A 46155-nucleotide genomic window follows, 5' to 3' on the forward strand; every position below is an offset into this window, starting at 1 on the left:
AGAACGGTGAACCGATAACGGATAACCGTTTTCTTATTCAACTTGCATCTTGGAACTTGCAACTGAGCTTTTACAAGCGATTAGCGGATTCTAAGAACGAAGAACAGATCCTCGCTCTGGAACGAATAACGTTTTCCTCGGAGAACCGTTCGACGGCGAACGTAGTCTGTTTTGGCACACTTCGAACCTCGTTTTCTCCAAAAAAAAAGGCCCCGTTAAGGGACCTCATTCATCTATCAGGGACCTATTCGGTGAAATCTATTGTTCTCTTTACGCTCTTCTTGCTGTGAAACTCTAGTTGATCTTCTTCCTGGAAGTCATCAAAGCCGAGTGCCTTTATTCCGCACTCCTTTGGGGCATCTACCCTGCTCGCATCGTCTTTGTAATGCTTGAGCACTTCGATCGCTACGTCTGCGATTTCCTCGTTCTTTCTGTATACTCTCATCCTGCCTTTCTTAAGCACGTGTCCATCGTCCACCTGAACACCGGCTATAGTTCCAACTTTATTGATTCTGAACAACTGCTTTATGTGTCCATGGCCGATCACTTCATCGACTTCCTCGGGTTCTAGGAGACCCTCAAGGGCTTTCTTGAGGTCGTCTATCAAGTTAAAGATGATCTCATAAACTTTGATCTGTACGCCCTCAACTTCTGCCTGTTTTCTTGCCTGGGCATCGGGTTTAACTTTGAAGCCCATTATTACGGCATCGGAGGCAGATGCCAGCATTACGTCACTCGAGTTTACAGAGCCGATACCAGAATGGACGACCTCAATCCTGACGTCGTTATTCTCTAGCTTGGCCAAGGCCTGCTTCAGAGCCTCGACTGTACCGAAGGAATCGGCTTTCAGTATCACATTGAGATCCTTCTTCTCGTCAGTGCTGCCAGTCGTTGAGAGGAATTCTTCAAGCCTGATGTGGTGCCTGGTGGTAACGGATTTTTCTTTCTGAGCCTGATTCTTTGCGTATTCGGCAAGCGATCTTGAAGTATCAAGGCTTTCAACCGCGTACACAATGCTGTGGACATCGGGAACCTCGTCGAAGCCAATAATCTGCACAGGATCTGAAGGATAGGCTTCTTTGATTCGCTTCCCGTATTCGTTAATCAGTGCCTTCACTCTGCCTGAGGCAGAACCGGCAACAACGTAGTCGCCAGGTCTTAAAATCCCGTCTTTTACAATGAGAGTTGCCAGGGGACCTACGGCCTTGTCCAATCTTGAGTCAATAATGATTCCTCTTGCGTTTCCTTCGGGAATGCACTTCACATCTGCTACTTCGGCTACAAGAAGGATCATCTCAAGAACATCCTCAACGCCCTTGCCTGTTTTCGCAGATACAGGAACTGTTACAGTGTCCCCGCCCCAGTCTTCAGGAACGAGGCCCAGCTTCGAGGCGAGCTGTTGCTTAGTAAGGTCTATGTTTGCGTTTGGTTTGTCTATCTTGTTTATCGCGACAATTATGGGCACATTTGCTGTCTTCGCGTGGTTGTAAGCCTCTATAGTCTGCGGCATAACACCGTCGTCGGCCGCTACAACAAGAACTACGATATCCGTTGCCTGAGCTCCGCGCGCTCTCATTTCGGTGAATGCCTCGTGCCCGGGCGTATCAATGAACGTGATCTTCTTGTTTCTTATCTCGACCTGGTAAGCACCTATGGTCTGGGTAATGCCTCCGATTTCGTCTTCGGCGACCTTGGCCTTTCTAATTCTGTCGAGAAGCGTAGTCTTCCCATGGTCAACGTGCCCCATAACCGTGACGACCGGGGGCCTCTGAACCAGTCTTGAGCTTTCTTTGTAAGATTCCGCGTAAGAACTCGAGATGCTCTCAAAGGGATTCATCTCTTCTTCATGAACCAGCTCCACTTCCCATTCGTAATTCTTGGCAATTTTTACCGCGTCTTCAAGCGAGATAATCTGGCCGGGGCGAAGTATTATCCCGTTCATGAACTGATCCTTTATCACCTTGGAGATCTGAACGTTCATCTTCTTGGCGAGTATGTCGAGCTTGAATTCGTTGCTCTTCAGCTTGATCGTTCTTACTTTATGCTCAACCGGAATTTTTTTCTCGGTCGCCGGCTCCTCTTTCGAGACCAATTTCTTCTCAAGATTCTTTACTTCTTTCTCCTGAATCTTATTCTTTGCCTTTTCGACCTTCCTTAAGATCTCCTTCTTTTCTTCCTCATAGAGACCAACGATGATATTAACGGTCTCCTCGTCAAGAACGGACATATGGTTCTTGACGGTAACACCGAGCTCCTCAAGTTCATCCAACAGCTCTCTTGCCGTTATGTTAAGTCTCTTAGCAAGTTCGTACACTCTGGCTTTTGGCATAGCTCAGTCACCTCCCGCCTGTGTCATTATCTTTGAGATTTCCTCTGCGAGGCCATCATCGGCAACTGCCACTGCAGAGATGTTGTCTTTGCCGATGGCCTTTCCCAGAGCGATGCGGTCGTGTTCTTTGAGAAGAATACAGCTTGCCCCGTGGCTCTTGCATCTCTTAACCCAGTCTTCCTTTATCGAATCGCTGGTATCGCAAGCCAGAATGAGAAACTTTCTTCTTAACGGCTGCCTCAAATAACCCCTAAGTTGCTCTTTACCAAACACAACCTTGTTTGCTCTTCTGCCTATTCCTAGGAGAGATAGAACTCTCTTTTCATCCATATTATGCCCTCGATCAATGATATCTGAGGACGACTATTCTGGTTCCCACGTCGGCCTTTTCTTCAAGTCTTAGTTCGTCGAGTTGTTCGAAGGGATCGCCTGCAAGGAACTCTTCGACCTTTCCCAGCTCGAAAGTCAGGTCTTCTGTCTTAAAATGCATAGGAATTACACAGAACGGAGCGAGGTCTCTCGTCAGTTCTCGTGCCAATCCACCATCGATTGTGTAGACACCGCCAACAGGTACTAGGAGAACATCTGGATTCTTCAACGCCTCGATCATTTTCGAATCCAATCTGTGGCCGAGGTCTCCGCAATGAACGACCCTGAACCCATCCGGAGTTGTGACTTCAAAAACGATGTTCTTGCCGCGTTTCTTGCCCTGAACGTCATCGTGAAAAACCGAATGACCCGTTATTGCAAAGCCATATGCGTTTCTGCTGTCTGGCGTGTTGACTAGAACATATCCGGGTTGGAATCGATCATGCGCGTTATGATCATGGTGCTGATGGGATTCCAGAATAATGTCCGGCTTCACCGCGGGCATATCATAACCGACTCCCTCATCGAAGGGATCGATTAGAAGAGTCTTTCCATCGCACTCAAGCGAAAAACACGAATGTCCATGCCATCTCAAAACCATATTCATCACCCAGATATTTATTATATCATGGGTTCAGTAACATGTTTAGGGAAGATTCGCGCTCCTAGAAGGGTAACACGAGAAGCTCCAGACCTTCGAGATTCTTGAGAGACACAGTTTGCTTTCTGAAATCGATTATTCCGTATGAACCTCCCGTTTCATCCTTGGGTAGTGAGGGACTGCCGGGATTGAGGAAGATCAGGCCATCATTGCTCGAGAGTCGCGAGATGTGAGTGTGACCGGATATCACCAAACCGCGATCGTTGGGAAAGCAGTAGTTCTTGTGACCGTGCGTTACGAATAGTTCGAGATCGTTTATCAACAGAGAACGGGCGCTTGGAGCATCTTCCTGACCGACCAGCGATAGATCAATTTCGCTATCGCAGTTTCCCCTAACTCCAATGATTCTGTTGGACAATTTCCCTAGAAAATCGGCAAGCGCCATGGGATCGTAGCCTTCTGGCAGAGGGTTTCTCGGCCCGTGATAGAGATAGTCCCCGCAGTGAATAACGAGAGTGTTTTCGTCCACTTCAGTAAGTACTTTCTTCACTCTCGTCAACGAACCATGCGTGTCGGATATTACTATCGCTCTTTCAACCATCTGAAGTATAGGGCGGTACCTCCTTTGCAGAGAATCCGCACTTCTCTTTCTATTGTCTCGTTTGAAACACCAAGCGGGTTCCCGTACTCAAGAAATGCATCTCTCAAAGGGTATTTGAAGCCCTTTATACTGATCATGGTCGGCTGTCCTCCGAAGGGGAACAGAGACCAGGTCTCGCCTAGTTCTACTGAGGAGATAAGCTCTTTGGATACCATTCCGATCTCTACACTATCCTCCACTATTGTTGCTTTCAAGGAGTTCCGCGCACCGTAGATCGAAGCAAGAGTACCCATGAAGTGATCGAGGCGCAGACCTGTGGCGCCGAAGATCTCCACCTCCGCTATGCCCCGTTCTTCAAGGGCCTGAAGCGCGATCTGAGTATCTGTATCATCTTTTTCAGGCGGGTATATCAAGACAAGGGAACCTTCACTTCTGCACCAGGAAAGAGTGCTTTCGCTTACAGAATCCATGTCGCCCACAAGAAGGTGAGGATGAATTCCGAGGCGCTTCAACGTCTCGGCACCCGAATCTGCCGCTGCTACAAAAGGAGTCTCATGTAGCTTCCTCAAGTAGAATTCTGTTGAAGAAATGTACTGCCCACCGACAAACAACACAGCTTTTGTTATCATTTCGTTTTTCCTAATCCCAGCTGGTTTCTATATTTGTTTACAGTTCTTCTTGCAATGCAGATGTCCCTATTCTTCAGCTCAACCACAAGCTGTGAATCGGAAATTCCGGGGTCCTCTTTCACGATCTCCGCAATCACTTCCAGTGCTTGTTCCTTCTCTTGTACATTACCGAAAAAATACCTTATCGGGAAGGTTCCTACCGGTGTCTGGACAAACTTATCCTTCACGGCGCGACTAATTGTAGAGACCACAACCCCTATCTTGTCAGCAATCACATTCATCTTCAGGGGCCTGATCTTGTCGCTCGTTTTCAAGAGGAAGGGTGCGTTTCTCATCACTATTTCATTGCCTATTGTGATAAGGGTGGCCTTTCTCCTTTCGAGGGCAGTTATGTAGAACTTCGCCTCCTCAAGTTTCTCTTCTATGTATTTTCTAGCAATCTTCTCGCCGTACTGAAGAATCTCCTCGTATGATGGGTCTACATTCAGGACGAGTGAGTAGTCTCTAACGGTAACTATGAACTTCTCATCCAGAAATTCAATGTAAAGATCAGGCTCCACGTATCTGACAAATGCGCCGTCGCTGTATCCCGAAGACGGGAAGAGACCGGGACCTATGAGAGCTTCGAGTTCTTTCAGACTGGAAGCGAAGACGCCGTCAAAGCCTGAATCCCTCATTATCAAAATTACTGCTGAAAGTTCTTCTATAGAGCAATTGTTCAGGTCGGCAATCTCTTTCAGTTCTGCTGTTAGCATGCCGAGGTCGTCCATATTGTCGAGCAATACTTCGAAGAGACAGAACTGGTCATCGTCCAGGATATAGAAGCCGAAATCTCTCAGAATCTCTTTGAAGGTCGGTTGCTGGGTCTCGATTCTGTCAAAGTCCCAACCGTCTCGATCGGTGCTCTCGGATTTCATATATATTGAGTTGCTTGCAGGAAGCGAGTAAAAGTCGCCTCCATCCGTATTCTCTTCATCCTCAGGTTCTTTTTCGGAATCACCTATGTCTTCAATAAGCTCGTAATCCTCTCTTTTCATTTCCAGAAGAGGATTTGCTTGCACGATCTCTTCAAGCTCAGCAGAGATTTCCAGTGAATTGAGCTGAAGGAGTTTGAGAGCCTGCTGAGCCTTGAGCGAAAGGCCAAGCTTCTGCTCCAAACGTTGCGATATGTTATGGCCGAGTTCCATGAAGCCTTCTCTCCATCTTTCTCAAATGCTCAAATACGAGCGAGTAAGATTCAGAGATCTTTGATGCCGAGTTGCACGGTTCGCAGAGATCTGACAGTTCGGCCGCTCTTCCCATCAAGTACATACCGAGAACGCCGGAGCGTTCCAGATCGCCTGTCTGCGCAGCAAATCCAGCGATAGTTCCTGCCAGCAAATCACCGCTCCCGGCTTTTGCGAGAGCCGTGCTCCCGGCCGTGTTGATAATTATCCTTCCATTCTCATTGCAAAAGACAGATGAAGCTCCCTTAAGGATGGCGTTCATACTTAGGCGTGAACAGAACTCAATGAAGGAAGCAAGATCTGTTCTTCCTTCATTCAAGCGAGCAAACTCTCCGATATGAGGAGTAATGAGTACATTTCGAGATCGACCCAAGATCGAGAGATCATTCACGAGTGCAAACAGCGCATCAGCATCCACAACAAATTTCTTCTCCGGGAAGGATTTCAGGAACTTCAATACGAACTCGATGCTCCCTTCACTTCTTCCAATGCCGGGACCGAGCACGATACTGTCAATCTTATCGATAGCTTCTGAAAGGTAATCGACATCTCTTGGGACGAGAGTATCTCCGCTGCTTATCATGGCAATCGCCTCAGGCAAGTTGTTTCGGATAACGTTTGCAGAGCCTTTAGGAGTGTACGTGTATACAAGCCCGCAACCCGACCGGAAGGCTCCTATGGCTGCCAAGAATGGCGCCCCTGTGTAGACTTCGCTTCCTCCAATAACAAGAACAGAGCCGTAGCTTCCCTTGTAGCTGTTGCGAGCTCTCTCCGGAAGAAGTTCTGAAGCCATCTCATCGTCTATAACTTCTGAATCGGCGAGAGAATCCATAATGCTTCTCTGGAAGCCGGCGCTGCTTACAACAACCTTACCGCAAAATTCGCGCCCCGGATAGAGAAAATGACCTGTTTTCGCTAGACCGAAGGTCACTGTCTTATCAGCTTTGAAACAGTTTCTGGACACGCTACCGTTGTAACCGGAGACTCCCGAAGGGATGTCAACAGCCAGTCTGTAAGCATCGAGACGATTAACGTACTCGAAGAGAGAAAGAATCTTCTCCTCAAGACTACCGTGAAAGCCCGTTCCAAAAATCGCATCGACCACCATATCGGATCCGGCAAGCAAGTCGCCAACGATCGACTCTTCTTCGAGCTTTACACCTTTGCCTCCAAGAGAGACGTATATTGTAGCGTTTGTCTTACAGTCATCTGTTGTAGGAGCATAGCACTGAACAACCGTCACGTCGATGCCTGCGGCATGCATTAGCCTGGCCGCTGCATAGCCGTCACCGCCGTTGTTGCCACCTCCACACAGAATCGCGGCTTTGCGGATATTGAGGTCTGCAATCTCCTCGTAAACGCTGCGGGCCGCCTCCTCCATCAGAAGCAGTGAAGGTACTCCCTTATCTATTATCCTTTGATCGATCTCCCTCATCTGAGCGGGAAATGCTACCTTCAAATCATCACCCCTCAATCAGATCTTATCATTTTTTTCGAATTCCTCGCATGTTATAATCTCGCGAAGAGGTGAGTAAGATGAAACTTTCTGCGATTGCAATTATGCTGTTTTGTCTACTGGCCGGAGCATTGTGCTTTGCTTCGGACGGCGCCTACGATGATCTTACTCTCTTCATCCAGCAGGTTGTGGATTCTGGTGACATAGATACGCTTTTGAAGGTGCATTTTCATCTGGTAGATACCGAGTCTCCCGATAATGGGTATACTGATCTCGAAATGAAGGTAAGGCTTATCATAGCGGGTGGCGAAGATCTCTATATAGAGTTTTTCGAGCCGGAAGAGTTGAGCCAGATAGCTCTTGTATATCTTTCAAGGGAAGAAGTGACTTTTAGTGTCGTCAGGGAAGAGGCTTGGAAGCAATACAGATCAAGTTATCAGACTAATCTGATGAGCAGCCTTCTCGACCAGTTCTTCGAAGGTCTTCTCCAGTCTTCCAACTTCACCTGGAGTGTTATAACGGAAGAAGAAAGACGAGTTTACATGATCGATCCGTCCGAACAGAGATTAAGGTTGCTCGGACTTCTCAGCGGAGGGGGCTATCTCCCTAATCTCATGCATATTCACGTCTCCTTTTTGAGGAGAGAGGGTTACTTCCCGAAGATTGAGTATGTGAAGATAACCGATAGAGTCGGTGACGAGTATCTTCTCTTGGAGGTTGACGAATTCAAGACCGCGGTGGACAGATCTATCTTCACCGATCTTAGAGGCAAGTATTACGAGACTTTTCAGAAGTAATCGCTCTTGATCCGTGTCAGTATTCTCGGTATGTCGATATCGAGATCTCTGTCGTAGGGTCTTGTCGTCACGGTAAAGTCCCTGAGTCTTACGTGAAGGCTCTTTGTAACTCTTATTTCGCCCCTGATAAGCAGATAGCAGCCTCTGTAGATTTCCGCGAATGCCCTTTTCGATTCTCTTTCATCGAAATGAATGTCAAGGATTTCTTCGGTTTCTCCCCCACTCCTGTATACGCATATCCTCACCTTGAAGAATCCGCCCCGCACAGTCGATTCCGGGTCCGTAGTGGCTTGTCCGTATATTGTTATCTCGTTGAATGAAAGGGACAGATCAATTCACCTCAGCTAGCCGCCAGGAGTTTCAATGGGCGGAATATGTTATCATCTTCTTGTTGAAAAACGGAGGTAGCCATGAGTAAAAAACCACGAGTAGCATTGATAGCTCACGACAAGAAGAAGATCGACCTAATAATGTTTGTCAGGGAACACCTGGATGTATTCAAGAAGTGTAACATTTTTGCAACGAGTACGACGGGCAACATCCTCAGGGAGAAGGTCAAATTGGAGCTCACTTCATTCAAGTCCGGCCCGCTGGGTGGTGACCTCCAGATAGGCGCTCTCATCGCCAATGACGAGATAGACTTCGTCATCTTTTTAAGAGACCCGCTTACCGCACAACCCCATGAGCCGGATGTGAGCGCCCTTCTAAGAGTGTGTGATGTTCATAACAAACCGTTAGCAACTAACCTCGCGACGGCAGAAGCCCTGGTAATGGAGATCAGAAGGTTTCTCAAGCTTTCTGATATCGGGGAGGAATAGTATATTTCCCGGAAATATCGAGTATTCTCCGAATTTCCTCTCTATTTCCAGCACGGTTTCGAGCAGTTCTCTTTCCTTTTCAAATAGGGATAACTGTCTTTGATTTTTCTTTTCACTAAGGGCCCAACAGGATATTCCGATAGCTCTGACGGCCGTTCCGTTCCAGATTGAACTAATAAGCCACGGGGTGATCTCCGTCATGTCTTTGATCGAGGATATCGTGAAGTTCAGCCTCTTTGAAAGAGCCTTTGAACTCCTGTCAGCATATCTTAGGAACAGGCTGACCCCTGAGCTTTCCATCTTGTATCTTCCAAGTCTGTAGATTACCCTTGCCGACAGAAAGTTTGTTACTCTCACGATAAGATCGAAATCATTAATATCACCCGATAGCGTCATAGAATGACCCACGGACTTCGGTCTCTCTTCTTTGAAAAACTCCTTCCTTGAAAACCGGTTTTTAGTAAGGCTTTGCAGAAATCCCATGAAGGCATTTCCAAACATCGTGTACAGATCCATGGGAGACTTTTCCAACCCTTCCAAAAGCTCACCTGTCATTTTGTATCCCATGGATTCGAGCTTTATCAACGTGTGCTTTCCGATTCCCGGAACGTCCTTTACGGGTATCTCATTCAGGAACTCTCTTTCCATGCCGTCTTTGACCACTACGAATCCGTTTGGCTTGGAGTAATCACTGGCGATTTTAGATATGATCGGATTTACCGAGATTCCAACCGAGGCGGTTATTCCGAATCTCTCCTTCAAATCTCTCTTAAAGGAAATGAATCTGTTAATCGACTCCTCCAGTTTAGTGTGAAAGCTGAGATCTATGTAAGCCTCGTCTACGCTCGCAACCATAACTCTGGGTGATACAGAGGTCATCATTTTCATTATCTCTTTCGATATATAACCGTACTTCTTTGACTGCACTCCTACGGCTATAAGATCGGGACAGAGCTTCAGGGCTTCGAAAAAGGCCATACCCGATCTCACACCCTGTCTCTTTGCCTCGTAACTCGCCGAAGTCACAACGGAATGCCGCTTTCCAATCCCTGTTACGGCGATCGGTTTACCTTTAAGAGTCGGATTTGCCGCCTGCTCAATGCTTGCGAAAAACGCGTCCATATCTATGTGCGATACGTAAGGAATTCCTTTCAAAGCAATCACCCTCCAAGAAGATAGCTGTACCATTTCTTCGCATCTTCGTCAAATTCAAGATTGTAAGCTCCAAGTGTGGTCATTACTGAGAAATGATAGATTTTCTGAGTCCCCACGGCCTCCACCCAGAAGGAGGTAACGGCATTTACAATTATTTTTATACCATCGTAACTGAACCTTACTGGTACAAAATAATCTCCGTGAAAGTATACAAGCACCTTCGTGAGCTTCTTATAGGCTTTCATAAATATCACCACTTAGATATTAGGTATAAATTATTATAACAGATGAATTTCTAGAAAGGCAAGTGTTTATTCGATTATTTTTCCTGAAGTTCTATCGGGGCTTTACAGCAGGAAGATAGACCTTTTTTCTCTCTGCGGTTGAAGGAGAGGGCAACTGTCTTCTTACAAACGGAACACACCCATCTGTGTACTGGAAGACCCTCGTACTCGGCTACGATATCGAAATCCAGCTCTTCAGCCAGTTTCTTGAATTCCGGTGAACCGTGTGAGAAATCCCTATCGTTTGTCATCAGGTAGAAGTGCGACAACTCGTGCAACAGGGTCTTTTTGAGAAGCTCTTCATTTTCCGAGATAGAAGAAGAAATCTCAATCCTTAGTGGAGTAAGCGTTCCCCGATTCCTCGAGTAAACTAGCCTCCCGAGAATTCTCTTCAATCTGGAGTTGAAGGAAAAGGGAATGTCTGGAAAGACCCCGAAAGCCTTCAAAGAGAGTTCTCTAGCCTTGGTTGCCAGATTCCTATTTGCTGAATCCACTCTGTCTCCTTTCAATCCCGTCGATTGTGGAGAAAATCAAGAGCTAAGCTGCGGAAGACGATGTTAAATAAAGACATAGGAGCGATGATCACCGCCCCTATGCAAGAACTATCATTATTTCGCCTGCGTCTATGTTATCTCCCTTTCTGACCCTCACTTCTTTGACAGTACCAGAGTTCTCTGAAAGTATGCTGTTCTCCATTTTCATTGCTTCGAGAATTACTACTTTCTGCCCTGGAGAGACAGAATCTCCTGTCGAAACGAGTACCTCGATGATCGTTCCCGACATCGGCGACAGTATATTGATTTCATCTCCCGATCCACTGGATTCTTTGACTGGCCCGACCGGTTTCGGAGCTTCCTCGACTCTCGCTTCCTGCCTGGGCCGAGTTGCAGATTCGACCTTTTGGCGTGTGTCGGGTTCCTGAATTGCTCCGCCCGAACCAGAATCGTTTACAGAAGAAAGCTCTTCAATCTCGACGTTATATTCTTTGCCGTTAACTTTCACTATGAATCTTCTCAATTCCTGCTCCTCCTCACTTTCCAGTAGACGGTTGGTTCACGGCGTTTCCAAAGCGAAGCTGCCGCAACGGGAACGGAGGCAACGCTTCTGACTTTGAAGTTGCTATGACCCATGAATGAAGTTACTGCTGCAGTTATTGCGGCGATGACTTCTCCTTCATCGCCGTCTTGTTTCTCCGGCCCTCCGGATATATTTGTAGGGACTGGTTTTGGAACGAGGGCCTTCACTACGCTGGTCTGTTCCTTCGATAGCAGACGACCAAGAATGTTGAAAATCACATAAAGCATTGCCAGCGCCAGGAATACGATTCCTATGCCTATTATGGTAATCTGAACATATTGCTCCATCAAACACACCTCATAGCGGTATATTACCGTGTTTCTTTGACGGTCTTCCTTCGACTTTTGTATCCAGCGTTTCCAAAGCTTTTATTATCTCGATTCTGGTGACGGCCGGATCAATTACTGATTCGATATAGCCTCTCCCGGCTGCCACAAAGGGATTTGCAAATTTCTCCTTGTACTCGGCAATCTTCTCCTGTCGAGTCTTTTCCGGCTGTTCTGAAGCGTTGATTTCTCTCTTGAAGATGATATTCGCTGCGCCCTCTGGCCCCATGACCGCAATTTCAGCTCCAGGCCAGGCGTAGACGATGTCGGCCCCAAGATGCTGACTTCCCATGGCTATGTAAGCTCCGCCATAGGCCTTCCTCAGGATCAATGTGATCTTGGGAACGGACGCCTCGCTGTAGGAGTAGAGTAGTTTCGCCCCGTGACGGATTATCCCGCCATGCTCCTGAGAGACTCCGGGGAGAAATCCCGGCGTGTCCACGAAGGTTATTATCGGAATGTTGAAGGCATCCAGGAATCTTATGAATCTGGCAGCTTTGTCGGAGGCGTTTATGTCTAAAGAGCCTGCAAAGACAGACGGTTGATTCGCCACTACTCCCACAGACCTGCCACCGATTCTCGCAAATCCAATTACCATGTTCTTAGCGTACTGCTCGTGCACTTCAAGGAACCGGCCTTCGTCTACAGCGAGTGAGATCACCCTTTTCACGTCATATGACTGCTTTGGGTTTTCGGGGACGATATCCCGGAGTTCTTCAATAGGGTTGCCAGGAATCGACTCAGTTTTTGACGGCTCTTCGGCGTTGTTCTGAGGAAGATAATCCAGCAACGTCTTGACTAGCAGCATCGCTTTCTCATCGTCTGAGGCCAGGAAGTGAGCGTTTCCGCTCTTGGTGTTGTGCACCAGAGCTCCTCCCAATTCCTCCATCGAAGTATCCTCGCCGGTTACTGCCTTGATCACCTGAGGACCTGTGATAAACATCTGGGAGCTCTTGTCCGTCATTACTATGAAGTCTGTTATCGCAGGTGAGTACACTGCTCCTCCTGCGCACGGTCCACAGACGACGGTTATCTGCGGAATGACCCCCGAAGAAAGAGTGTTTCTGTGGAAGATCCCTCCGTAACCGAATAGTGAATCAACACCTTCCTGAATTCTCGCTCCACCGGAGTCATTTATCCCAACGATTGGGATGCCGAGTTTCATGGCCATATCCTGAACCTTCATGATCTTCTTTGCATGCATCTCCCCCAGAGAGCCGCCCTGCACGGTGAAGTCTTGAGAGAAGATTGCGATCTTTCTCCCGTTTACCGTTCCGATTCCAGTAACAACTCCATCTGCTGGGAACTCCTTATCTGCGAGTCCGAAACTCGTTGCCCTGTGCCTTACAAATCGGTCGAATTCCTCGAAGCTACCTTCATCGCAGAGAATATCTATTCTCTCTCTTGCACTGAGCTTGCCCGCCTTATGCTGTTTTTCGATCTTTTCTTGACCGCCGCCAAGGATAATCTTATCGTTCTTCTCGAAAAACTCTTCAAGTCTACCGGCCATATCTATCACCCCCTCAGTGATGTCCCTCAACGAGTTCCATCAGAACTCCTCCTGTGCTCTTTGGGTGGAGGAAGACTATCTTTGTTCCACCGGCTCCCGACTCAGGCTCTCTTGAGAGAGGTTTGAGTTCCAGTGAAACAGCCTCTTCAATTGCGGCTTTAACATCGTCAACACGGAAGGCGATGTGGTGAATGCCTTCTCCTCTGCTTTCCAGGAACTTGGATATCTGACTATTCTCAGATAGCGGTTCCAGAAGTTCGATCCTTGTGTCGCCAACCTTTATGAAGGCAACCTTCAGCCCTCGCTCAGGAAGCTCTTCGATACCAGCGACTTCGAGTTTCAGAAGATCTCTGTAAACGGAAAGCCTCTCTTCGACCGATTTAACGACTATGCCAATGTGGTCTATCCTTTCGGATTTCAATCTGATTACCTCCCAATATTCTCAAGAAGATACCTTATTAGTTCTTCAAGTTTATCATTTTCGGCGTAGTGTTCCTTTATTATCTGGTACGCGCTGTTCAAGTTATTGTAAAGGTTACGCTTGTTTCGCCTTGCTGACAGTCTCCCGGAGTTCGCGAAGTCGGCCAGCACCTCCTCTATCTTTTTGAAGAGTTCCTTCAGGCCACTGCCCTTAATCGAGTCGGTTTTCAGAACTGGCAATCGCTTTCCAGAAAGTTCGAGAATAGCTTTTGTTCTGGAGGCAAGTTGTTCGGCTCCCTGGAGGTCGCTCTTGTTAATGACAAATATGTCGCCAATTTCCATAATACCGGCTTTCATGGTCTGAACGTCGTCCCCTAGGCCAGGAGCAAGAACCAGAAGGACTATGTCGGCAAGGTTTGCTATATCGGTTTCCGATTGGCCTGCTCCGACTGTTTCAACGTAGATCCGATCGTACCCGCTCCTGCCCAGAAATTCGACTGTGTTGTAAATAGAAGGACTAAGCCCACCGACATTTCCTCGACTGGCCATTGATCTCACAAAGATCCTTGGATCCTCGGTAGCCCGTCTCATTCTGATTCTGTCACCAAGAAAGGCACCACCGGTGAATGGGCTAGACGGATCGATGGCGATAACGGCAGTGGCCTTTTCCTCGGCACTAATGCACACAAGATGGTCGGTGAGAGAAGACTTGCCGGCCCCCGGACTTCCAGTTATGCCTATCACGCAGTAGTCGCGTTCGGGCAGCTCCCCAATCATCTCCCTCGCTGAATGTGTATTGTTTTCAATTAAGCTCAAAGATTTTGAGACACTTAGCTGGTCAATCTTAGCCGGTTCCATCGATTTCATTTCTTAACCGTTTCCTCTATCTTCTCGATTATCGATTTCAGAGAGGTCCCTGGCCCAAACACTTCAAGAATTCCCGCCCTTCTAAGCTCTTCGGCATCTTCCGATGGTATTATGCCTCCAACAAAGAGAGGTTTGTCCCCGATTCCGGCTCCTTTCATAAGCTCCAGCACCTTTCTGCAAATTCTCATATGGGCCCCGGAAAGTATAGACAGTCCAATTACGTCGACGTCTTCCTGCAAGGCAGCTTTTACTACGGATTCGGGAGACTGTCTAAGGCCTGTGTAGATGACTTCCATTCCCGCATCCCTGAGTGCCATGGCGACTACTTTTGCTCCCCTGTCATGTCCGTCAAGCCCCGGCTTTGCAACGAGTACCTTTATCTTGTTCATCATGTTCACCTCTCTCTAAAGAATCACGGCTTCGGTGTATTCACCGAAGATTTCTCTAAGAGCGTTTGCGATTTCTCCCAGAGTTGCATATGCTCTTACCGCATCGATTATTATGGGCATGAGGTTATCGCTTCCCTGAGCTGCTTTCTTGAGTTTCTCAAGATGGTTCCGGACTTCGCCGCCATCCCGCTTCTTTCTCAGCTCCTCGAGTTTCTTTCTTTGCAGGTCTTCTATAGCCGGGTCAAGTCTCAAGATGTCTCTCTCTTGTTCCTCATCGGCGGCAAATTCATTAAGACCTACAACAATGTGATCCTTGTTTTCGATCGCAACCTGATATCTGTAGGCGCTGTCGAGGATTTCCTTCTGCACAAAGCCCGCTCTGACGGCCTCGACCATTCCCCCCAGATCGTCGATCTTCTGAATGTAGTCAAGAGCCTTCTCTTCCATTGTGTTTGTAAGCTCTTCAATGAAGTAAGCTCCACCCAATGGATCGACTGTGTCCGTAACACCTGTTTCAGCGGCGATTATTTGCTGTGTTCTCAAGGCGATAGTGACTGAATCCTCCGTTGGAAGGCCAAGAGCTTCATCAAAAGAGTTCGTGTGAAGCGACTGTGTTCCTCCAAGTACAGCAGCCAGAGCTTGAAATGCGACCCTTACTATGTTATTCATTGGTTGCTGCGCCGTAAGCGTCGAACCACCGGTCTGAGTATGGAATCTCAGCATCATTGCCTTTTCATCAGTCACGCCGAACCTCTCTTTCATTATCTTAGCCCACAGTCTTCTTGCGGCTCTGAACTTGGCTATCTCTTCGAGGAAACCGTTGTGGGAGTTGAAGAAGAACGAGAGTCTCTTCCCAAAAACGTTGGGGTCAAGGCCGGCCTCTGTTGCTGCCTGAACGTATGCTATTCCGTCAGCAAGAGTGAAAGCGATCTCCTGAACGGAATTTGCTCCGGCCTCTCTTATGTGGTACCCGCTGATACTTATTGTGTTGAAATCTGGGAGGTTCTTGGAGCAGTACTCAAAGATATCTGTAATAAGTCTCATAGATGAATCGGGCGGAAAAATATAAGTTCCTCTTGCTATGTACTCCTTCAGAATGTCGTTCTGGATCGTGCCGGTAAGCTTCGAGGCTTCGACACCCTGTTTTTCGCCCACGGCTATGTACATCGCAAGGAGAATCGCAGCGGTGGAGTTTATTGTCATGGATGTGCTGACCTTTTCGAGGGGGATTCCATCAAACAGCGTCTCCATATCCTCCAGGGAATCTATCGCAACTCCAACCCTTCCGACCTCTCCTTCGGACATCGGATCATCCGAGTCGTAGCCGATTTGGGTGGGGAGGTCGAAGGCAACGGAAAGCCCTGTCTGTCCCTGAGATAGGAGGTATCTGTACCTTCTGTTGGATTCTTCGGCAGTCCCAAACCCTGCATACTGTCTCATCGTCCATAGACGGCCCCGATACATCGTCGGCTGAACTCCCCGGGTGAAAGGATATTGACCAGGAAAACCAACCTTCTCTTCGTATTCTTCCTTCTCAGGTGGTGTGTACAGAATCTCAACCTTCTGATCGAAGGAAGTCCTGAACTCCTTCTTCCTTTCGGGGAATTTCTTGAGAAGAGGCATCACTTTCTTCTTCTGCCACTCGTCTTTGAGTTTCTGAAGTCTCTCGCAATTGCTCACAAAATCTCCTCCATTCATGAAGTCCGTATATGTTGACTTGAAGATAGATCAATTATCGTTTGCAGTCAAACGCTACCATTTACGATTATAACCGTCCTGAACGTCTTTGTGAGTCAAACTTCCTATACTCACGGCCTTAGGCTATAATTGGTGAGGAGGTGGCTTCATGAATTTAGATAGATTGACGGACGTTGTTTTTGTTCCCGGCATGACCGGACGAGAAGAGATGATTCGAGCCAAGATAATCGAGATGATTCCCGAAGGTGTGGAGACTTCGATCGACGATCTCGGGAACGTAATTGTTGAGGTCGGCAGCGGGGATACGATTATCGCTTTTGCCGCCCACATGGATGAGATAGGCCTGCTTGTGACCGGCGTTAATGACGATGGGACTCTCAACTTCAAGAAGATCGGTGGGATAGCAGACGAACTTCTCGTCGGCAGACACCTGGACGTGATAACATCTTCAGGTGAGTCGATAGATGGTGTAATCGGGATGACGCCTCCACACCTTCGGGAGAAGCCAGACCTTTCCTGGCAGAGTCTCGTGATAGATGTGGGAACCTCATCAAAAGAGGAAACCGAGAATCTAGGAATAGAAGTACTCGACTATGCCGTTTTCAGAAAACAGATCTCTATTCTCAACGACAAGTACGTATCCGTAAGGTCTTTGGACGATAGATCCGGTTGTCTTGCTCTCCTCGATCTGTTAGATATGCTTTCTGAGGTTAACCTAAATAGAAGGATAGTGCTTGCCTGGACTGTTCAGGAAGAGATTGGGTTGATTGGATCTAGAGCCCTTTCAGAACGCTTGAGGCCCAACCTATTCTTTCCCGTTGATTCCTTTGCCTGCTGTTCAAGACTTACGGGTAATGTAAGACCGGGGAACGGGGCCGTACTCAGGATGTCTGACACCTCCTCTCTGGGAGATTACGGTCTCGGAAAGCGTTTGATGGAATTTGCGAAGGAGAAGGAGATACCTCTCCAGGTCGGGGTAACCGGAGGCGGCACCGATGGGATTCCCTTCCAGCAGAAGGGAATCAAAATGGTTCCCCTGGCGCTTGCCGTTAGGTACTTACATTCAGAGACGGAGTACATTTCGATCGAGGATTACGACAATCTACTGAGATTGATGTTTCTTCTTTCCACAGAGCTCACAGTCTGATGATCGGTTCTGAGTCTATCAGGAAGTGGCTCGTTTCCTCAGGAGTCCTCCACAGAGTCGGAAAACCAAGCCGGTATATCGGCAAGGAGCTCAATCGCGTAGTGAAGAATCCCGAAGGCAGGCTGAGAATCCTTCTTGCTTTTCCAGATACATACGAAGTTGGAATGTCTCACTTGGGGCTTAAGATATTATATAAGGAGCTCAACGAAATCGAGGGTTTTCTTGCGGAGAGAACTTACCTTCCATGGAAAGACATGATCGACCAGATGAGGAGCGCAGGAGTTCCTCTGTACTCTCTAGAGACTTATACCCCGGCTTCAGATTTCGATATACTCGGTCTGACTCTTCAATATGAACTCGGTTACACCAACGTCCTCGCTCTTCTAGATCTTGCAGGTATTCCCGTTCTTCAGAAAGAGAGAACGATCGAGCCGATAGTACTTGGAGGCGGACCGTGTTCGACAAACCCCGAGCCAATGGCAGACTACTTCGATGCCTTTGTTATTGGAGACGGAGAGGCCGTAACTCCTGTTGTCTGCAAGGCAGTGAAGGAGAATATCGACTTGCTTATATCGGCGAGAAGGGGAGAGCTCCTCAGAATTCTGTCTGAGATTGAGGGGGTCTATGTTCCCTCGCTGGGGAAGAAAGAGGTAGTCAAGGCCGTGATTTCCGACCTATCCAGCTATGAGATTGACGGCAAGCCCATCGTCCCTTATATGAAAACTGTACACGACAGGGCTGTTATGGAGGTAATGCGAGGCTGTAATCGGGGCTGTAGATTCTGCCAGGCAGGTATGATCTATAGACCTGTCAGAGAGCGAGCTGTAGAGGAACTCAAAAAATCTGTGGAGAGAGTCCTGGGAGCTACAGGTTATGAAGAAGTTTCTTTTCTCTCGTTGTCCACTATGGATTACTCCTCGATCGATGTTCTGACAGAAGAGGTTCTTCCTTTGCTCGAACCCGAGAGAGTTGCACTTTCCTTGCCCAGCACCAGGATAGACTCCTTTGGAGTTGAGATAGCTTCAAAGATTGCTTCGATAAGGAAGACGGGTTTGACTTTCGCCCCCGAAGCCGGTTCTCAAAGACTGAGAAACGTGATTAACAAGAACGTTTCGGAAGACGATCTTATGTCTGCAGTGAAAGCGGCAAAAGACAGCGGCTGGCAGAGAGTGAAGCTGTATTTCATGATAGGGCTTCCCACAGAAACAGATGAAGATTTACAGGAGATTGTTAGGCTCGCGAGACGTGTTAAAGCGGTCGGTTTCAGAGAGGTCTCAGTTTCTGCGGCTATCTTTATTCCAAAGCCACATACTCCGTTCCAGTTCTCTAAACAGATAAACGGAGAGGAAGCAGAGAGAAAACTTCGTATTCTCAGAAGGGTTTCCGGAAGAGGAATCCAGTTCAGCAGCCATGATCCTTCCAGCAGTACGGTCGAGGGAGTTCTCAGCAGAGGAGACAGAAAGGTCGGTGAAGCAGTATTTAGGGCTTACAGATCGGGAGCAATCTTCGATGAATGGAATGAAGAGTTCGATGCCTCATTGTGGCAGCAGGCCTTTGCAGATGCTGGAATAGATGTTGAAAGTTATATGAAAGGATTCACCCTTGAAGAGGATCTTCCCTGGGAACACATTTCAGTTGGTATTTCGAAACAGTTTCTCATTGATGAATTCGAGAAAGCACTGAGAGGAGAAACTACAGACGATTGCAGATGGGCACATTGTACCGGTTGTGCCGTTTGCCAAACCCTAAACGTTGCTAATGTGCTTCACAGAGTTTGAGAGCGCTCATTTTTGATGCCTCTGTGATGTCGCCCGCTCCAAGGAAGAGTACTACTGCGTCTCTCTTCTTTTCTAGCCATTCGAGTATCTCGGTGTAGTTTACCGCATGGACCGCCGGAACTCCGTAGCTGCTGAGACCCTTCAGAACTTCGGTCTCATCTATCGCATACTCCCCCTTCTCATAAGCTTCGTAGAGCTTGTAAACACAGACTTCACTAGCCTCCTTGAGTGACATTGCGAAACGACCGTTTTCTCTGACCAGTCTGGAGTATCTATGAGGTTGGAAGACGACGACAACGTTCTTCCCGGGGAAGAATTCTCGAGCACCTCTAATTGTGCTGCTTATTTCATCTGGAGTATGTGCGTAGTCGTCAAAGAAAAAAAGGTTCCTGAAATCATCGAGACCTCTGAATGTGAACCTTCTGTCGACAGATCTGTAAGACTCTACAGAGCTTCGGATCGACTCAATTGGGACTCCCATTTCATGAGTTAGGGCAACGGCTGCTGTGGCGTTGTAAGCGTTGTACTCGCCCGGGATCATCAGTTTGAAAATGCCGAGATCAGTATCGCCTTTCCAGCATCTGAAAGTCTGATTCATTATTCCTGTTATCCTATCCGAAAAGCGATAATGCCCTCTGTCTCTCCCGAAAGTGAGACTTCCCTTGAATATCCTTTCGGAGACGGGGTCATCGGCATTTGTCACGAGCAACTTACGGACACCTCTGGAAAAGTATCTGAAGTGGCTTTTGAGATTGTCAAATGAATTATCATAGTGTTCGAGATGGTCGCCCCGAACGTTGGTGATAATCGCATAGTCCGGCTTGAAGGAAGCAAAGAAGCCATCGCTTTCGTCTAGCTCAGTAACTGTAATACCATTTCCTTTTCTGTAGTTCCCATCGTTCAAGAGAGGGTTGATTCCCCCCAAAAAGACGGTGGGGTCCCTTCCCGAGTCGACAAGTATTTTGGATACCATAGCGGTAGTGGTAGTCTTCCCGTCGGTTCCCGTTACGCAGAGAGAGGTGTTTCTTGAAAGAAGGCTTTTAAGCAGCTCCATTCGATATATTGTTGGAATACTCTTCGAAATCGCCTTGACCAGTTCCGGATTGCCCTGTTTTATAGCCGTTGTTCTTACAACGATATCAGGACTTTCAAGGTTTTCATAGGAATGACCAATGAAAACACTCACGCCCTTCGACCGAAGGTAATCTACTCTTTCATTCTCTTCATAGTTCGATCCGTTAACCTGGTTACCCTCAGATGCTAAGTGCATTGCCAGAGCGCTCATGCCAATTCCGCCAATGCCAATAAAGTGATATTTCAAATCGATTCCTCCCGGAGTATATTATCCAACACAATCTCAACTGGTCTTCTTGGAGGTTTGTAACTGATTTCCTTTTGCAACATTTCGTCTATTGCAATGCCCAAAGCTGCGGAGGTCAATTTCTCTTCCAGTATAACATAACCCAGTCCAACTCTTTCCAGAGAGAGCGCGTTATGAAACTGGTGATTTTCAGATGCGCCGGGCCACGGAATAATTATACCCTTTCTTCCGAAATACTGTAGCTCTGCGATAGTGGTTGCCCCACCTCTTGACACGACAAGATCCGCACAGGCTATTACATCTGTAAGGTTCTCTATATAAGCGTAAGGACGTACAAATGGAAATCTTCGTAGTGAGAAAGCCGTCTCATCGTTACCTGTCGAGTGAACAAAGGACAATTCCTTCTTTCTCTCTCTCATTCCACAGTAAAGCTCCTCAAATACCTTGTTTATGGTCTCTGATCCAAGACTTCCACCTAATACGACAATGAGTGGACTTTTCTCTGAAAGACTGAATTTCTTGAAGACTTCGCTTCTCGAGGCTCTTGCTTCCCTTACCGGGTTTCCCGAAGACACGATCTTCTCTTGGGGAATATCAAGAGCCTGCCTGCTTTCCTCAAAAGAGATGAAGAAGAGCCTTGCGTACTTGGCTAGCCTCTTGTTTGCGATTCCGACTACGGAGTTTTGTTCGTGAATAAAAACCGGTATCTCAAGTTGATGAGCGGCCTTCACAACTGGGTAGGATACATAGCCTCCCGTTGAGAAAAGAAATTCAGGAGAGAATTCGCTTAGCTGCCTCTTCACGTAGCGTTCAGTATTGAAGTGGGAGAAAAGTATTCCGGCATTTGCCGGATTGTAGAGTGGCCTTCTCAGGCCTGTCAGCCTAAGAGGTACTCTCTTAGCCCCGGGGAAGTCCTGTTCGACGTTCCTGTCGTCGATCTTTCCTGAGACTGTGAAATACAGCAGATCGAGCTCTCTAGATTTGCTAAGCTCATGCAAAATGGCAACGGCGGGATAGTAGTGGCCGCCAGTGCCTCCCCCGCAGAAAGCTACCCTAAGCTTCTTCATCTTCTCTTTCCCTTTCTTCGTTAGACTCTATTAGTATAGAGAAGACAAGACCGTATCCTATCATCAGAGACATTATCGAGGAACCGCCCGCGCTAACGAATGGAAGCGTGACACCTGTTGGAGGAAAGAGTCCGAGATTGACTGCAATATTGATTGTAGCCTGAATCATCACGTATAGTGCAAACCCAACTATGTAAAGCTTCCCCTCGAGAGCAGTGGAGCCCTTCAAGCCAGCAACTATTAATTCCCTTATGAACCCCACATATGCGAACATCAGCAAGAGAAGACCTAACAGGCCAAGTTCCTCTCCAATGACGGCGAATATGAAGTCGGAGTAGCTAACCGGCAGGTAATACTTGACAAGCCCCATTCCCAACCCTTTTCCGGTGAGGCCCCCGGATGAAATCGCCATCAGCGAATATGAGACCTGCTCATGTTCCTCACCGGTAATCGAACTAAGGAAAGAGGTTATTCTTTGAATCTGATAATCCTCTATAAACCCTCCGCTGTAGAGAACAAGCACCAGTATAACCACAAAGATCAACGCAAGCGCAATATAGCGCAGCTTTATTCCTCCGATTATCATCATAACAAGAGTGATCGCAACCAGTATCCCAGTTGTGGAGAGGTCGGGTTCTATAAACACGAGCATAGCGATTGGCGCAAGGATTCCCAGCGGAATCAAGAACGTCGTCACCAAGTTCCTTTTCTTCAACCCTCCGAAGTATCTAGCTAGAACTATCAGCAAGGAGATCTTCGAAAATTCCGAAATTTGAAGCGAGAAACTTCCGATTTCCATCCACCTGTTTGAGCCGCCCCTATCGGGAAAGAAGAGAACTGCGACAAGCAGTATAAGTGTAAGCGGGTAATAAACCGTGAAGGCCCTCTTAAAATGCCAGGAGCCTTTCATGTAGATGATTATCAACGCGCCGGCCAGACCTATTGCAAAAGCTATCAGCTGCCTCTCAAGGAACTCCGAAGCAGTCACTCCCGGATGTCTTGCCTCCATACTTATTCCGGCACTGTAAATGAACACAAATCCAAAGATAATAAAGACGCTACTATACAGTGCCAGTAACAGATAAGTTCTCTTCATGACTACTCCAATGCACTGACTATCTCTCTGAAATGATTTCCTCTTTCTGCATAGTTCTTGTAAAGATCAAAGCTTGAACCGGCCGGACTCAGTACTACGCTATCGCCTGAGAGTGCTAACCTTCTGCAAATACCAACTGCTTCTGCCATGTTTCCTGCAATGCATAACGGTATTCCTCTCATTTGAAGTTTAGCAGATAATATCTTCATTGAGGTTCCCAGCATTACTACGTGCTTAAGTTGACCAAGCTGTTCGATCAACTCGATGTACGTCTCATCCTTCTCCTGACCCCCGAGAATCAGAATTGTTTTCGACAGTTCGAAATTCCTGAGAGCGGCACTGACTGCGTGGGCGTTGGTCGCCTTCGAATCGTCGTAGTACTTCACTCCTTCAAACTCTCTTACCAGCTGAAGTCTATGGGAGAGAAATGAATAGCTTCTCAGCTCTTCAAAAACATCTTCTGCAGACAGCCCAATGAGTCGTGAGATCATGAGAACTACAAGAGAATTTTCATAGTTGTGCAGTCCGGTGAACGGAAGGGATGAAGTCTCAAACGGCACTCCGGCTACCACTAAATGTTCCCTGTCGAAGCAGTTGTCTGCTTCGCAGGAAGTAGAGAAAGGCATGAGCTTGCAGTCGGCAAGATTCTCCTTTTGACTGTCGACTACTGCCTTCGGCAGTAGAGTGAAACCTTCAGTCATTCTTGCAATTCTCAACTTCGACTTGAAGTAATCGTCAATGCTCCTGTGATAGTCTAGATGGTCCTCTCCTAGGTTTATTATAGCGGACAGGTGGAACCGTATTTTTTCCTCCGCAAACCATCTTAGCTGAAAGGAGCTCACCTCCAGAATATAGTAATCAAAGTCGTCTTTCACTCCTGCAAGAGGGTTTCCGAGGTTCCCGCCCTGAAAGACCTTCTTATTCTTTCCGGAGATAATGTGATTCAGCATCGTTACGGTTGTCGACTTTCCATTTGTTCCGGTTACGCCAATGACCGTCCCTCTTGGTTTTGACCACAGTCGGTCAAGGGAGATTTCGAGTTCTGTAGTGAAGAGCTTTCCAGAGTCAATTATCCTTTTGCCGACATCGGAAAAGGGCGATATACCGGGTGAAACCACGAAAGTATCGCAGCTGAACAGTCTCTCCGTATGTCCGCCTTCTTCATACTCCACAAGATTCTCTTTCAGTATTCTCTTTCCTTCATCCCCAATATTACCGTTGTCGGAGACGAACAAAGAGAGAGGATCTTTATCTTCTAATAACCTTCTCAGAAGCGCCTGATTTGAGACGCCAAATCCCACAAGACCGATTCTTCCTTCAAGCAAACTATTCACCTACCATGAGAGCAGACCGAAGACTGCACCAATAAAAGCGATCAATGAAAACCTGAAAGCGATTTTGCTTTCCTTCCAATTGAGCAGTTCGAAGTGATGATGTATTGGAGACATTCTGAACACTCTCTTCCCGAAGACTTTGAATGAAAACACCTGAATAATCACGCTAAACATCTCTACGAGGAACATCATACCGAAGAAGAGAAGGAAGCCTTCCCGTCCGTCCAATGCGAACATCACGGCTATCATTGCTCCGAGAGAAATCGACCCTGTGTCGCCCATAAAAACCGTGGCGGGAAACCAGTTGTGCCACAGAAATCCTGCCAGTGCACCGCAAATCGGTGCGATTATCCCATTCTGCCAAACTGGAAGAAGCATCATAGGAGCGAGCGAGAATATGTACATAGAACCTGCCAGCCCGTCTACCCCGTCAGCAAGGTTAACTGCATTGCTCATTCCAGCAATTACCACGGTCGATATTGGATAGTAGGCGAGGCCAAAATCTATCTCTCCTAAAAGTGGAACCGCCATGTGAGTATGGGGATTGATAAGCTGAATGAGCAAGACTATGGCTGATGCAAAAGCCAATTGGAGCAACAACTTCTTCTTGCCACTCAAACCGGATGCGTTCTTCTTAACGATCTTAGAGACATCGTCCACGAGACCTATCAGGCCAAATAAAACGCCGGCAAGAACAACCAGCAAAACCTCTATCCTAAAGGCAAATATGACGGAAATTGCAAGAGCAATAGGAAGAAAGACAATTCCGGCGGCGGTTGGTGTTCCCGTTTTATAATTATGGAGGTCCGGTCCTTCTTCTCGAATGTACTGACCTATTTTCTTCTTCCTTTGATATCTCTTGAAAGGCTCAATGACAATAGCTGCCAGCAGAAATGCCAGGAGAAAGGAAAGGGCTTCCCTATACATTTCTCATCATCTCGACAAACGCTTTGTGCACTCTTTCCAGGGCTACTGCCCTTGAAGCCTTGAGAAAAACCAGGTCCCCTTTTCTTACGTTCTCGAATAGCCATTCGGCTAACTGTTCAACACTGTCAGTAATTAGCGAGGGTTCTACATACTTCGATGCAGCCTCAATCGCTTTGTCGTGATTGAAAAGAATCGTCATATCGAACTTCCCCAGCAATCTGCCAAGCTTTTCGTGAGTATTAGCTTCTTCTTCGCCCTGCTCCAGTATAGAGCCGGCTACAGCGATTTTTCGGGAGTGACTGAGCTTCTCTATAGAGACAATTGCCGACTCCCAAGATTCGAGGCTGCTGTTGTAGAAATCGCTGATCAGAGTTATTCCATGAAGGTGTTCGACGCTGAAACGATCTCTGAATGGAGACTTGTAATCGCTCAGGAAGATTGAAGGTTCTTCGAGGCCTTCAAAGTTAGCCACTAGGTAAGCGGCCCCCAGATCCATCAACTGTCCAAGACTCCAGATACCTTTAAGTCGGACGAATCTATCGCCTTCGCAGTCGAAATGAAGCAAAGTCTCGCCACTGTCGTAAGAGAAGTCTACTATGGAAAAGTCTGCGTCATGCCTTCCAAAGAGACGAGTTTCAACAGGCATATCGGCGGCGAATTTCCTCAATCTTTCGTCGGTTCCGCCCAAAACAGCTCTAGAGAGCTTTCCTGATTCGAAGATTGACAACTTCTCTTCAAGCAGTTCATCGATTCCTCCAAAGTTTCCAACGTGTGCCGTGCCGACATTTAGAAGAACGCAAAGATTCGGTTCAACAAGATCCACAAGTTTTCTTATGTCTCCTTTGGCATTGGTACCTAGTTCAAAAACCCCATATTTAGCCGATAGCAGCTCCCTCCTGTTTTCAAGTAAGGAGAGAGGCAAGCCTATCTCTGTGTTGAGATTGCCGGCCGTTTTGAAGGTCTTTCCAAGCTGTGAAAGAAGAAAGGCTGTGATTTCCTTCGTCGTGGTCTTTCCGTTGGAGCCGGTTATCGCTATTCTGCTCTTGAGGTGCGAGCGCGACATGACTTCCTTAGCCGCTTCCATAAGAAGCTCAACCGTATCATGAACCGTAATCACTCTAGGATCCGCGCACGGTCTGTTCGAAAAAACGCGAGTCGCGCCAGCAGATAATGCGTCTTCAACGAAATCATTTCCATCGGCTATATCTCCCTTTATCGCGACGAAGACGTCTCCGGCAGACACCTTTCTGGAATCGAGAGCAATTCGACTATCTTCCGAGTAACTCAAGAGTTCTTCAATTACCGATGTTGGAATCACTTCTTGATGTGCCTCCGAAACTTACTTTCTAGAATATCTTTTACGACCTGTTTGTCGTTGAAGGGGATCTTCCTGTCACGCAGAATCTGGAAGTCTTCGTGACCACGTCCTGCTATCAAGACCATATCCTGGCGGTTTGCTAGGGTGAGAGCAACTGATATAGCTTCCCGTCTATCGGGAATGACGAGATAAGGTTTGAACTTGTCTACCCCGCTCTCGAGATCGCTAAGAATCTCGGTGGGATCATCGAGTTTCGGATCGTCAGAAGTGAGTATAACCACATCGCTGAACTTCGAAGATACTTCTGCCATCAGCGGTCGCTTCCCCTTATCGGCCGACCCGCCAGCACCAAATACCAGGATTACTCTTCCGGGAGTCAGTCTTCTCGCTGTCTTAAGAAGCTTCTCGAGAGCATCTGGCGTATGGGCAAAGTCTATTACCACATCGAAGCCATATTTGGTAGCCTCCTCAACAAACTCGAATCGCCCCGGTACCCCTCCAAAGGAAGAAATGGCTTTAGCGATGTGGTCGAGGTCGTAATTCAGTGAGTTTAGAGTTGCTACTGCTGCTGCAATATTGTAAGCATTATGTTCGCCGATCAATCTCGAATATATTCTATGGGAAGAACCGTATGGAGTCTGTATGGTGAAGTCCATCCCCGTCCTCGATATATCGAGATTCTCGATTCTGTAATCTGATTCATCGCCAAATCCGTAGGTTGTTATTCTGTTTCTAGCTATATGGATATCTGCAATGTTTATCTTGTCTCCATTTACAATGGCGATTCCATTTGTCTTCAACAACGAGAACAGTCTCATCTTTGATCTATAGTAATCATCGAAAGTTGGGTGGAAATCTAGATGATCTCTCGTAACATTGCTGATTATCCCGACATCGAAACGCATACCTTCGACCCTGTTCATCGAAAGAGAGTGTGATGAGACCTCCATAATGAAGTATTCGCTCTTCTTCTCCGCCGACAGTTGGAGAAGCTTAGCGAGTTCTACAGGTCCCGGAGTGGTGTTCTTTGGATTTGAGTAAACGCTCTCGCCAACCACATTTCTAACGGTGCCGATTAAAGATGCCTTTCTCTCAAAGGAAGAGAGAACGTGATAGATGAGAGTTGTAATTGTTGTTTTCCCGTTTGTGCCAGTTACACCGATAGTAGTGAGTTTTCTGTAAGGATGGCTGTACTCCTCCATGGTAAGTAGTGCTTCAACAAGACGAGAACTCTTCACGTAAACAATCGGAACGACGACTTCCTCGTCTTCAATCGGCAGCTCCGCTATCAGAGCGACTGCGCCCCTTCTCTGAAGCTCCCTCACTACCAGGTGTGAATCAAAGCTCGAACCCTTAATGCATACAAAGAGGTTTCTCTCTCTAAGAACACGTGAGTCACTCTCGATATGATCAAATTCCGGATCTGTATTGCCGGGATTCACAACCTGAAGAACACTGTTACCGAGGAGTTCTATGACCTGAGATAACCTCATTGATCACACCCCTTTCGCTCTTATAGATTGTATCATCGGTCTCTGAAGTTGACAACAGAGGCGGCATATGGTAACATTTATTAGCAGTCTATGGGAGGGAGTGCTAGGTGTCAAAAAAACGTACAGGTGGTCCAGAATTGAATCCAAGGCAGATAAGAGTGCTTTATTGTATTTCGAGAGAATACATAGCTTCTGGAAGACCTGTGAGTTCAAAGCAGGTTCTGGAGCACTCTAACCTTAAGTATAGTTCTGCGACGGTAAGAAACGACATGCGAAAGCTGGAGTTTTTAGGTTACATCTATCAGCCTCATACTTCAGCAGGCAGGATTTTGACCGACAAGGGCTTAAGGTTCTATCTCGATTCAGTGAAAACGATCACCGAGGATCTTCAAGAAAGCAATGTAGCAATTGCAATAAGACAGACCAGCACTGTAGGTGATGTTGAGCATCTTCTTCAGGGAATGACCAGAATTCTGGCACGTGCTGTATCGGGTTTTGTGGTCATTGAGAAGCCGAAGTTTGACAGACTGCTGGTGAACAGCGTTTCGATCTCGAAGATAACCGAGGGTTATCTTAATGTATCCATTGTAACCGATCTTGGAGTCAGTTTAAATACGACAGTCTTCCTTGGAGCTAGTGAATTCGATATAGACAGCTTCCAGAAGTACGTGAACATGGCAGTCGTAGGAAAGACAATCGGGGAAATAAGAAAGGGAATAAGAGACGTTGAACTGAGGTACGATCAGTGGCATGATAGGAGATTGCAAGACATAATAAATTTCCTTCAGAGTATCTTTGATAAGGAGAACGAAGAGAAGTACTACAAATATGGCCTGGAGTTCATAATTTCAAACGATCTTCTGGACTCTGCCGATATTTCCGGACTCGTAAGATCGGTTGAGAATCCGAGAAATCTTGAGATATTGCTTAACTCCTTTGGCGATGTTTATGATCAAAGGGTTTTCATAGGTGAGGAAGTGGGCAGAGAGGAGCTCAGAAACTTTGCAGTATTTGTATCTCCCTATTCCAGAAACGATGAGAAGATTGGTAGTGTATTCGTTATCTCGCCTAAGCTGACTTACTATGAGAAGGTAAATGCCTATCTCGACTTCTCAATTAACAGATTGTCAGAGGTTTTTTCGAATAGATAGGAGGAGTGAACTATGTTGGAGGACAAGAACACCAAGAATCTCGAGGATCTAGAGAAAAAGGGTGGCTCGATACAAGAAGAGAATGAACCAAATGTGTCGGAAGAAGTAAAAGAGGAAGAAACTAAGTTGGAAGACGTACAAAAACAAGAAAAGGAGCTTGAAATAGATGAAGTGGAGAGTCTTAAGAATGAAATAAGGGTTCTCAAAGATGAAAACTCCAGGCTGAGATCGGAATTCATCAACTATAGAAATGCTCTTATTCGTGAGTCGGAGGAGGTTACAAAAAGATACAAAGAGAGGATGATCCTTAGAATCATAGAAATCTATGATAATCTTGGTCGCGCTCTGCGAAACGCAGAAGGGACCAGGAAAGGGTTCATTTCTGGTGTCAGGCTTATTCATAAATCCATTGAAAAGCTCATGTTCGACGAAGGGCTATCCCCGATAATCCCCGAGGTGGGCAGGCCCTTTGATCCTTTCGCTCATGAAGTTGAAGAGACGATTACTTCAAACGATGTTCCCGATATGGCGATTCATGATGTCGTCGAACATGGATACTATCTTAACGGCAAGGTTCTCAAACCTGCAAGAGTCGTTGTTGCCATAAACAACTCTTCCGAGTCTGAATAAGAGCATTCGGTGGTGATGTAGATGGCTCAATCAAGAAAAGACTATTATGAGATTCTAGGAGTCTCACGAAATGCGTCTGATGAAGATATAAGGAAGGCTTACAGAAGACTCGTCAAGGAATGGCATCCTGATGCTTACAAAGGTGCAGACAAGAAGGATGCCGAAGCGAAATTTAAAGAGATTCAGGAGGCCTATGAGGTCTTGTCCGACAAAGAAAAGCGTGCGATGTTCGACCGCTTCGGATATGTGGGAGATCCTTCCTCCTATAGCCGTGGTTCTGGAAGAACTCCTGGAAGCGCTGGAGGAAACTTCGACGATATGTTCGGCGATTTTCAGGATGTCTTCGATGTCTTCTTTGGAGGGAGCAGGTCAGGTACGAGTTCCAGATCCCAGGGTCCAAGAGCGGTTAGGGGAGAGGACATTCATGCTTCGGTTGCCATAGATTTGAAAGACGTAATACTTGGAAAGAAAGTGATACTTGAGTATGACAGGAATAAGGTCTGTCACAAGTGTAAAGGAACGGGTGCCGAAGACGGCACGAGTTTCAAGACATGTCCTACCTGCAATGGAAGCGGTTATGTGAAAGAGGAGCATAGATCTTTCTTTGGGATGTTCAGCAACACTCATGCCTGCAATACCTGCAACGGAACGGGAAGGATAATCGATAAGCGCTGCGGTCAGTGCAGCGGCAGAGGCTACGTGAAGGAGAGACACCAGGTGAGCGTTGCGATACCTGCAGGAGTTGAGAATGGAGCAACTCTTAGAATTGGCGGTCACGGGAATTCAGGGCAGAATGGAGGTCCGTACGGAGACCTTTACGTAAGTGTAAGAGTCGAAATGCCTTCGGAGTTCAGACGTAGTGGAAACGATCTGTATATTACCAAGGAGATAGACTATGTTGAAAGCGCACTAGGCACCACGGTTGAGATACCCCTTCCCGAAGGAGGTACGGAGACCCTTAGGATCCCGGCGGGAACTAGTCCAAACACGGTATTCAGGATGAAAAACCTTGGTGTTCCTAGTGTTTCCGGCAATAGGCGTGGAGATCTTCTCGTAACGGTGAGGGTGAATATTAGCAAGCCTTCAAGCAAAGAGAAGAAGCTCCTACAGCAAATCGCAAAACTGAAAAACTCAAGGGTCGCAGAGTGAAGTGAATAGGAAGGTATTCGCTGACTACTTCCTGATTACGGTCGGTTCTATACTGACTGCTGTTTCAATTGTTTCGTTTATGATTCCGAACAACATTATCGCCGGCGGCGTAAGTGGGCTTGCAATAATTATCTACAGGGTCTTCGGTTTCTGGGTCGGAGCTCAGATGTTCGTTTATAACCTAGCTCTGTTTATTATCGCATTCGTGATTCTGGGAGTAGGTTTTGGAATAAAGTCGATCTACTCGGCGGTACTGATGTCCATAACGGTTGATCTTCTTCAGAAGCTGCACTTCCCGATTTTCGATGCTTCTTCTACACAAGACGGGTTTCTGCTGGTGGCAATCTACGGTGGCGTTATTGCTGGTGCCGGCATGGGCTTGGTGTTGTGGCGCGGTGCTTCCACTGGAGGAACAGATATACTTGCTATGATCTTCTCAAAGTATCTGAATTTCAGCACAGGAACGGGTCTGTTAATAAGCGATTCACTAATCACAATGCTTGCCATTGTCGTATTCGGACCTATCGCAGCAATGTACGGAATAATAACGATTTTCACTACAAGCAAGACAATAGATGGGATAATCGAGGGTATCGGCAACACAAGAACGGCTTTTATTATTAGCGTGGAAAGTGATTCAATAAAGAAGAGAATTATTGAGGAAATGGAGCGTGGCACGACGATGATTAAGGCGACGGGCGGCTTTTCCGGAGAAGATAGACCTGTTTTGATGGTATCAATAAGAAGAAGAGAGATTGGGCAGTTAAGGCATATAGTGAAGGCCACAGACAAACGAGCTTTTGTGATAATTGTGAACAATGCCGAGGTCTTCGGTGAAGGCTTCAAGAATCTCAGCTGAGGAGATGCGATGAAGTATATAGTTTTCGATACTTCTTCTAGAACTCTTCTTCTCTCGGCATGTAATGGCAGGGGAGAGATGGAGATAAAGGCTCGAGAAATCGACAAATTTGGCTCTTTGTTAGCCGTAATGGTAGAGCAGGCGATAGAGAATCTCAAGATTGAGGTCCCGAAACTCGACTTCATCGGGGTCGGTGTTGGTCCCGGTTCCCTTACGGGTTTGAGAGTAGGCATTGCAACAGCCAAAGGTATCGCCTTTCCGTATAATATCCGCGTAGTTCCTTTTAACTCTCTTGATGTACTGGCAAGCTCGATCGATGATGAGAGATTCATTGTCCTGAGACGCGGAAGAGAGGGACACTATTACTGGAGAGAATACAGAGAGAGAGTGCCGGTCAGAGAAACTGAGTTCAGTAGTACCGCCGAGTTAGTCTCCGCGATCGACTTGTCAGGGACGAAACTCTTCTTTGACGGTGAGATAGAACAGGCCTTCGAAAGATTTGATTGCAGTGAAGTGAGACATCAGGACCCCTCAGCGATGAGAGAAATCGCAGTTGAGAAGTTTGCTGCAGGAGAGTTCATACGTTATTCTGACCTTAAACCGATATACTTGCAGAAGTCAATCGCCGAAATAAACTGGGAGAATAGAAAGACTGAAAAAAGCCACTAATCCCTTCTCAGAAGTATTAGAGGGACGTTCATTTCCTCCTTCGTCAAACCTCCGTGCCTTCCTTTGAGCGAGTGTTCCTGACCTGTGTATTTGAAACACAATGATGAGTCGTCCTTGGATACGGTAATGAGCTCACCTATCCTCTTCCTGAAAGAATTGCTCAGAGGCCTGCCGAAGAGCTTTATTTCATCAAGATGGGATGGCTCTATGATCTCAATAGAGTCTCCAAAAAGCTCTTCCATCTTCTTTCTTGTTTTTTCTTTATCGAGAGAATATATGTAGGACATGCGCTGTTCACCTCCCGGCATGGAGTACATCTCATCGAAGATATCGTCGAACTTTGACCACCAGATCTCTTGCTCCCAAGGGGTTTCGATTTGACCGTGATCGGCAGTGATCAATAATGCCGTGTCTTGTTGCACCCTCTCTTCGAAAAACTTTTCAATTGCGGAGAACAGTATTGCGGTCTCCGAAATATACGACAGGGAGTTTGGACCGTACTTGTGACCGTAAGTATCGATAAGACCCCAGTAGACAACCGTCAGACTTTCGGATTCATCCGCAGCAAGGATGGTATTGAGTTCCTCGAACATATCTCCCAATCCATGAACACCCCTGGCTGTGCCTCCGCGAGAATGCATTCTCGTCAGTCCTGTGTTCACGAAACTCTTGGATGTGAGATGATAACCTCTTACGCCAGCTTCCTTCAGCGATTCGAAGATAGTTGGATTTTGATTGTACTTAAGGGGGTCAAAGCCCAATCTGGTGAGATTGTCCCTATCCTGAGTATAGGGAGTCAACTCGATCATATTCACTAGTCCGCCGTACTCTGGAATATTGAGAAGATACCCGAGTACTCCGTGCTCTCCAGGCGTTGTGGCCGTGAACAACGAAGTGAGAGCACTGGAAGTGGTTGAAGGGAAGACAGAAGTCAGACTTCTTACATCTTCGACAGAGAAGTGTTTGAAACTGCTTTTCTCAAGAACCTTCATCAAGTTATAATAGCCAACAGCATCGATTATGAATACCACTAGCTTATCTATTCCATCGATGCTAATTCCGTGCTCTGAGAAGCAATACTCCTTCACCCCTGAAGGTATCTCAGCATCGAAGTGCTTCAGAATGGCAGCTGATAGGTTTACTATTGAACCTCTGTCGTAATTGGGATAAACGAACTCCATCTGCAACACCTTCCATCTGGACAATCTTGAGCGCGACAGATTCCTATCTTACTAGTATCTACACTCGAACAGAGTGAGAAAAAACTTTACTGAATCCTTTCTCTTCAATTATATATGACATAGGTCTTTCCGCTCCCAACATTCACTGTTCGAAATACTCACGACCTTCAAAATTCAGGGGCCCGATCCCGGTTGCTTAGGGACGGGCTCCTGAAAATTAACTAGCTCTCATCACAAATCGGACGAGTTTAGGGTAAGTTACTCTTTCACTCCTCCCTGTGTCAAACCCCCAACGATGTAGTCCTGTAACACGAGGAAGAATATGACCATCGGAACTGCTCCAATCAACGCTGCGGCAGTGAATGGGCCCCAGCTCGTTTCGAATCTTCCCGAGAACTGCCAAAGGCCAACTGCGTATGTCCATTTGTTCATGTCCTGAAGAATTATCCTTGCAATCAGATACTCGTTGAAGATGTTCATAAACGTCAGAATAGCCACAACAGCCAGAATCGGTCTGGCAAGCGGTAAAATCACCTTTAAAAAGGCCTGGAATTTTGTTGCCCCGTCGATCATTGCTGCCTCTTCGAGAGAGCTAGAGATTGTATCGTAATAGCCTTTGATCAGCCAGATGTTGAAGGCAATTCCTCCTGAATAAGCAAATATCAGGCCTCCAAGCGTGTTTAGTCCCAGGAATGGAATTAAACTTCCAATGAACTGCAGCAAGGCGTAGAGAGCCACCATGAACATTATTGTAGGGAACATCTGAATAAGGAGGAGGCCAAGCAAGCCTTGCTTCCTTCCACGGAATCTCATTCTGCTGAAAGGATACGCAGCGAGAGCTGCAACGGCAACGCTGATAAGCGACACAGTAAGTGCTACGATTATTGAATTAAGAAGCCACCTGACGAAATAGAAATAAGTACTCTCTTTTTGTGCCCAGATCTGATTTGTTCTGAATAAGGCCCTGTCTATCTCCTTCAATATGCCATCATATGGAGATGAATAGGTTGTGGGCTTCTCGATTAGATCGGATATTAGCCTGGATGCACGTTGGTACTTGGCGTTAACCTGCTGAAAGAGAGAATTGTAAGTCTCCTGCATCCTTCCGAAGTCGTCCAGAGTTACCGAAGTCCCAAGGAATCTCAGATCGATGTAGTAGTTTACCTTGGAAGCAAGTTCATCCTTCATCGATCTCATAGTTGAGATTAGCTGATTCAGCAGAGCCGTCCCTTCCTTTGCCTCCAAATCAGCCCGAATGAAATCATCGTACCACAGAAGGGTCCTGTAACGGGTTGATGCTCTTATGTTGAAGTAGTTGTTCAGCACATCAGACAGCTTCGATACATAATTTCTGGCGCCTTCCAGCGAGATTATTTCCTCCTCCACAAACAGCATCGCAGCTTGTATACTAATCGCCTCAAGGACTTTTGCATGCTCTCTTTCTGCTCTCTCAGCTTCTTCTTGAAGTTCAGAGATCCTGTTCTCGAGGTCTTCCATGCTTTTCTTCAGGGATTCCAGTTCCGTCGTGAGAGCGATCGTTCTCTCCGATACCTCAATATACTCTGCAACACTCATCTCAAGAACAGGCAATACCCTCGACAAGTTTGACAGGGCTATGTCTATCACGTCTGCTCCTTTTAAGACTTCTGAGTTTGCAGATGCGCTTAGGAGAGCTTCGCCATTGCCTGAGAACCAGGCCATCTTATCCGAGAGATCGGAAAGACTTGTGATCAGCCCACGGACGTTCTGCATACTTGATAGCTGCTGCTGGAGAAGATCTATGGTCTCCTTTGCTGAATCGACTCTCTCGAGTGATGACCTGACTTTTGCTTCAGCCACAGCCGTGCTATTACCTGCGCCTTTACTGATTACCATTTGCAGCGGTGGAATCAGGGAAGAGAGTTTTCTAGTTTCAGACACGATGGTCGGAAATGCGACTTCAAAAGAGTCTTCTAGTTCGCCTAATGCCAAATTTAAGACTACTAGAGCCTTTTCGGTAGACTCGAGGCTCTTTTTTATTGCTTCCAACTTTTCATTTGCGGCCAGGTACTCATAGTAGTCGGTTCCAAAGGCCGTCTCCGCCAGGAAAGATAGTTCTTCAGAAAGGGCTGCACTGGAAGCAGTTGCCGCTTCCCATGCGTTACCGGCAGATCTGAAGGAATCATATAGGCCTGTCCTGATCCGGTTGAGCTCGGAGGCTTGATCTTCGGGCATCGAAGATTCGACCTCCCTTAGATATCTGTTAATAACTTGAAGCCACTCAACTCTTCGCCATTCAGAGTAGTCAATGCCAGAGAGAGATATGTAATCTTCAACAGAATTCAGTGATTCCACCACTTCTTTCTTGTTCTCAAATTCAAGGGTTTCTATTGCTAGCAGCGTCTCGTCGCGATGACGGAATACCTCTTCGTACAGGTTTCTGTAAGCTTCGAGAGACTCGATGACTTGTGATGACCTTTCGCCAAGCAGTCCGATGTAGAAGGGATAGGTTCCTTCAAGTGAAGGAGAGGCAGTTTGAAGAATTTCTCCTACCGCGTAGGCCGTCTTCAGTTCGTCTAGTCTACCTATCTCTTTGAGTCTCTCTTCGAAGAGGACCTTGTCTTTGAGTCTCAGCTCATTCATTTCCTTGATTATCATGCTCTCCATTTCTACCAGATTGCTTTCAATTGCAGCGGTACCGCCTTCGACTGCCCTAACCATTTCTTCGCTCTCATCCATAAGAGAATCGAATTTAGTGAGGAACTTCTCAACTGTATTCTTCAGATCCTCCTGGCTTTTCCCTCTGTAGTCTCCTGTGGCGTATGTTGCACTCTGGAGATCAAGAACAAGCCTTCCTACGCTTCTTTCCGGGAAAAGAAGGTTCCTATAGTGTTGAAGAGTTACTCTGGTTGAAAAGAGCCTTGACGAGAAAGCTGCCTGGTCACGTCTTATTGAAGTGCTTATCAACCAAACCATTGGAAAGAGAACCACAACGACAACAGCTATCAAGATTATGTGTCTTAACCAGTATTTTCTTCTCTCAACGGCCATTATCTGCTCACCTCTTCAAAGGAACCGGACAATTTAAAGTTTATCCAGCTGAAGCCGGCGACGATTATGAATATGATAATCGAAATGGCACTGGCAAAGCCAAAGTCCTGACCTCTCCCTTCAAACGCCAGCTTAAAAGTGTATGAGATCAAGATATCAGTTGCCCCAGCGGGTGTCGAAGCTCCAGGAATTGCGGGTCCACCTTGGGTTACCAGATAAATGCCGGTGAAGTTGTTGAAGTTGAAGGCAAAGCTGCCGACAAGCAAAGGTGCAACAGTAACCATTAACAGGGGGAAGGTAATCATTCTGAATCTCTGGAGTCTCGTTGCACCATCGATCGATGAGGCCTCATAAAACTCTTCGGGAATACTCTGTAAAGCACCGAGGCTTACTGTCATCATGTACGGGAAGCCCAACCATGTATTGACAATCAAGACTGAAACCTTGGCCCAAAAGGCATCGTTCAGCCACTTTATTGGTTCAAGCCCAAAGAGTCCCTGAACAATGAACCTATTCAGAACTCCATAGGTTTCGTTGAAGAAGCCATTTCTCCATACAAGAGCAGAGATAAAGGCAGGTACGGCCCAGGGAATGATGAGCAGTGTTCTGTAAATCTTCTTTCCCTTAAGTCTCCGATCATTCAGTGTGATTGCCAGCGCCAGGCCAATTACGAATGAGAAGAGAACGCTAAGTCCGGCCCAGGTAAACGTCCAGCCGAATACCTGAAAAAACGGGTCCCTTATCTTCGGATCCTGGAACATCCTAACGAAGTTCCAAAAACCAACGTCAGATATGTAGCCCTCAACTATGAACTCGTTTCCATTTGCGTCGATATCATAGAAAAAGCCACTCTCCTCGATCAAGGTCCTTCCCGTCTGCCTGTTATAGACAACGGTCTCCTGAATGGCTCTTCCGGCGGAGAATGAAGTCTCAGTCCTTAACGCATACTTCCTTTCAGTGGTGGCAAAGGTTGTGTAAAGAGAGTTTGGGAATAGTCTTATCTGGTTACCCTCCGAGTCTGTAAATTCGGCATTTCGGAGCCACACTCCTCTTATTTCGCTGAAGTAGAAGGGAGCGTTCGGCCTGGTGGAGGTGTCTTGGGGAGAATAAAAGTATATATACCTTGCACCGGCATCAGATAGGATAGCCAGGATTCGGTCATCCGGAGAGCGTGAAAGAGTGTAGTTCACCCCGCCGATAACGAAACTGTCCGATTTTATCTCCAACATCTTGGCGGTGGCCAGTGTGATGTTCCCCGATGCATCTCTGCTTACTACCTGAGGCCTAAGAGTGGCATACATCTCTCCATCCGTCTTCGACTTCAGAAGAGTTATGAATCTGTCTGTGGGGCTATAGTTGTCGAGCTCGATAAAGATGGAAAACTCGAATTCCTCGGGGTTTTCCGGGATGTAGAAGTAATCGCTGAGAAGCTTTTGAATTGACTGCTGCCTTGTGAATAGATGCCCGGTTCCGTAATTAGTGAAGGCAGTTCTGAAAGTGTAGTACATTGGATATAGCGTGAGAATGAAAAGCAATATCATTGCGGGAATCATATATCTGTACGGGTAACCCTTTGGATTCAACGCAATTATATCAATTAGCAGAGTCAGGATGACCATTGTTACCATCAAGCCGAAATTCCCATCGGCAAATAACAGATATATGCTCCATAGAGAAAAGGCATTGAATATTGCGAGGATAGCGAGAGAAAAGAGAAAGATTACAAATCGTCTTCCACTCAAGGTAATCCCTCCAGACAGTTAAACCAGAGCGCGGGAGTCTCCCGCGCTCAGTCTAACAAAATTAAGATTTGTGGATAAGTCAAGAGAGAACAATCAGTTTCCAATTGTAGTCTTGATCTTCTCTACTGCAGAATTGAAAGCGTTCTCCACTGTATCCTGACCGTTGATAATAAGGCCAAGTGCATCGCCCATTGCTCCCCATACGCTCGCCATTTCCGGAACGTTTGGCATTGGTGTTCCTACTGAAGCGCTCTTGGAGAACTGTAAAACATCATACAGCTCTGGACCGGCGTCCGCTTCAATAAATGCAAACACGTCGGCTCTTGCCGTACCTCTTCTCTCTCCGAGGAACATTCCGTACTGGCCGTCGAAGCTGCCGATGTAATTCACTACGAATTCAGTGGCTTCAAGCTTGTTCGGAGACTTTGAGTTTATCATGAAGCCCTGTACTCCAACGAATGGTCTCGGAGTTGTCCCATCGTCGAATGTGATTTCGCTGAAAGGAAGAATCGCGTAGTCGATACCCGCATCGCGGTAACTTGGGGTTGCCCATATGCCGTTAATAATGAATGCGGCCAGTCCGTCTTTGAACAAAGAGTCCATCAGGTTGTAATTTGGACCGCCAGGAATTAGACCTTTGTCGAACCAAGATTTGATGAGGTTTCCGCCTGCAATCGCACCCTCGTTGTTCAGGCCTATGTCGGTTACATCAAGACCCGCAGCAGTCTCCTTGAAGATATAGCCGCCTCTTCCCAGTATGAAAGGTGCGGAGTGATAGAAATCCCCAACTGCGTAGATCAGGCCCACGACTTCATCATCTGCAGCTTCGAAAGCAAGTTCTTCAAGCTCTGAGATTGTTTTCGGTGCTTCGAATACGAGATCCTTGTTGTAGATGATTGCAATCGCCTCAACAGTATAGGGGACACCGTAGAGGTTTCCGCCGTAGCTGAAGGCATCTAGAGTGACATCGTAGTACTGATCGGCTTCGGGAAGAAATGGAATCGGTTCGATAAGGCCATTGATAGCGAGTTCACCAACCCAGTCATGTGCGCCTACTATGATGTCGGGGCCCTCGCCTGCGGGAGCTGCGGTAAGGAACTTGGACTTTATGTCGCCAAAGTTCACCTGCTGAATCTCCACTTGAATTCCATAGTCACTTTCGAAATCTGCCGCCAACTTCTCAAGTGCAGGGATCTGGTTCTCAGAGGACCAAATCACCAACTTTGCGCTTGCAAAAGATAAGACTAGAAGTAGCACGAAAAGAACAGCTGCGAGTTTTCTCATCTTCTGAACCCTCCTTTGATAGAATTGGGATACACCCTAAACAAATTGTATCAGAAAGTTCCGGTTAATTAAAGAAGTGTTAATGCAGGGACTGAACAAAAAAAACGCCCCCATTCTTCATGAAGGCGCTAAGCAGTCTATAGTTGCCTCTTGTTAGCTTTAATACAGTTCTATCTTCGTGAATATTGTTAATAATACGAATCAAACTGGATATACCGTTATTCCTTCTCTAAAATCCTTCGCGACTTCAAAGTCGACTCTGAGAGAATCTCTGTATCTCTGACTAAGATACTTCTTTCCAACTTCTCCAAGTAACAGGTATATAAGAAGATCCTCATCGCATTCGGCCAGCAGGCCGAGTTCGTTTCTTCCTTTTTCGACTTCTGGGTCAAGAGTGTCGCCCGGCCTATGAGAAATCGACTCTTCATCTCCCATAACTCTTGATTTCAGTGACTTGTCGATTTCTGCAGGAGGTGTTCCATAGAATCCCCTTATGTATCTTTCTACTTCTTTCGTGATCGTCTTGTACCTCTCGTTGTTCATAACATTCAAGACCGCTTGCACGCCCACTATTTGAGATGTTGGAGTAACAAGGGGGGGATAACCGAGATCAGCGCGTACCTGCGGAACTTCTTCGAGAACCTCTTCGAATCTGTCGCTCATGTTCTGAGATTTCAGTTGGTTTATTAGATTGGAGTACATTCCTCCCGGAATCTGATTTTCCAAAACTGAAGTGTTTATAGTGAAACCTGCATCAGTGCCACTGTGATTCTTCCTAACCCTTGAAAAGTAGTCGTTTATCTCTTTGAGTAGAGGGTAATTTGGCTTCTCTGATAGCCCCATATCGTGTAATGTTGTCCATATGCTCTCGACTCCAGGTTGTGAGGTTCCGAATCCCATTGAAGACGTGGCGGTGTCGAGAATATCGGCCCCGGCCTCAGCGCTCTTCAAGTAAGCCATATCAGCAATACCCGTTGTGAAATGAGAGTGTACCTCCAAAGGGATAGAGTGCCTCTTCTTGATCTCATTTACAAGAGTTGAAGCCGTTCCAGGCTTCAAAAGACCAGCCATGTCCTTAATGCAGAGAGAGTCTGCGCCCAAATCCGCAGCCTTGTCGGAGATCTTCACGAAGTAATCGATGTTGTGAACGGGACTGGTTGTATACGACATTGCTACTTGAAGGTGCATTCCGGCATCCTTTACTGCGCTTGCCGACTTTTCCAGATTTCTTAGGTCGTTAAGGGCGTCAAAGATCCTTACAATATCAATCCCGTGATTTGCCATCGTCTTAACAAAGAGCTCTACAACATCATCTGCGTAGTTTCTGTAACCGAGAAGATTTTGACCTCTTAGAAGCATCTGAAGCTTAGTATTCTTAAATCTCTCTTTGAGTACATCGAGTCTTTCCCAAGGATTTTCATTAAGGTATCTAACACAGGAGTCAAAGGTTGCTCCGCCCCAGACCTCTACTGCGTGGTAACCAACCTGATCGACAAGAGGAGCTATATCTGCCAACTCAGCTGTTGTAACCCTAGTGGCCAGAAGTGACTGGTGCGCATCTCTCATCGTAGTGTCAACGAAACAGACTTTTCTCAACTTAATGCCTCCTTTCTGTGTACAATACTATGATAGAGGAGTGATGTTATGCAATCAAATAAAAGAGATTACGAATTCGACATAATCGTCATAGGGGCCGGACATGCCGGTATCGAGGCCGCATTAGCGGGCGCGCGAATGGGCATGAGAACGCTTATTCTAAATATTAACCTCGACACGGTTGGTTGGACGCCCTGCAATCCGGCTGTGGGGGGCCCAGCGAAAGGCATTGTCGTAAGAGAGATAGACGCGCTCGGTGGGGAGATTGCCAAGTCAACAGATAAGGCATCACTCAATATAAGAGTTCTAAACACCAGCAAAGGAGTTGCCGTCAGAGCACTGAGATCTCAGGTGGACAAGAACAGGTATAGCCAGATAATGAAAAGAATACTTGAGATGCAGGAAAATCTGCGCCTGCAGTCCGGAATTGTGAAGTCCATAGAAGTGGATAAGGGTCGTGTAAGAGGCATCACGACGCACTTTGGCCTCAGGTACTCTGCACGTTCAGTAATAGTTGCTTCGGGCACCTTTCTTGGAGGGAAGATATTCATCGGACCACAGGAGTTTCCCGCGGGAAGGCTTGGTGAGTTTCCAGCAACCGAGCTAACTGCATCGCTTAAAGCTTTGGGGTTCGAAGTCAGACGTTTCAAGACTGGGACCCCTGCAAGAATAGCAGGCAGATCAATCGATTTCTCCAGTATGGAGCGTCAGGGTACCTCAAATACCCCACTTTGTTTCTCATACTTTTCCGAGCCCTTTGTCCTTGAAGACAATCATCCGTGCTGGCTGACCAGGACAAATGAGAGAACACACGACATCATCAAGAGAGACCTCAGATTCTCGCCGCTGTACGGGGATGTTAAGCTTATCGATTCAAGGGGACCGAGATACTGCCCTTCGATTGAGGATAAGGTGATCAAGTTCTCTGATAAAAGTAGCCATCAATTGTTCGTTGAACCCGAGAGTGCTTTGAGCGACGAGTACTACTTGAACGGTCTTTCAACCAGCCTTCCTTTCGAGACACAGCTCGAAATGATCAGAACAATAAAGGGGCTTGAGAGGGCGGAAATCGTCAGGCCTGCTTATGCTGTCGAGTACGACTATATAGATCCGACTCAGTTGTACTCAACGCTGGAGAGCAAATTAGTCGAGAATCTGTATTTCGCTGGTCAGGTAAACGGGACCAGTGGTTACGAGGAAGCTGCCGGTCAGGGTTTGATCGCGGGAATCAACGCATCAGCGAAGCTGCATGGCGGGAAGCAGCTTGTACTAAGTCGATCGGAAGCTTATATTGGAGTTATGATCGACGATCTTGTGACGAAGGGAGTGGATGAACCTTATAGACTTCTCACGTCAAGAGCGGAATACAGATTGCTTCTCAGGCACGACAACGCGCACATCAGGCTTACAGAGTACGGTCATGAATACGGACTAGTGCCCGACTGGTTCAGTGAGAAGGTATCCCGATTAGCAAACCAGACCAGGAATCAGGTCTTAAGACTTGAAAGAGTGACCGTCAGACCTTCTGAAAGGTTGAACCAGCTATTAATTAGTAAGAGGAGTTCGAGACTCGATACGCCCGCAAAACTTTCGGGTCTGCTAAAAAGATCGGGAGTTGAGTACAGGGACCTTTCATACTACGATCCCGAACCGATTGTTGATGATGAAGTGATAGAACAAGTTGAAATAGAGATCAAGTACAGTGGATATATTAAGCGTCTTAGGGAAGAGGTCAAGAGGCTTGAAGAGCTCGAGGGAGATCTAATCCCCTCCAACTTAGATTATAGTGAAGTTTCCAACCTCTCAACAGAAGGAAGAGAAAAGCTGACAAGAACAAAGCCTACAACGATAGGCCAAGCAACGAGAATACCCGGGCTGACACCCTCAGACATCATGAATCTATCTTTTCATCTCAAGCATCAAAACCAGAAATAAGATCCGAGTTGGGTTCTGGTGTTATCGCGAGAGCAAGGTCTGTAATGTTTTTTCCAGATCTCTATGTTCAATTGACTTTCCGTCTTTCAGAAGAGAGAACGCGGCCTTTATTACAAGAACCCTAGGATACTTCACAGTCATTTCCTGAACCGGATCTGCAGATATCCGAAGACCCACAGAGCTGTTGTTTAGCATTGGACCATCTCCTGAACCTCTTGACACAAGTCATGAGGAATATTATAATCAATTTTGTGTCTGGGCTCGTAGCTCAGTTTGGTTAGAGCTTCCGGCTCATAACCGGGCGGTCGGTGGTTCGACTCCACCCGAGCCCACCAGACTCGGCGGCTTATGCCGCCTTTTTCTGTACTAATTTTAGCAGTTTTGCCAGTGTTCTTCAAGATAGTTTTCTTATATTTAACATATAAGTGACGAAACGTAAAGAAAGTAGATGAAGCATTTATGTACAATACGAGTTGCGGTTTACGGTTCGAGACTGATTTCATTCTAGTTTATGCACTAACCTTCCTGAAACAAATGTCATGTCCGCGAAAGTATCTTCTCTGGTCTTTAAGATATCTGAGCCGGTTACGAAGAAATCTGCTGGGTCCCCCGGATTGAGCGCGAAGGATCTGACACTGTTTGCTAGAGTGTGTCCGGTTTTGCTATACATCTCTATGCTGTCCTTTCTGGAGAAGAATCTATCGGCCGAAACGAGGTTCTTGACTACCGAAGTGCTCTCTACCGGTGAGTCAGTTGAGAAGGCAACAACTACTCCCATATCTCTCATCTTTCCAAACGGGTAGGCATCTTTGATCCGGATCGGCCCGAACCTCTCCGGTGCAATTGTGCTGTCAGAGTCAACGAAAACCGGTTGAATCGATGCGGTTAGTCTCTGCTCGGCAATCCTTCTTATCTGGTCCTCAGACGCGATCTGAACGTGAATTAGTCTATGCTTGAGAGTTTCACTGTTCGATCCTTCAAAAGCCAAGAGGGCCTCTTCCAGTGACCGATCTCCTATAACATGTACGCAGACCTGAATTCCTTCTCTGTCTGCTCTCCTCACGATCGGCCTAAGATCATCGGCAGTCATATAGAGGACGCCGGTTTCGGTCGGAGAATCGTGGTAAGGCTCAATCATCGCCGCCGTTCTTGCTCCGAGCGACCCGTCAAGATACATCTTTGCAGCTCTCAGTCGGAAGAAATCAGTTTCGAATTGCCTGCCATGTTTGATCATTTCCAGATCTTCTTTTCTGGAGATGCAGAGTTTTTCGTAGACTCTCATTTTGTTCGCGTTTGAGAGAGCCTCCATAAGGAGTTCATAATCTATGCCGTGATAATCGTCGCTGTGTACCGAAGTTACTCCATATTTCAAAAAGGACCTTGTTCCCGCTTCAATCGCTTCTCTGACTTCAGCAGGAGAGAGTTTTGCTATCCGGTCCATCTCCTCTAGAGCTCTCTCCTTGAGTATTCCAAGATCGATGTCCGAACCATCAAGACCGTGAAGCCTTTCAAGGTCGAATAGCTTTATCAGGGACGAGTTTACGCAGGCGATATGTCCGCATCTTCTGGTAATAATCGTCGGTTCTGAAGTGATGAGATCAAGCTTTCCTCTCACGGGCATAAACCCTAACACTTCCTGATCCCAGCCTCTAGCTCTTACTATCCTTCGATCAACGCTCAACCTATCGGCAAGCGATTCGATAGAGCTGCAGCCCTCTAGATCAACCTCCAGAGACTTTCTTCCCGTTCCAATGAGGTGTGCATGCGAGTCGACAAATCCCGGGTAAACGAATTTGCCTGAAATATCTATCTCTTGAGCACCATAAGGAGTATCTGCAGAGAATTCTCCTGAGTCTATGTAGAGGTCCTTGCGAGAATAAGCTCCGGTCTCTTCCAAATAGACAAATCCGCCTTTCAGGGAGTAACCATTCATAGTTCTTCTCCCGAGTTAGCGGCTATAAGACCACCGAGCGCGGCATTGTTTATCAGTAGGGAAATGTTTGCATCAAGTGTCTTCCCTCCTGACAGCAGCGCGAGTTTGCTGAGCAGATATGGAGTGAGAGTCTTCCCCGAGATCCCTTCTTTTACGGCTGCTTTTAGAGCGGATTCAATGAGAGCTCTCAATTCATCGTAGTCCATAGAGTCCATTTCGGGAATAGGATTAGCTACTAGCAGTCCGCCCTCTATTCCAAGCCTTTCTTTTTCTTTCAGAATCATCACTGCCTCTTCTGGGGAATCTATGGTTAGATTGATTTTGTAAGGGCTTTTTGAGCAGTGAAAGAACGGGAAACAATCGGTCTTGTAACCAACGATTGTTACTCCAAAGGTTTCAAGAAACTCCAGGGTCTTTGGTACGTCAAGAATGCTCTTCACACCTGCCGATATCACGATCATTCTAGTTCTCGAAAGCTCTATGATGTCTTGAGAGACATCCCAATCTACTCCTCTGTGAACCCCTCCGATTCCCCCCGTAGCGAATACAGAGATTCCATTCAATTTTGCAATAGCCATTGTAGCGCTGACGGTCGTTGCTGCATCTCTCTTCATCGCTGTTGCGTAGGATATCTCTGCAGTGCCGACCTTGAGGACATTTCGACCTGTTCCAAGTCTTCTCATCTCTTCCTCGTTGACACCCACGATAATTCTTCCGTCTAGAATTCCTATGGTTTTTGGTATTCCGCCATTTTCTTTGACTGCCCGCTCCATGTTCAGAGCAGTTTCGAAGTTAATACCTTGTGGAAGGCCGTGAGCTATAACTGTAGATTCAAGAGCTACAACTCTTTTCAACAATATTCACCTCTCATGATTCTCATATGCGGCAAGCTGTGTATAAATCTCTTCAGACAACCAGAACAGCTGCGAACCCAGGCTTCAAAGAACTGTTGAAGCAGGCTCT

43 protein-coding genes and 1 tRNA gene are annotated in these 46155 nt (G+C 46.8%); 11 read left to right on the forward strand and 33 right to left on the reverse strand.

All coding sequences use genetic code 11. From position 1 onward, the window contains the following. Positions 1–244 precede the first annotated feature (244 nt). The 7 genes from infB to B3K91_RS09845 all read right to left on the reverse strand — a co-directional run bounded on the left by infB (position 245) and on the right by B3K91_RS09845 (position 7214). Positions 245–2329 (reverse strand): translation initiation factor IF-2, encoded by a 2085-nt coding sequence (gene infB / locus B3K91_RS09810; RefSeq protein ID WP_214059924.1) that lies wholly within the window; start codon positions 2327–2329, stop codon positions 245–247. 3 nt (positions 2330–2332) lie between these two features. Beyond that, positions 2333–2659, reverse strand: a complete 327-nt coding sequence (locus B3K91_RS09820) for a L7Ae/L30e/S12e/Gadd45 family ribosomal protein (protein ID WP_103134448.1) — start codon at positions 2657–2659, stop codon at positions 2333–2335. 13 nt (positions 2660–2672) lie between these two features. Next, positions 2673–3299, reverse strand: coding sequence for an MBL fold metallo-hydrolase (locus B3K91_RS09825; RefSeq protein ID WP_292594950.1), 627 nt, complete (start codon positions 3297–3299; stop codon positions 2673–2675). A gap of 64 nt (positions 3300–3363) precedes the next feature. Continuing rightward, on the reverse strand, positions 3364–3849 hold the full coding sequence (yfcE, locus tag B3K91_RS09830) for a phosphodiesterase (RefSeq protein ID WP_292588766.1): 486 nt from the start codon (positions 3847–3849) through the stop codon (positions 3364–3366). A 32-nt stretch (positions 3850–3881) separates the two neighbouring features. Then, complete coding sequence (locus tag B3K91_RS09835; RefSeq protein WP_214078574.1) at positions 3882–4529, reverse strand: thiamine diphosphokinase; 648 nt, start codon at positions 4527–4529, stop codon at positions 3882–3884. After that, positions 4526–5716, reverse strand: a complete 1191-nt coding sequence (locus tag B3K91_RS09840; RefSeq protein WP_214078575.1) for an RNA polymerase subunit sigma-54 — start codon at positions 5714–5716, stop codon at positions 4526–4528. Before B3K91_RS09840 ends, B3K91_RS09835 begins: the two co-directional genes overlap by 4 nt. After that, on the reverse strand, positions 5700–7214 hold the full coding sequence (locus B3K91_RS09845) for an NAD(P)H-hydrate dehydratase (RefSeq protein ID WP_214078576.1): 1515 nt from the start codon (positions 7212–7214) through the stop codon (positions 5700–5702). Before B3K91_RS09845 ends, B3K91_RS09840 begins: the two co-directional genes overlap by 17 nt. A gap of 77 nt (positions 7215–7291) precedes the next feature. On the opposite strand from B3K91_RS09845, the gene B3K91_RS09850 reads away from it, so the two are divergent. After that, complete coding sequence (locus B3K91_RS09850; protein ID WP_214078577.1) at positions 7292–8008, forward strand: hypothetical protein; 717 nt, start codon at positions 7292–7294, stop codon at positions 8006–8008. Here the strand turns inward: B3K91_RS09850 and B3K91_RS09855 are convergent. Beyond that, the gene (locus B3K91_RS09855; protein WP_292591819.1) at positions 7999–8253 is read right to left on the reverse strand and encodes a hypothetical protein; all 255 of its coding nucleotides are present in this window, start codon (positions 8251–8253) and stop codon (positions 7999–8001) included. The genes B3K91_RS09850 and B3K91_RS09855 overlap by 10 nt on opposite strands. Before the next feature lie 165 nt (positions 8254–8418). Between B3K91_RS09855 and B3K91_RS09860 the strand changes: the two genes are divergently transcribed. After that, complete coding sequence (locus B3K91_RS09860; protein WP_214060174.1) at positions 8419–8826, forward strand: methylglyoxal synthase; 408 nt, start codon at positions 8419–8421, stop codon at positions 8824–8826. Here B3K91_RS09860 and B3K91_RS09865 read toward each other — a convergent pair. From B3K91_RS09865 to B3K91_RS09910, 10 genes are all read right to left on the reverse strand, one after another. Then, a complete protein-coding gene (locus tag B3K91_RS09865) occupies positions 8743–9990 on the reverse strand; it encodes a DNA polymerase Y family protein (RefSeq protein ID WP_292591828.1) in 1248 nt (415 codons plus the stop codon). The genes B3K91_RS09860 and B3K91_RS09865 overlap by 84 nt on opposite strands. After that, on the reverse strand, positions 9987–10226 hold the full coding sequence (locus tag B3K91_RS09870) for a hypothetical protein (protein ID WP_292591817.1): 240 nt from the start codon (positions 10224–10226) through the stop codon (positions 9987–9989). Before B3K91_RS09870 ends, B3K91_RS09865 begins: the two co-directional genes overlap by 4 nt. 74 nt (positions 10227–10300) lie before the next feature. Continuing rightward, complete coding sequence (locus B3K91_RS09875; RefSeq protein WP_099829196.1) at positions 10301–10759, reverse strand: SprT-like domain-containing protein; 459 nt, start codon at positions 10757–10759, stop codon at positions 10301–10303. 97 nt (positions 10760–10856) lie between these two features. Next, the gene (locus tag B3K91_RS09880) at positions 10857–11282 is read right to left on the reverse strand and encodes a biotin/lipoyl-containing protein (protein ID WP_214060172.1); all 426 of its coding nucleotides are present in this window, start codon (positions 11280–11282) and stop codon (positions 10857–10859) included. After that, positions 11279–11629 (reverse strand): OadG family protein, encoded by a 351-nt coding sequence (locus tag B3K91_RS09885; protein ID WP_214060171.1) that lies wholly within the window; start codon positions 11627–11629, stop codon positions 11279–11281. The genes B3K91_RS09880 and B3K91_RS09885 overlap by 4 nt, the downstream gene beginning before the upstream one ends. A gap of 10 nt (positions 11630–11639) precedes the next feature. Next, positions 11640–13178: an acyl-CoA carboxylase subunit beta gene (locus B3K91_RS09890; RefSeq protein ID WP_214060170.1), complete on the reverse strand. Its 1539-nt coding sequence runs from the start codon at positions 13176–13178 to the stop codon at positions 11640–11642. Between the two features lie 13 nt (positions 13179–13191). Beyond that, a complete protein-coding gene (gene mce, locus B3K91_RS09895; RefSeq protein ID WP_214078579.1) occupies positions 13192–13599 on the reverse strand; it encodes a methylmalonyl-CoA epimerase in 408 nt (135 codons plus the stop codon). Positions 13600–13604: 5 nt separating this feature from the next. Beyond that, on the reverse strand, positions 13605–14465 hold the full coding sequence (gene meaB, locus B3K91_RS09900; protein WP_214059810.1) for a methylmalonyl Co-A mutase-associated GTPase MeaB: 861 nt from the start codon (positions 14463–14465) through the stop codon (positions 13605–13607). Further along, on the reverse strand, positions 14462–14857 hold the full coding sequence (locus tag B3K91_RS09905) for a cobalamin B12-binding domain-containing protein (RefSeq protein WP_099829190.1): 396 nt from the start codon (positions 14855–14857) through the stop codon (positions 14462–14464). Before B3K91_RS09905 ends, meaB begins: the two co-directional genes overlap by 4 nt. 12 nt (positions 14858–14869) lie before the next feature. Continuing rightward, on the reverse strand, positions 14870–16477 hold the full coding sequence (locus tag B3K91_RS09910; RefSeq protein ID WP_300980180.1) for an acyl-CoA mutase large subunit family protein: 1608 nt from the start codon (positions 16475–16477) through the stop codon (positions 14870–14872). A gap of 223 nt (positions 16478–16700) precedes the next feature. Here B3K91_RS09910 and B3K91_RS09915 point away from each other — a divergent pair, with 223 nt between their 5' ends. Next, the gene (locus tag B3K91_RS09915; protein WP_214059808.1) at positions 16701–17699 is read left to right on the forward strand and encodes a M42 family metallopeptidase; all 999 of its coding nucleotides are present in this window, start codon (positions 16701–16703) and stop codon (positions 17697–17699) included. After that, positions 17699–19477: a radical SAM protein gene (locus B3K91_RS09920; protein WP_214078580.1), complete on the forward strand. Its 1779-nt coding sequence runs from the start codon at positions 17699–17701 to the stop codon at positions 19475–19477. Before B3K91_RS09915 ends, B3K91_RS09920 begins: the two co-directional genes overlap by 1 nt. Here B3K91_RS09920 and murC read toward each other — a convergent pair. From murC to B3K91_RS09955, 7 genes are read right to left on the reverse strand one after another with little or no spacing between them, the layout of a single operon-like run. Then, positions 19455–20798: a UDP-N-acetylmuramate--L-alanine ligase gene (gene murC, locus B3K91_RS09925; RefSeq protein WP_214078581.1), complete on the reverse strand. Its 1344-nt coding sequence runs from the start codon at positions 20796–20798 to the stop codon at positions 19455–19457. The genes B3K91_RS09920 and murC overlap by 23 nt on opposite strands. After that, a complete protein-coding gene (locus B3K91_RS09930) occupies positions 20795–21865 on the reverse strand; it encodes a UDP-N-acetylglucosamine--N-acetylmuramyl-(pentapeptide) pyrophosphoryl-undecaprenol N-acetylglucosamine transferase (protein ID WP_214078582.1) in 1071 nt (356 codons plus the stop codon). The genes murC and B3K91_RS09930 overlap by 4 nt, the downstream gene beginning before the upstream one ends. Continuing rightward, the gene (locus B3K91_RS09935; protein WP_214078583.1) at positions 21852–22961 is read right to left on the reverse strand and encodes an FtsW/RodA/SpoVE family cell cycle protein; all 1110 of its coding nucleotides are present in this window, start codon (positions 22959–22961) and stop codon (positions 21852–21854) included. Before B3K91_RS09935 ends, B3K91_RS09930 begins: the two co-directional genes overlap by 14 nt. A gap of 2 nt (positions 22962–22963) precedes the next feature. Beyond that, positions 22964–24295, reverse strand: coding sequence for a UDP-N-acetylmuramoyl-L-alanine--D-glutamate ligase (gene murD, locus B3K91_RS09940; protein WP_292588787.1), 1332 nt, complete (start codon positions 24293–24295; stop codon positions 22964–22966). After that, positions 24296–25222 (reverse strand): phospho-N-acetylmuramoyl-pentapeptide-transferase, encoded by a 927-nt coding sequence (locus B3K91_RS09945; protein ID WP_214078585.1) that lies wholly within the window; start codon positions 25220–25222, stop codon positions 24296–24298. Then, on the reverse strand, positions 25215–26540 hold the full coding sequence (locus tag B3K91_RS09950; RefSeq protein ID WP_214078586.1) for a UDP-N-acetylmuramoyl-tripeptide--D-alanyl-D-alanine ligase: 1326 nt from the start codon (positions 26538–26540) through the stop codon (positions 25215–25217). The genes B3K91_RS09945 and B3K91_RS09950 overlap by 8 nt, the downstream gene beginning before the upstream one ends. Continuing rightward, positions 26537–28033 (reverse strand): UDP-N-acetylmuramoyl-L-alanyl-D-glutamate--2,6-diaminopimelate ligase, encoded by a 1497-nt coding sequence (locus B3K91_RS09955; RefSeq protein WP_214078587.1) that lies wholly within the window; start codon positions 28031–28033, stop codon positions 26537–26539. Before B3K91_RS09955 ends, B3K91_RS09950 begins: the two co-directional genes overlap by 4 nt. A gap of 107 nt (positions 28034–28140) precedes the next feature. Here B3K91_RS09955 and hrcA point away from each other — a divergent pair, with 107 nt between their 5' ends. Genes hrcA through tsaB form a run of 5 tightly spaced genes read left to right on the forward strand, consistent with a single transcriptional unit; the run spans position 28141 to position 32491 of the window. Further along, positions 28141–29184: a heat-inducible transcriptional repressor HrcA gene (gene hrcA / locus B3K91_RS09960; protein ID WP_214060917.1), complete on the forward strand. Its 1044-nt coding sequence runs from the start codon at positions 28141–28143 to the stop codon at positions 29182–29184. 12 nt (positions 29185–29196) lie between these two features. Next, entirely contained in the window at positions 29197–29814 is a 618-nt protein-coding gene (locus tag B3K91_RS09965; protein WP_214060918.1) for a nucleotide exchange factor GrpE, read from the forward strand. Between the two features lie 21 nt (positions 29815–29835). After that, on the forward strand, positions 29836–30963 hold the full coding sequence (gene dnaJ / locus B3K91_RS09970; RefSeq protein WP_292594953.1) for a molecular chaperone DnaJ: 1128 nt from the start codon (positions 29836–29838) through the stop codon (positions 30961–30963). A 1-nt stretch (position 30964) separates the two neighbouring features. After that, positions 30965–31822, forward strand: a complete 858-nt coding sequence (locus B3K91_RS09975) for a YitT family protein (RefSeq protein ID WP_214078589.1) — start codon at positions 30965–30967, stop codon at positions 31820–31822. 9 nt (positions 31823–31831) lie between these two features. Further along, positions 31832–32491: a tRNA (adenosine(37)-N6)-threonylcarbamoyltransferase complex dimerization subunit type 1 TsaB gene (gene tsaB / locus B3K91_RS09980; RefSeq protein ID WP_214078590.1), complete on the forward strand. Its 660-nt coding sequence runs from the start codon at positions 31832–31834 to the stop codon at positions 32489–32491. Here tsaB and B3K91_RS09985 read toward each other — a convergent pair. The 5 genes from B3K91_RS09985 to B3K91_RS10005 all read right to left on the reverse strand — a co-directional run bounded on the left by B3K91_RS09985 (position 32488) and on the right by B3K91_RS10005 (position 41324). After that, positions 32488–33672 (reverse strand): alkaline phosphatase family protein, encoded by a 1185-nt coding sequence (locus tag B3K91_RS09985; RefSeq protein ID WP_214078591.1) that lies wholly within the window; start codon positions 33670–33672, stop codon positions 32488–32490. The genes tsaB and B3K91_RS09985 overlap by 4 nt on opposite strands. Positions 33673–33930: 258 nt before the next feature. Further along, a complete protein-coding gene (locus B3K91_RS09990; protein ID WP_214078592.1) occupies positions 33931–36702 on the reverse strand; it encodes an ABC transporter permease subunit in 2772 nt (923 codons plus the stop codon). Beyond that, on the reverse strand, positions 36702–38444 hold the full coding sequence (locus tag B3K91_RS09995; protein WP_214060510.1) for an ABC transporter permease subunit: 1743 nt from the start codon (positions 38442–38444) through the stop codon (positions 36702–36704). Before B3K91_RS09995 ends, B3K91_RS09990 begins: the two co-directional genes overlap by 1 nt. Positions 38445–38537: 93 nt before the next feature. Beyond that, positions 38538–39728, reverse strand: coding sequence for a sugar ABC transporter substrate-binding protein (locus B3K91_RS10000; protein WP_214060509.1), 1191 nt, complete (start codon positions 39726–39728; stop codon positions 38538–38540). A 201-nt stretch (positions 39729–39929) separates the two neighbouring features. Further along, a complete protein-coding gene (locus B3K91_RS10005) occupies positions 39930–41324 on the reverse strand; it encodes a pyruvate carboxylase subunit B (RefSeq protein WP_214060508.1) in 1395 nt (464 codons plus the stop codon). Positions 41325–41372: 48 nt separating this feature from the next. On the opposite strand from B3K91_RS10005, the gene mnmG reads away from it, so the two are divergent. Beyond that, positions 41373–43259, forward strand: coding sequence for a tRNA uridine-5-carboxymethylaminomethyl(34) synthesis enzyme MnmG (gene mnmG / locus B3K91_RS10010; RefSeq protein ID WP_214078593.1), 1887 nt, complete (start codon positions 41373–41375; stop codon positions 43257–43259). Between the two features lie 21 nt (positions 43260–43280). Here the strand turns inward: mnmG and B3K91_RS10015 are convergent, their stop codons facing one another. Further along, on the reverse strand, positions 43281–43454 hold the full coding sequence (locus B3K91_RS10015; RefSeq protein WP_165775337.1) for a hypothetical protein: 174 nt from the start codon (positions 43452–43454) through the stop codon (positions 43281–43283). Between the two features lie 62 nt (positions 43455–43516). Between B3K91_RS10015 and B3K91_RS10020 the strand changes: the two genes are divergently transcribed. After that, positions 43517–43594: transfer RNA gene (locus tag B3K91_RS10020), tRNA-Ile, on the forward strand. Between the two features lie 164 nt (positions 43595–43758). Here the strand turns inward: B3K91_RS10020 and B3K91_RS10025 are convergent. Beyond that, positions 43759–45192 (reverse strand): amidohydrolase, encoded by a 1434-nt coding sequence (locus B3K91_RS10025; RefSeq protein WP_214060506.1) that lies wholly within the window; start codon positions 45190–45192, stop codon positions 43759–43761. Then, positions 45189–46046, reverse strand: a complete 858-nt coding sequence (locus B3K91_RS10030; RefSeq protein ID WP_214060505.1) for a pseudouridine-5'-phosphate glycosidase — start codon at positions 46044–46046, stop codon at positions 45189–45191. The genes B3K91_RS10025 and B3K91_RS10030 overlap by 4 nt, the downstream gene beginning before the upstream one ends. Positions 46047–46155 lie beyond the last annotated feature (109 nt).

The sequence above is a fragment of the Mesotoga sp. UBA5847 genome (assembly GCF_002432735.1).
Lineage (GTDB): Bacteria > Thermotogota > Thermotogae > Petrotogales > Kosmotogaceae > Mesotoga.

Coding starts and splice junctions, on each gene's coding strand:
- B3K91_RS09985 (WP_214078591.1), bottom strand. CDS start 33,672: ATGGAGTTCGTTTATCCCAATTACGACAGAGGTTCAATAGTAAACCTA.
- mnmG (WP_214078593.1), top strand. CDS start 41,373: ATGCAATCAAATAAAAGAGATTACGAATTCGACATAATCGTCATAGGG.
- B3K91_RS09850 (WP_214078577.1), top strand. CDS start 7,292: ATGAAACTTTCTGCGATTGCAATTATGCTGTTTTGTCTACTGGCCGGA.
- meaB (WP_214059810.1), bottom strand. CDS start 14,465: ATGAAATCGATGGAACCGGCTAAGATTGACCAGCTAAGTGTCTCAAAA.
- B3K91_RS10000 (WP_214060509.1), bottom strand. CDS start 39,728: ATGAGAAAACTCGCAGCTGTTCTTTTCGTGCTACTTCTAGTCTTATCT.
- B3K91_RS09910 (WP_300980180.1), bottom strand. CDS start 16,477: ATGCCTCTTCTCAAGAAATTCCCCGAAAGGAAGAAGGAGTTCAGGACT.
- B3K91_RS09835 (WP_214078574.1), bottom strand. CDS start 4,529: ATGATAACAAAAGCTGTGTTGTTTGTCGGTGGGCAGTACATTTCTTCA.
- B3K91_RS10025 (WP_214060506.1), bottom strand. CDS start 45,192: ATGAATGGTTACTCCCTGAAAGGCGGATTTGTCTATTTGGAAGAGACC.
- B3K91_RS09905 (WP_099829190.1), bottom strand. CDS start 14,857: ATGATGAACAAGATAAAGGTACTCGTTGCAAAGCCGGGGCTTGACGGA.
- B3K91_RS09965 (WP_214060918.1), top strand. CDS start 29,197: ATGTTGGAGGACAAGAACACCAAGAATCTCGAGGATCTAGAGAAAAAG.
- B3K91_RS09930 (WP_214078582.1), bottom strand. CDS start 21,865: ATGAAGAAGCTTAGGGTAGCTTTCTGCGGGGGAGGCACTGGCGGCCAC.
- tsaB (WP_214078590.1), top strand. CDS start 31,832: ATGAAGTATATAGTTTTCGATACTTCTTCTAGAACTCTTCTTCTCTCG.
- dnaJ (WP_292594953.1), top strand. CDS start 29,836: ATGGCTCAATCAAGAAAAGACTATTATGAGATTCTAGGAGTCTCACGA.
- B3K91_RS09820 (WP_103134448.1), bottom strand. CDS start 2,659: ATGGATGAAAAGAGAGTTCTATCTCTCCTAGGAATAGGCAGAAGAGCA.
- B3K91_RS09870 (WP_292591817.1), bottom strand. CDS start 10,226: ATGAAAGCCTATAAGAAGCTCACGAAGGTGCTTGTATACTTTCACGGA.
- B3K91_RS09915 (WP_214059808.1), top strand. CDS start 16,701: ATGAATTTAGATAGATTGACGGACGTTGTTTTTGTTCCCGGCATGACC.
- B3K91_RS10015 (WP_165775337.1), bottom strand. CDS start 43,454: ATGCTAAACAACAGCTCTGTGGGTCTTCGGATATCTGCAGATCCGGTT.
- B3K91_RS09860 (WP_214060174.1), top strand. CDS start 8,419: ATGAGTAAAAAACCACGAGTAGCATTGATAGCTCACGACAAGAAGAAG.
- B3K91_RS09920 (WP_214078580.1), top strand. CDS start 17,699: ATGATCGGTTCTGAGTCTATCAGGAAGTGGCTCGTTTCCTCAGGAGTC.
- B3K91_RS09955 (WP_214078587.1), bottom strand. CDS start 28,033: ATGAGGTTATCTCAGGTCATAGAACTCCTCGGTAACAGTGTTCTTCAG.
- B3K91_RS09935 (WP_214078583.1), bottom strand. CDS start 22,961: ATGAAGAGAACTTATCTGTTACTGGCACTGTATAGTAGCGTCTTTATT.
- B3K91_RS09990 (WP_214078592.1), bottom strand. CDS start 36,702: ATGGCCGTTGAGAGAAGAAAATACTGGTTAAGACACATAATCTTGATA.
- infB (WP_214059924.1), bottom strand. CDS start 2,329: ATGCCAAAAGCCAGAGTGTACGAACTTGCTAAGAGACTTAACATAACG.
- B3K91_RS09890 (WP_214060170.1), bottom strand. CDS start 13,178: ATGGCCGGTAGACTTGAAGAGTTTTTCGAGAAGAACGATAAGATTATC.
- B3K91_RS09840 (WP_214078575.1), bottom strand. CDS start 5,716: ATGGAACTCGGCCATAACATATCGCAACGTTTGGAGCAGAAGCTTGGC.
- B3K91_RS09945 (WP_214078585.1), bottom strand. CDS start 25,222: ATGTATAGGGAAGCCCTTTCCTTTCTCCTGGCATTTCTGCTGGCAGCT.
- B3K91_RS09885 (WP_214060171.1), bottom strand. CDS start 11,629: ATGGAGCAATATGTTCAGATTACCATAATAGGCATAGGAATCGTATTC.
- B3K91_RS09825 (WP_292594950.1), bottom strand. CDS start 3,299: ATGGTTTTGAGATGGCATGGACATTCGTGTTTTTCGCTTGAGTGCGAT.